Origin of the sequence: Lysinibacillus sp. FSL M8-0337 (assembly GCF_038593855.1) — a bacterium.
Lineage (GTDB): Bacteria > Bacillota > Bacilli > Bacillales_A > Planococcaceae > Lysinibacillus > Lysinibacillus sphaericus_D.
Genome location: NZ_CP151996.1, coordinates 288,356 through 346,026 on the forward strand (window position 1 = coordinate 288,356; position 57,671 = coordinate 346,026).

The window sequence follows — 57,671 nt, forward strand, 5'->3', positions numbered from 1 at the left end:
ATAAAAACATGTAAGCCGCAACAATTTTGCATATTGTTGCGGCTTATGTTTTACGCTATTCGTTGTCAATAATATGTTGCAACTGCGCCAATTTATTATCCCAAAACAAGTCAAAATATTGTAGCCAGTCTTCAATCTCTTTTAGTCGATCCATGTGTAAAGTGTAAATTTTTTCTCGCCCTTTCTTTTGGGCGGATACTAGCTCGGCTTGTTCTAAAACGTTTAGATGCTTGACGACAGCAGTTCTACTAATTGTAAAGTGGTCAGCAATTAGTGCTATCGGTTTATCGCTTGATGCTAATAGTTGTAGTACATGACGTCTTGTCGGGTCAGCAATTGCTTGAAAAACATCAACCTTGTCTGCAAGCTGCGTCATGCATTTTCCACAGTCTCTTTTAATTTTTTGCCAACAAGCATTGACCAACCATTGTCCATATTTTGACGAACAGCGTCCGCAGGCATGTTTGCTTTTGGAATTAGATGAGATGCATCTTTCCAGCCACCATGAGTTAATGTAAATACTGTTTGCTCACCAGACGGTTTTAACTCAAATGTAACAAACCACCCATCAGTATCCCATGCAAAACGCACAAAATTTGGTGCATCTACTTTTTCAACTTTACAGGGTGATGGTCCAAAGGGTGATTGTAGTGTAAATGCATGCCCTTCTATTGGTTTAAAATCATTGGGCATAAACCAAGATCCTAGTTTTTCAGCATTTGTAATAGTTTCCCAAACCTTCTCGATAGGCGCGTTGAATGTAACGGTTTTCACAATATTTTGCAGTTGCTCTGACATCGTAAAGTCTCCTCTTTTTTTAAAAATATAACCATAAGGTGTGTTAAGAATATATAACACCTTATGGTTATATGTCAATTAATTAGAATGAAAAAGATTTTGAAGTCCGCTCTTTTTCAAGCAGATTACGTATGGTAAAATTATTTTTATAATTTTCAGACGAATTGAGAGGGGGCGGTTAACATGGAGAATATACCGATGTTTTTACTGATGTGTATTTTATTAATTATTTTGCCGGGACCTGATACAGCTATTGCGACAAAAAATACATTAACCAACAATAAAAGAGGGGGCTTACAAACGATTCTAGGCTCCTGCTGTGGATTATTTATTCATACACTAGCGGCGGTTATTGGCTTTTCAGCGATAATTGTAAAATCTGCTTATCTATTTGCGATTGTAAAATACGTCGGAGCGGTGTATTTATGTTACTTAGGTGTCAAGACATTATGGACATTAAAAACGATGCGTGCGCAGTCACCAGTTGTCGATGAGGAGACGCAAATTGACAACAAATATGCACATCAATCTTGCTTTAAACAAGGCTTCTTAACCAATGTTACAAATCCAAAAGTAGCAGTCTTTTTTTTAACGTTCTTACCGCAATTTGTAGACGGTTCTAACAGCACATTTTTGCCATTTCTACTAATGGGGCTTATTTATACCGCTTTAACCGCTTTATGGTTTGTCTTCTATGTCTATTTATTAGATAGAATTAGTGCTTTTATGAAGAAGCCTAAGACAAAGGCAGTAATCGAAGGTCTAACAGGAACCGTTTTAATTGGCTTCGGCATTAAATTAGCCTTCGAAAAGGGATAGGTGCCAGGTACTCAAACAATTAAAAAAGGCTGTAGACAATTCCTTTAGTTCAGAATGTATCTACAGCCTTAGACAACAAGGGGATAAATATCGAGAAATTTAAACACTGTTTGTAAGTGCAAACGACTTCAATTAGTTAAAAAGGTAATTATTTTTGTAGATTGGCAGCCCAAATATTTGTATCTGCAATGGTTGGGTTTGCCATGTAATGGCCGCCTTCGATTTGAAGTGTTTGACCAGTCATAAATTTCGATTCGTCAGATGCTAAATACACTACTGCGTAGCCGATATCATCAGCTTCACCGTTGTATGGTAGCGCGTTATATTTTGTAAAAATATCTAGTAAATCCTGTGGTAAGTTGTTTTTAGCTGCAGGTGTTAAAATTAACCCTGGCGCTATAGCATTACAACGGATTTTATCTTTACCATATTGAGTGGCAATATATTTAGTTAAGTGAACAACGCCAGCTTTTGTCGTACCATATGCTGTACGTATTTGGTCACTTGCAAATGCGCCCATAGAAGCTGTGTTAATGATAGAACCACCACCAGCTTTTTGCATATGAGGGATAGCGAAGCGGCTACCTAGTAAAACTGATTTTAAGTTTACATTTACTAAACGATCCCACTCATCTAAATCAATATTTACAACATCTAAATCTTTTTGTAAGTTTGTTAAACCAACATTATTAAATAAAACAGTAATCGTACCGTATTGTGCAACAGTAAATTCTACGGCATCTTCAATAGATTGAGCATCGCCTGCATCTAAGAACACTGCTGATGCTTCATAACCTTCTTTCACTAAAGTAGCTGCAACTTCTTTAGCTCCTTCAATATTAAAATCAGCAATAACAACTTTTGCTCCTTCTTTCGCTAACAAAGTTGCTGCGGATAAACCAATTCCTGACGCGCCGCCAGTAACAAGCGCTACTTTATTTTCCACACGTTTCATACATAACTCCTCCTAGAATGAGTGATAAACCGAGTATTGACAGTTAAAAATAAATCATAGTCAATATAACTTTATTTAAATGACAATAGATAGTTTAACACTAAACTAATTAGAAATGAAATAAAAAGTATAGTTTGTATTTAAATTTTTTGTTTATAACAAAGTGCGTTTAAATTATTTTTGTGGCTGCTTAGTGTTCGTAATAATAAGGTGCTTTAGCCGTTCCTCCATAACCTTTTTCTTTTCCATACGGCACTTTCTAATATGCAGCGTTTTCTGTATCAAATAGCTTCCTATGATAACGACACAAAACAGTATTAAAAAAATCAGCATCAAAAAAATTCCTTTTATATAATTTGATAGAACATTGGTGTAGCTATAATGACGTTCCCTCTGTATAGGGAGAAGGTGCTGCACGCAAATCGTTTACTGTACATGCTGCAATTGCCGGCTACACGTCGCTGAAGACTATTTGTCTTTTTAACAGTAATAATGAACATCCTAACAGAATCAATTTAGTCCATCCGAAAGCATAATTAAAACAACGGCAGATGAGAGTCCATTGATAGCTCATTATTAACAAAAATTCGATTGCTAATGACGAAAGATAATAACATTTTTAAGGCAATAATTTTGTGTACGCCATCTTGTAAAATAATGATTTTTGTAAATTTTAAATTTGCTATACGATTAGCCAAAGCATATTCATTACAATTTGTAATGGAACCGCCCATAGGATGACAACCTAATACAAAATTACCCGCATAAGAATCTTTTAAGACATTGGGATGCATGGATTGATAGTGTACTTCCAAAATACTGTCCCCATCGTTCATAAACCGATTAGCAATGAGGAAATTTTTCAGTGCCCCTTTTAAATCAATGGCAATCGCAGTATCTGCTAAAATTGCTCGGAAATAAACAGATACAATATTAGCATTTCCTATGTAAGGCTTAACTTCTACATTTATTTCTCCTGAAGGTAAAACAGATAGCTGTACATTTGCTTCATGAATACCATCTGTTAACTTCATCATTGTTTTCCCGTAGTGCATACTTTTTATAAAAATACTATTATCGTCCATATAAGCCACTGCAATTTGATTATTTTCAACTTGTAGCCACTTCGCTTCAATTCCTAATACTTCTACACAATTTTGTAGTTCATATACGTGGTGCTGAAATGAGAAACCCATATAATCCAAATTAACGGTACGATTTTCAAGCAATTGCTTCAACATCTGTGCTATCTCCAATCTTTGATAAATTATGACAAATTTCTTATTTGATTATAGGAAATGAAACTCTCAAAAAACTCTCAACTAGTCTAATATATCGACGTTATAAAAAATAAAATGGTTACTTAGGTCTTAAACTAAACCAAAAAACCCCACAAGAACGGTATTAACGCTCTTTGTGAGGTTCTAAAAAACTCAATATTAACTAGAAGAAGTACAGTCCGATACTAATGATAATTCCTGTAAAGATCAGGATAAATAAACAGAATCCCATAATATCTTTTGCCTTTAAACCTGCAATTGCGAGTGCTGGGAGGGCCCAAAATGGCTGAATCATATTTGTCCAAGCATCTCCCCAAGCGATCGCCATAGCCGTTTTGGCATAATCCGCACCTAGAGTCGTTGCAGCATCTAACATAATGGGTGCTTGAACCGTCCATTGACCACCGCCAGAAGGTACAAAAAAGTTGACAAGCCCCGCAGAGAAAAATGTGAATAAATAGAAAGTATGGTCGTTTGAAATGTTGACAAACCATTCAGAAAATACCGCCGCTAAGCCAGAAGCGGTCATCATCCCCATAATACCGGCGTAAAAAGGGAATTGGAATACTATTCCTGTTGTTGTTTTAATTGCATCTTGGGCAGCGGCAAGAAAACGCTGCGGTGTACCATGAAAAATAATCCCCAGTACAATAAAAATCGTATTTACAACATTTAAATTTAAAACAAAGCCTTTTGTAATAAAATGCTGAATTAAATAAATAACACCGATAAGACCAATTAATATTGTTAGGATGTAGCTGCGCTCTGAACGGCTTGCAAAATGATTTTCAGCTTTTGGCAGCGCTATTTTTTCCTCGATTAATAAAGAAGGTTCAATTTCTACGACATCCTCTTCCTTTGGCATCATCCAACGGTTAAATAATGGCAATGTCAGAACAATGACAATGACAATAAATAAGTTGTATGAAGAGAAAAGTGTAACATCTGTTGGGATTACACCCATAATATTTGCAAAAGGATGCCCCTCCGTTGCAATTGATAATGGAACGGAACCTGCTAAACCTCCGTGCCAAATAACAAATCCTGAATAAGCACTGGCAATTAATAAACGATAGTCCACTTTTTTAACATGACGTGCAATTTCTTTTGCAAAAAGTGCCCCTATGACTAGTCCGAATCCCCAGTTAATCCAGCAGGCAATTAATGAAATAAAAGTCACAATTATAATTGCCATGCTTGGCGTTTTAATTTTACTAGCCACTGCTGATAAGCCTTTTTTAAAGACAGGGCTATTCGCTAAAATATGTCCAGCAGCTAAAACAATGACCATTTGCATTGTAAAGGATAATAACTCCCAAAAGCCGTCTCCCCAGTAAGTAACCATATCTAATGGAGAGGAATCTGTTAATGTGACCCCTAATAATAACACTAGTACTGTGAGTATAGTGACAAATATGTATGGGTCAGGCAAATATTTTTCCATAATAGCATTCGATAGTTTTGTTAACGTTTTCAATCTAATACTCCCCCTTTTATTTCTACCATCCCTTATTCCTAATATTACATAGGGTGACTAGTAAATAAAGAAAAAAATCGTATAAAGAACAGTAAGCGAAACGTAAAATAGAAATAAAGAATTGTGACAACTCTCCTGAAATTAGTTATTTAAATATTATCGAACATATAAGAAAACCTTATTATTCTTGAATTTATTACCGTTACGTTATGGAAGAAGGATTAAAAGAGAAGGAGTAGAATTTATTACTAATAAACACTTTTAGAATTTTATTTATAACAAATAAGAATAAATAAGGGGTCATTAAATGGAATTACGTGATTTAAAGGCATTTATGAATGTGGTAGAATATGGAAGTTTCACAAAAGCAGCAAATGAGTCCTTTGTATCCCAGCCGTCATTAAGTAAGAGCATAAAAAAATTAGAGGATAATCTCCATGTTGAGCTATTGAATCGGTCCACACGACATGTAGAGTTAACGGATGCAGGACATATTGTGTATAAGCAAGGACAAAAAATTATGCGCTCAGTCCATGATTTGCATATATTGCTAGATGACTTGTTAAATATTAAAACAGGAACTATAAAATTAGGTATTCCACCACTGATAGGCACGTTGTTTTTCCCAGAAATTGCTCGTAAGTTTCATCAGCAATATCCAAATGTTCATTTAGAGCTAGTGGAACGAGGAGCGAAGTTAATAGGCACTTTAGTGGAAAATGGTGAAGTGGATATGGGGATTGTCGTTTTACCTACCGACGAGCGAAAATTTGTTGTGCAATCTTTTGTGGAAGATCAGTTTTTTGTCTATATAAATGAACAGCATCCTTTAGCTCTACAGGATACTATTTTATTACAAGATTTAAAAAATGAATCGTTTATTATTTTTACAGAGGAATTTACTTTGCATGATTATGTGATTAAATCCTGTAAAAGTGCTGGATTTACACCGATTATTGGATACAAAAGCTCGCAATGGGATTTAATCGTGGAGTTAGTGTCTTCAAATTTGGGTGTAACGCTGTTGCCTTATTCTATTGCGGCAAAGCAGACGAATCAAAATGTAAAAATTATACCGTTACAGAACTATCATATGCCGTGGCGTCTTGGCGTTATTACGAAAAAAAATACATATCAATCTTATGCTTTAAAGCAATTATTAAAGACAATACGATCGGAAGAAACATAGTAGCAATACAGTTATTCCATTTTAGAATAAATAGCATTCCAATTAATTCCTTTACTTATAAAACAAGAATGATGTAGAATTTTTCTTAATAAACGAGCAATTTTAGGGGGTTTCGATATGGGAAACGGGAAAGTGTGGAATTCGTTTGAGGAAGCCGTTGCAGATATTAAGGAAGGCGCTACGTTAGCAGTAGGGGGATTTGGTTTATGTGGTATTCCAGAAAAGGCAATTGCAGCATTACAACAAAAGGGAACAAAAGATTTAACCGTTGTTAGCAATAATTGCGGAGTAGATAATTGGGGATTAGGGTTATTACTAGCTAATAAACAAATAAAAAAAATCATTGCTTCCTATGTTGGCGAAAATAAAATTTTCGAACAGCAATTTTTAAATGGTGAGTTAGAAGTAGAACTCGCGCCACAAGGAACGTTAGCTGAGCGACTACGAGCTGGTGGAGCGGGTATTCCAGGGTTTTATACAGCGACAGGGGTTGGCACGCCTATTGCGGAGGGCAAGGAAGTAAAGGTTTTCGATGGTAAAGAATATATTTTAGAACAAGGGATTGTTGCAGATTTTGCGCTTGTCAAAGCATGGAAAGCAGACAAGCTAGGCAACTTAATTTATAGAAAAACATCACGTAATTTTAATCCGTTAGCAGCAATGGCTGGCAAAATTACAATTGCAGAAGTAGAAGAAATTGTGGAAGTGGGCGAACTAGATCCAGATCATATCCACACACCAGGTGTCTTTGTGCAACGTGTCTTACTCGGTGACAAATATGAAAAACGTATCGAGCGTTTGACAGTGAAAAAGGAGGAAGCGTGATGGTGGATACAAGACATAGAATAGTGAATAGAGCAGTGCAAGAAATTGAAAATGGTATGAATGTCAATTTAGGTATTGGTATCCCAACACTTATTGCCAATGCTATTCCTGCTGACTACGAGGTGTTATTACAATCTGAAAATGGTCTTCTCGGTATCGGTCCTTATCCAGAGGAGAGTATGGTAGACCCTGACCTCATTAATGCAGGGAAAGAAACAGTGACAGCCGTGCCAGGCGCATCCTTTTTTGATAGCGCTGATTCCTTTGCCATGATACGTGGGGGGCATATTGATCTTGCAATTTTAGGTGGTATGGAAGTTTCGGAAACTGGGGATCTAGCGAATTGGATGATTCCAGGAAAAATGGTCAAAGGCATGGGCGGTGCTATGGACCTTGTTGTCGGCGCGAAAAGAGTTATCGTGGTGATGGAGCATGTCAATAAAAATGGCGAGTCAAAAATTAAAAAGCAGTGTGAGCTACCGTTAACAGGCAAAGGTGTCGTGCACAGATTAATAACGGACTTAGCTGTATTCGATTTTACAGATGCTGGCATGCAACTCATAGAATTAGCAGAGGGTGTGACATTGGAAGAGGTAAAAGCGAAAACTGCTGCTTCATTTAATGTTGCTTTATCCCATTAATTAATAAGAGACCAGTTTACCTTGTGAAGGTAAGCTGGTTATTTGAATTTTAAGGAGAGTGGGAGAATTGCTTTGCCTACAGCAGGTTACAAACGAAATAATGAAACGATATTGCAGTTCGGATCGGAGAGAAAGGCCATTCATTGTTGCCATTGACGGATTAGGTGGGGCAGGAAAAACGACCTTTGTCAAAGAGCTAGTGAGCATGCTAGAAAATGCATGTACGATTCATGTGTTACATATTGACGATTACATTGTAGAAAGCGAAAAACGCTATAATACGGGTTATGAAGAATGGTACGAATATTATTACTTACAATGGGATATAGCGTACATAAAATATTGCTTTTCCAAAATACATAAAGATTATCAGGAGCTAACGCTTCCTTTTTATAATCGGGAAACGAATACTATCATAAATAAGCAAAGCGTATTTCCACCAAATAGTATTTTATTAATAGAAGGAGTCTTTCTCCAACGCCATGAGTGGGAACAATTTTATGATTATACGGTTTTTTTAGAATGCTCTTTAGAGATTAGGAAAGAAAGAGTACTAAAGCGTGATTCGTATATAGGCGATGAATTGGCAATAATGAAGAAGTATAAACAGAGATATTGGATGGCAGAACAATATTACTTAGAAAAGGAATCACCATTACAAAAAGCAAATATAATCTGGCAATCGGCTAATATCTCAGACTATTGACCGTTCTACTCTCAAGTTTTTCCAGTATATAATGATCCTGAAAGGGGAGATGGCAATGAAAGATTGGACAAAGGAAGTTGTACAAGTTCGTGTTGCAAGACCTACAAATCAATTAGCAGCAATAGAAAGATTTTATTGAGAAGGGGTAGGATTAGAAAAATAGGTTCTTTTAACTTGATTCAGTAGAAGTCCTCTATTTCTTTAAGTGAGGATTAATGCAATATCTATTCTGAATTCAGAGATGGTTCTTACCCCAACTGAATCAAGTTAAAGGCCCCAGGCGGATGTCACAGATTTTAAGAGGAGCTTTTCGAGCAGGCTCGAAAAAATCTGGACACAATTACGCTAAGGCGTAATTTATAGGTTCAGGCCATCGAGGCTACGATGGCATTATGATCGGCCTGCCAAACGCTAATTATCATTTGGAGTTTACCGAGCATATTGAGGGGAGCCCATGTCCAGCACCGACAAAAGATAATCTTCTAGTATTGTATATGCCAAATATTGAAACGATCCAACGAATTGCGCAACGTTTGGCGCAGATGAGGTATCCAGAAGTAGAGCCTGAAAATCTTTATTGGGCAGAAAAAGGTGTAACAATTGAAGATCCGGATGGCTGGCGTATTGTATTAATGAATACAATGGGCATATAAATGAATGTTTTGTTTGTCTAGAGGTCTGAAGCGGTTGAGAGGACAATGAAGCGACGCAATCATTACATAGATTGACGCATAAAAATAGACGCAGGCATACTGCACTCAAGCGAGTATGGGCATAGAAGTACCCTCGGAGCAAGTGCCATAGCGAAAAACAATAACAGAGCAAAAAAGTGTAAGATTCATGGCAGTCAATCTTACACTTTTTCCATTTTGCACTCGCTTCTGAATGCTTAATCTCCTAATGCTTGGTTTTCCCTATATTCAGTAGCAATGGATTCTATATTTAATCGAGAATAGTCGGCCCAATTGACAGTTCTAAAATCTTTTTCATTAAAATAAATGCTTAATACTTCGGTCATGTCTTCATTGCTATTAGCACCTGTTAATGGGGCATACCAAATAATCGAAGGTGTTTTCACGCTTTTTAGTTTCGACATCTCTGCAAATATTTTCCCTGAATCTTTTAGCATTTGGTTTTTTGAACCTTCTCGGACATCTGTATCCTGAATCGAAATAGTAACAATACCTTTCGTTTCTTCTACAGTAAATTTATTTTTAACGGTTGCGCCCACAATATCTTCAACAGATGTCTCTTGATCCACTGCTGCTTCCTTCGGTTCTGCATTCTTTCCACAGGCTGATAACAATAGTGTGAATAGTACTAACATGTAAAGTAGTTTTTTCATGTTCATTCCTCCCTTGTTACTCCATATATGTTCAAATTGCGTATGAATTATACAAAGGGACAGGGAGTTAAAGTATTTTTTCTAACGAATGAAAGAAAATCATCTTCCGTGCATTGCTGACTACCCGAAAGTGAGAGGCATGCGTAACGTATGTTATCCATTTTTTATAAATTGGACAATAAATAAAACAATAAATAATAAACACATCGCTACGCCCATATACAAACATTTGTAATAAGCTTTATTGTCCGTTCCTTTGTAATCAAAACCACGATTTAATATGACGAGTCCAAAAAGGATCATGATTAAATGTAAATATAGTGGATTGAATCCAGCAGGAACGACAAGAAAAAACATGAAAATGATTAGTATGACATGTATGTACTTTCTTATAGGATGGATAAATGTAATCTTCTTAAAAAATTTCATCATATCACTCCTTCAAGAAATAGGCTGTTTATAAAGTTGCAAATGCTGATACTAAATAGTTTAATGAGAAACCCTTTATTCTAAAGTAGAAATACTAGTTAAATAAAATAATATCAACTGAAAACAAAAGAATGTTCGTTTCTAGTTGATATTATTCCACAAGGCTATTTATTTGCTTACTACATCTAGGCACCAAGAGAAATTATCCCATGCTGAATACCAACCGTTGAAAATTTCTGATGAATCGTCCCAACGAACTTCAAATTTTCTATGACCTTCGATATCTAGTAAATATAAAGCTAAAGTATCATCTGCTTTAGAGACGGCAATTTTCATCCCATGTTGAAGTTCTTCTTCGGTGAATGGTACATCTGAAACCGAACGAAGCTGTGCTTGTTCAAATACTTGTTTGTTAATAATTCTGTAATTCATAATAAACCTCCAATAAAACTTTCTTGAAATTAACTTTCTATTTTACGTGCCAATAACAGGACTATAAAAGTATATCCTATATTGTTTCAGTAATGAAAACAAAAAAATTATTAGCCAAGCTCTTTTTGTCTAAATTGTTGCTAATAGCTGGCTAAAGTTTCAGTGATTTAACGTAGAAAACCAAATCAATTTGTTCTTAAAACAATGTTACTAGGAGCAAAGAAAAAAGTCCAGAGACTGAAAAAATCGAACAGTCCCGGACTTATTTGAAATTAAATTGATATAATGTTGAGATAAATTAAGAAAATAGGTGATTACTTATTTGGGTAAGTACCCTTTAAAGTGTAGTCAGCTAACACATGCCCTTCGATAGCATGATAGAGTTCATTCAGTAAAAACCCCTTTTCTAAATCGACGGTCGTATCTAATGCATAGACATGAATCTCGTAAGTATGAGGTTTATCGGGCGGAGCCATCCCCCCGTAAAAGCTAGAGAGTTCTGTGCTTTGGCTACCTCCTTGAGGACTTATCCAACTATTTACGCCTTGGACAAAATCAGTCGCTGTTTGACTTTCGTTTTCTTTCAGTTCATCTTTTTGGATATTAGCTGCTGTCCAATGAATCCAAGAGAATCCTTGGCTAATAGGGAAAGCGTCTTTATCTTCTAAAACTAACGCATATGACACAGTTTCTTTTGGTGCATTTTCAAACTTTAACGGTAATGAATAAGTCGGCATGCCATGCTCGTTAAAGGAATCTCCCAGTTGTCCATATTGATCTTGAATAACGCCATCAACTATACCAGTACTTGTTACGACAAATGTTTTTTCTTTTGTGGATTCAGTAATATTTTTATTTTGGTTACTGCATCCAGCTAGTATACCTATAGCTAAAAGTGAAAAGATGGATAGGAATAATATAAATTTTTTCTTCATGGTTATTACCTCCATATGTTGTTGAGGTCATGATAACATGGAGAGAAAAAACGACCGTAAATTACCCACTTTTTTGTAAGGGTACTCTATTTAACGACTACCTATTATTTGTTTCTCCTCGATATATTGAATACCTAATCGCTGCATAATTTCTAATGATTTTAATACTTCTTTTCCTTTTGTACTTAAGCTATATTCCACTCGTAGTGGATATGTGGAAAGGTATTCTTCTTTATTGACTAATTGAAAATCCATTAGTTCTTTTAATTGTTCTAACAGCATTTTTTCAGTAATTCCTTTAATATCCCGTCTTAGTTTAGATGGAGATGTGGGTCCAAGCCGTAATCGCCAAATAATAATACATTTCCATTTTCCTTTGATCATAGCTTGTCCTAATTCTAACGGACAAGTGTATTCTTCTCTTAATTTGATGATAATCTCCTCCTACTCTGTTTTTAGTTTTTATAACATAAACGTAAAAAACGGACAACTGTAAGCAATTATTGAACGAACGGTTATCTAAATAAAATGCTATATGAGCAATATTGCATAAATTAATATATGTAAATAAATGGTATAATAAAGACGGTGCTATAATTAACAAACCATTTTGTTATTGTCAAGAAGGGGTGACTTATGTTGAGCAAAATAGGATTGGGATTGTTTGGAATCTGTATAATCATGATAATAGTAGGTTTACCTTATTTATTAGGGTATTCAACAAATTAACTATTAAAATCCCCTTTGTATTTAGGATTGATTGTCAGCATTCTATTTTTGCCTAAAGTAAATAGAAAAGAGGGGTAGAGAATACACATAAATAAAGTCTTAAATAACAATTTTTAAATAATATTTATATATGAAAAAGCCAATATTCGGTGTAAAATCACACTAAATATTCATTTCCTTATTTGTTTAAATATAGTGAGGTTTATATAATGAAAAAATTTATTATTTGTATGATGTCTTTATTTCCAGTTCCTTTCTTATATTATTTTTATGAATATAATGGTTATCTTAATAGGCAGGACGCGGATTTCTTATTTCCTACATTCATAGTGTGCATAGTCGTTATTGGTCTATTAACGAGAAATATGAATTTACCTTTGTTTTTTAGTATAAATATTATGATGACCGTTATTTCATTAATATTGGGTCATTTTTTTATATTGGATGATGGCAGTTGGTTTAAACCTTTTGGCAAAAATGGTGCTATGATATTTGTCTCAAGTATTTATATTCTAGGTCAGTTATTTATAAGATTGCTTAGTAAGCAAGGTACTACTAGTGTAGAGTAGTTTTTAATAGAGTGTTAAGCAAGGAAAAACAAGGAGGGGTTGGATTGGAAGGGTTTGAAGATTGCCTCCCTTTAAATATATACGATGTTGATAAGGTTGAAAAACTAAAAAAATTAGATAGAAATGTATTAGAAACTTTACTGCCTGACCTCCTCGAATATACGCAAGATATGAACTGGCCTGTTGCTTCTAGCGTAATGGATATACTATTAACTTTCCCTGAGGAAATTGTCTCCCATGTGCAAGCAGTATTATCTTCAGACGACGATAACTGGAAGTGGTTTATTTTACATTTTTTAGTTATTAAATTACCTGTAGAGTTTCAAATTCAGTTTAAAGATTATTTAATACGAGTCGCCGAAACCCCTACACAAAATGAAATCGCAGAAGAACTTGATGAAATTGCAAAAGAAATTTTAGACATGCTCTAAATTTGGAGTGCTTCTTAGGGAAATACGGCAGTAATCAAATTGACAATATTCAAAAAGACTTATATTATTATGTAGACCGTTCGTTATAATTTTAAGGGAGGTACAACCTATGTCTAGCAAAAAATCATCTCGCGAAAAAATTTTAGAAGCTGCAACAGAGCTTTTTCATTTGAAAGGATACCACGCTACTGGCTTGAGTCAAATTATTCAAGAGAGTGGGGCCCCTAAAGGTTCTTTATATTATCATTTTCCTAATGGTAAAGAACAATTAGCTGTTGAAGCGATTAACTTATCAGCAACAAGAATTGCAGCAGAAATACAGCAAAATTTAGCAGCTTATAATGATCCAGCTAAGGCATTTCAATACCATATAGAAAATATTTCTGGAATTTTTCATGACATCGATCCAATATCTAAATTAAAAAATGTTCCAATGGGATTACTCGCAATGGAAACAGCATTTGTAAATGAGAATTTACGTCAGGCTTGTGAAGAAACCTTTGAAATTTGGGGAAATCTTTACTTTGAGAAATTAAAAGTTAGTGGATATAGTGAGGAACGTGCTTTCTTAATTAGTAAAACAATAAGTGCATTAATTGAAGGTGGCATTACATTATGTGTAACAAAAAAATCAAGTGAACCTTTAATTCACATTAACAAAATGATCCCTTTATTGCTTTCAAAGTAAAAAGGGTCTTTATTTTGTTGATATTATATAGACCGGTCTAATTAATCATAGAGAAAGAAAGGAAGTATTTTATGGCTCCATCAATGCAAGTTGTGCCAGTACGTAAACCTAAAAGCATGGCTTTTGTCCTTATGTTTGCGGCTTTTATAGGGCTGTTTAGTGAGACAGCTTTAAATATGGCACTGACAAATATTATGGCTGATTTTGCAGTGTCAGCTGCAACAGCACAGTGGTTGACTACTGGCTATTTATTAACAATTGGTATTTTAGTACCTGTTTCATCTCTTCTTATTCAATGGTTTACAACAAAACAGTTAGTTGTGGGTTCGTTAATTTTTTCTATTTTGGGAACGATTTTAGCAGCTTTAGCGCCAAACTTTCCGATTTTATTAATAGGTCGTATTATTCAAGCATTTGGAACAGGCATTATTCTACCTTTGATGATGAATGTCATTTTATTAATTTTCCCTATTCATAAACGAGGAGCGGTTATGGGCTTGATGGGTCTTGTTATTACAACAGCACCAGCGATTGGACCGACATTGGCAGGTTTAATTGTAGACTCGTTGAATTGGTCTTATATTTTTTGGATTAGCCTTGTGTTTTACGCAGCACTAGTGATAGCTGGGTTAAAGCAAATCGATAACGTATCTACAATTACGAAACCAACGATTGATATTGTCTCCATTATTTTATCAACAATTGGATTTGGAGGCTTCATTTACAGTTTAAGTACCGTTTCAGAAAAATCATTTGCTTCAGCCGCGGTATATCTACCTTTTATTGTTGGATTAGCGGCAATTGCACTATTTGTTATTCGCCAATTTAAAATGAAGCAGCCTATGATTAATTTGCGGACGTTCAAATATCCTATGTTTACATTAGGAACGTTGCTCTTGTTTAGTGGTATGCTGTTAATTTTATCAACAGCTATTTTGCTACCAATGTACTTAAAAGGTTCTTTGCTATTCAGTGCTACAGTAGCAGGACTTATTCTTCTACCTGGTAGTGCAATGAATGCTATTTTATCGCCAGTTGTAGGGAAACTTTTTGATCAATTTGGAGCTAAAAAATTTTTGCCATTGGGCTTTCTGTTAACGTTCAGTGCAAGTTTACTATTTATTTTTACGATTTCCGCACATACACCTGTTTGGCAAATTATTTTAGCAAATACAATCTTCTTTATAGGAATATCAATGATTATTATGCCGGCACAAACAAATGGATTAAATCAGTTGCCACGTGAATTATACGCTGATGGTGCCGCTGTCATGAGCACATTACAACAAATTGCAGGGGGAACAGGAACTGCTTTAGCTATTACATTAATGGTTAGTGGACAAAACAAGCATATGGAACATTTCCAAAATGCTTCGTTATTAGAGTTAATTGCAGAAGGAACAAAATATGCTTTCTTCTTTATAGCAGCGATTGCTCTTATTGGATTTGTCTTATCGTTTTTTGTGAATGGAAAGCGTGTAGAAAAAATATAGTCGAAGCGCATATAAACCTTGATAATAATGCATCAATAAAGCTGGCAGAAAGTGTTGGCATGGTTTATGAATGTACGAGAAAAGGCTTCATCTATGAGGACGATGAGTGGACTGATCATCTAATCTACTATATCAATGCAAAGTAGTGCCATCTACTTGTACACATGTACTAAAAAGCATCTTAGCCAAATTGGTTAAGATGCTTTATAAATGTAAGAGGGAATAAAAGGCGCATATGCCGTTGTTCTTTTATACTTCGTTTCATTGGAAAAACACTTATACATAAGGCACAGCACTGTAAATTAACGCGCTTATTTTTTAGTTATTTAAAACTGACTATTCTGATTATTGGATAGAAATAGAATGTTCAAATGCATTTCTTTCCTCACAAAACATATCCATAAATTTAATTAAAGATGTAGGTATAAATGTGTCCTTCCTATAGATGAATATTGTTTCAACTTTTCCATAAGGATTTGGTATTGAATGATGTTTAATTGTCCCAGCTTGTAAATGCATTTCTATAACAGAATAGGGGAGCATACTTATGCCTAACCCTGCAGAGACACAGCCAAGAATTGCTTCAAGTGTACCAAATTCCATTATTTTATTTGGGGTAATTCCTTCATCATGCAACCATTGTTCGAGTTTTGCCCGATAAGTGCAGCCACTTCGAAACACTAGTAGCGTCCTTGTTTGGATATCTTTAATAGATGACAAAGGAGGATGAACAGTATCTGTAATTAGTACCAAGTCCTCTTCGATAACAGTCTTTTGAGTTAGTTCTGGGTGGTCAATAGGACCAGCAACGAATGCCCCATCTAGTTCATGATGCAAAACCCCTTGAATATTTTGTTGAGTTGGCCCTGTTTTTAAATTTAAGTCTACATTTGGATATTCGTGGTGATATTTCGATAGTAAGGATGGTAAGCGAACAGCAGCAGTTGTTTCCATAGAGCCTATAGATAATGGGCCTTGTGGAATTTGATTATCTTGCATCACCTTGACTGTTTCTTCTATTAAATTAAAGATATTTTCAGCGTATGTTAATAAGACCTTCCCTTTGGAAGTTAAGGTAGTGCCACGGTTATTCCGGTAAAATAGTGTGGTTTGAAGATCGTTTTCTAATTGTTGAATTTTAGTAGTGATATTGGATTGTGCGTAATTAAGATCACGAGCGGCTTGCGAAATACTCCCTTTTTCGGCAACAGATTTAAAAATATTCAAAGCATGTAAGTCCATAAGTAAACCCTCCATTTAGCTATATAAATAAAAGATGGTAACTATCACTTACCTGAATTATACTATAATTCAAAAAAAAGTTATGATATTTATATAATGATTTTACAAGGGGTGTGATTTTATTTAAACATTCTTCTATTTTTTTATTAGGCGGTATTTTATCTTTAATCGTTGCTATGGGAATTGGCAGGTTTGCATATACGCCAATTCTTCCACTGATGCAAAGTGATCTTTCGTTTTCAAATGCAGTAGGGGGTTATCTTGCTACAAGTAATTATGCAGGCTATTTACTTGGGGCATTTTTAGTAGGAGTTATTCCTGTAAAGCAACATAGAACGTTTATATTAAGGTTGAGTCTGGTTATTAGTATTCTAACAACAGCTAGTATGGGTTTATTTCAATCTTATTTTATTTGGTATGGGTTGCGTTTTATATCCGGAATTTCCAGCGCCATTGTTTTTGTGATGGCCTCTGGCATTGTGCTAGATAAACTAGCTATCAGAAATAAATTGAATTGGTCTGGCATTTTCTATGGTGGAGTAGGGCTGGGCATTTTTTTATCAAGTTTACTGATACCCATATTAAATCGTTTATACAGCTGGGAAGGCGTATGGTTAGGTTTGTCCGGTGTTAGTATGCTACTAGTTTTGATAGTTTGGATTAGCATGAAAGACGAACCACTGTCTTTTGAGAAAACTAGTAAACAAGAAAGTGCTCTATGTGTACCTCCTTTAAAATGGATTCCTTGGCTAATTGTAGCTTATGGATTAGAAGGGTTAGGGTATATTGTGACAGGTACATTTATTGTATCAATCGCGAAAGAAATACCGAGCTTTAATGGTGATGCTACCGTAGTGTGGATGGTGGTTGGATTGGCTGCAATTCCATCTTGTATTATCTGGTCAGAGTTAGCTAAAAAAATTGGATTTGTTAAATCCTTGGTGTTAGCAATGACACTGCAAGCTTTCGGAATAGCGCTACCAGCTTTATGGGCATCTCAAATAGGCGTAGTTTTAAGTGCTCTATTATTTGGGGCCACTTTTATGGGAATCACAACCCTTGCTACAACATTAGCACGCCAAATGAGTCCATTTAATAGTAGTCGGATTATTGGCATTCTTACATCTATCTATGCAGGTGGACAAATGATTGGGCCATCAATTGCTGGAATTATCTCAACTGCCACTCAGAATTATGACGCTGTATTACTGGGTGCGGCCAGTGTAGTTTTAGTAGGCGCAGGCTTACTTCTAACTGGTATTCGATTTGAAAAGAGTCCTGAGTTTCTAAAAAAGAAAATTTAATTTTCCAAATATTAAATCATCGATGAAAAGGAGAACGGTATGTTAGATAAATTAAAATACCCAATTATACAAGCTCCTATGGCGGGAGGGGTATCGACGCCAGCTCTTGCCGCAGCGGTATCCAATGCAGGAGGATTAGGTTTTCTAGCTGCTGGATACAAAACAACTGAAGATTTAAGAAAAGATATTCAAGAATTTCGAAATTTGTCTTCTAATATTTTTGGTGTAAATTTATTTGTCCCTAACCTAAATGAAGTCAATGATAATTGTAATGTGGACGACTATCGTGCGAAGTTAGAAAAGGAAGCATTACTATTAGGAACTACAGTTGGAGATCCAATCGTGGATGATGATGACTGGCATAACAAAATTGACTTAATCAAAGAAGAAAAAATACCTGTTGTAAGTTTTACTTTTGGATGTCCGTCTACTGAAACTATAAAAGAATTAAAGCAAAATGGAAGTTTCGTAATTGTTACCGTTACAAATTTAGAAGAAGCAAAAATAGCAAATGAATCGGGTGCCGATGCATTATGTTTGCAAGGCATTGAGGCGGGAGGACATCGAGCTTCCTTTTCAAATAATATGGAACCTCACGAAGAGTATGGATTACTCGTTTTTATAAGTATCGTGAAAAAGGAAATCGATATTCCTATTATAGCGGCAGGAGGGATTATGGATGGTTGTACGATTACTGCTGTTTTAGGGGCAGGGGCTAGTGCTGCTCAATTAGGTACCGCTTTTCTCCTTTGTCCAGAAAGTGGGACGAATCCAGTATATAGAAAAGCTTTAACGGATTCGGACTTTACTACAACTCATATTACACGTGCATTTACGGGCAGGCGTGCAAGAGGGTTAGTAAATTATTTTCTATCCACTTACGACAAGGAAGCACCCGCTGCGTATCCACAAGTTCATTATATGACACAAAAATTAAGAAAAGAGGCTGTTCAGTCAGATAATCCAAAGTACATGTCTTTATGGGCTGGACAGGGCTATAAACTTGCTCAATCTCTTCCAGCGGCAGATTTAATAAAAACATTAATGCTGCAAGTAAACACAAATCATGTATGACTTTAGCTAATATATAGGGTTGGTCATTATAAATTTATTAGAAGGAGTTTTAAAATGACAAAAGATATTTTTAGAATTGCTTTAGTAGGTTGCGGACCAAGAGGACTTTCTGTATTAGAAAGACTTCGTACAAATTTTAAAGAAGACTCTTATGCAGGTAAAATTGAAATTTATATGATAGACCCTTTCCTTCCAGGTTCTGGCGAAGTGTGGAGAACAAATCAGTCGAAAACGTTATTGATGAACACAGTAGCTTCTCAAATTACTTTGTTTACGGATTTTAGTGTTGAATGTGAAGGTCCTATTATGCAAGGTCCTTGTTTGTATGAATGGGCTAAGTCTTTAACAAAGATAGCGAATGCTAATTTGGAATATAGCGAATTAGTCATGAGAGAGGCAGAAGAATTACAACCAGATTCCTATCCTACACGTGCCTTTTATGGTCACTACTTGGAATGGGTATTTAAAGAAGTTGTCTTAACTATGCCAAGTAACGTCATGGTATATACTCATCAAACACGAGCTATTGCGATTGATGATGCATATGATGGAAGCCAGATTGTACAGCTTGAAAAGGATAATGTTCATTTAAGAGTGGACGCTGTCGTGTTAGCGCAAGGTCATACACCGGTAAGTTTATCTCCAGAAGAAGAGAAATTAAGAAAAATCGCAGCTGAAAAGGGAATGATCTATATTACCCCGAGTAATCCAGCCGATGTTTCATTAGAGTGCATAAAAGCAGGAGAGCCTGTTATTTTAAAGGGACTCGGTTTGAATTTCTTCGATTACATGTCACTGTTTACACAGGGAAGAGGCGGGCAATTCATACGAACAGGAAACAAATTAGTATACCAAGCTTCAGGGGAAGAGCCTATCATCTATGCAGGTTCTCGAAGAGGCATTCCATATCACGCTCGTGGTGAAAATGAGAAGGGTGCATCAGGTAGACACACACCAATATATATCACTCCAGAGGTGATTAAGAATTTTCATAACCAGACGCTAGACGGACAAGCCGTAGATTTTAAAAATGATGTATGGCCACTTATTGCGAAAGAAATAGAAACGATTTATTACAAGGCAATCATTGAAGAGAAATCAGGTTTGAATGCTGGACAGGAGTTTCAGGCTAAATATAGTCTCTATTCCTATGGAAGTGAACATGAGAGAAGCATTTTAAAGGACTTTGGCATTCCTGATGATTTAATGTGGGATTGGGAAACGCTTGCTAATCCTGTCAAAAATCATTTTTATGATAATCCCGAAGAATTTAATGATTGGTTAATTCATTATCTTTCTTTAGACTTAAAGGAGGCCAAAAGAGGTAATGTGACCAGTCCTTTAAAATCGGCATTAGACGCGTTACGAGATTTACGTAATGAAATTCGTCTTATCGTAGATTACGCAGGTATTAATGGAGATTCGTATAAAATCGAATTAAAGAATTGGTATACTCCGTTAAATGCATTCTTTTCGATTGGTCCACCAGCAATTAGAATTGAACAAATGATTGCTTTGATGGAAGCAGGAATTGTTAACATTATCGGACCAAAACTTAAAGTAGAAGTAGTGGAAGAAGAATCGATATTTTATGCTGTGTCACCTTTCGTTAACAATAGTGGTATAAAGGCTAAAGCCCTCATTGAAGCCCGTCTTCCTGAGACAAATTTAAAGCGAAATGCTGATCCATTAATGTCCTATTTGTTAAAAACAAACCAATGTCAAACTTATAAAATACCTAGTTGCAATGGTTTGATTTATGATACAGGGGGGTTAGCTGTGAGTAGACCTCTTAACAAAGTTTTAGACGGTGAGGGCAAAGAGCATTCAAGAAGGTTTGCTTTTGGTGTTCCAACTGAAGGCGTTCACTGGGTTACTGCAGCGGGTATTAGACCTGGGGTTAATTCAGTTACATTATGTGAATCCGATGCAATTGCACGAGAAATTATTAGTCTATTACATGCAGAACACGAAAACAAAGAGAAAGAGATGAGAAAAATTCTTGTTAGAGCATAATAAATCAGAAAGAAAAACATCAAGAAGTGTTTTCACAGCGCTAACCGTAGTTTTTGTTACGATTTTGACTTCAACTCCTGTATTTTTACCAGGTGCAGTAAATGATTTAATAAGGAAGGATACAGGGTTTAGTGTTGGAGCTATAGGCGTAACTATAACATTATATTGGTTAGGTTCTCTTATGGGAGCCTATATTAGTAGGCAAATAAATAGCCATCATTCCATAGATAAGATAATAGGTATAGCAGTTCTAGTTACTGCATTTAGCCTTTTCTTAACGTTCGTATATCCGGAAATTGGATTATGGGTAGGCGCTGCTTTTGGGGGAGCTGTCTATGGCTACAGTCAACCATTTACTAATATGCTAATTATCAGACGGTGCCCTGAGAAGATTCAAGGATTTGCGTTTGGGTTGAAACAAGCAGCCATACCTGCAGCAACTTTGTTTTGTAGCCTTTCTGTTCCTTTTTTAGCGGTGCCTATAGGATGGAGAAATCTATTCGGACTTGTTGCTGTACTAACTTTATTCTATGGCATAATCTTACTGATGAATTCAAATGATGATGAACATGGCAATGCTAAAAAGAAAAATGCAACAAAACTACGCTTAAATAGACATTTAATGTTGTTGGCGATAGCAGGAGGCCTAGGCGCTGCAATTGGAAATAGCTTAGGTGGATTTTTGATTACGTCTCTAACACATGGAGGAATTACATTAGTAAAAGCTAGTATGGTGGCCGCAGTTGCATCGATAACAAATATTCTAGTAAGGGTTTTTGCTGGATTAGCAATTGACCGTTTTAGAGGGCTTGAAAAAATATTGTTACTATCCATGTTTATCGTTGGATCATTAGGTACAGCCGCATTAACCATGCCTTCACACACTCTACAAGTAGTAGGGGCTATTCTAGCCTATGGTGGTGGCTGGGGCTGGGCTGGATTACTACACTATGTAACAGGAGCTGCTTATCCTGGTAGAGAAGGGCAAGCAACTGCTATTAGTCAAATGGGTGTTTCTCTTGGGGCAGCTGTCGGACCATTAATTTTTGGTTTTGTGTTTACAACTTTAGGTTCCAATGTAGCTTGGCTTCTAATGTCTATTGCTGGAATACTAGCATGTATATCAGTAGTAGAATCGTATCGAGTGAATGCTAAAGAAACGCCCATCCAAGAAAAGTTTAGTTAGTAATTGATTTGTTTCTATTAGTCGTTAAATAAATTGAATAGATGAAATGGTTATGGAGAAAGGCACATTTATAGGTGCCTTTTCCTTTTATATTGTCATAGTCTGATTCAATTTTATTGGGAAATGGAAGGGGAAAGAGTAATTGGTATATACTGATTGGGAAAATAATCTTATATTATTACTCTCGAAAGAAAGTTTATCGTATGTAGAGGTTGATACATTAAAACAATTACTTAAAATGCCTTTAGATTGGGTACGAGTAATAGGGCTATTAAAGATGCATCATATTTTCCCAAATGTATCTGTAATTATAAGAAAGTACATAGTGGATGAAACTAACTTTGAATATGGGTATGTAAAATTAAAAACAATGGCTAATTTAGAATATAAATTGCAAAAAGAGATCGCCAACGAACAGTTACAACATCAGTTACAGTTGATAGAAATATTAAATACAGCAGAAATTCCGTATGCTTTATTAGACGGGCTGCCAAATTGCCAAACGATCTATAAGGACTGTCTTCACAGTCCGTACTACGATAGTAAGGTGTTAGTGAATTATAAAGATAAAGGTAAGGTCATAACATGTCTACAGTCTATTGGTTACATGCCAAATAACGCTGATGTGAATTTGGACACTGGGGATATGATACTTGAAAACCTAAAACTGCTTGATTTAGTTAAATCAACCGATAAGAAATTTTTGAGTGTATTTAAAATCAGATTGCAATTTTCGCCGCACCCATTAATTGAGCGTAATATTCAAGAAGAGGTAACCGAAGAATTGCTAAATAATGTGCAAATGTTAACAAGTGATAGAGTACAATTTAAAGTTTTGTTATGGGAAGATATGTTACTTTCTTTATGTGTAGATGTTTATAAGGATAAAAAATATAACAAGGATGTATCCCTTTGTAAATATACGGATATCTATCGGTTAATTAAGGCACAGAATATAAATTGGGACGTTTTTATTAAAAAAGGTAAGGCTCAAAATGTGGAGTATTTAGCATGTGAGGTCCTTTACGAAGTTGAGGAATTATATTATCCACTAATCCCTCTGTTAGCACTAAAAGAGTTGTCTACGGATAAATTTTTTGAAGAAGATGTAGTTGTCAATCAGGATCATAATGACTGGCATGCGGATTTGTTAAGTAAGTTATTGAAATGAGTAGGATTGAAGGACTGAGTGAAGTTCTTCGCATTTTTCGATGCATTCTTTTTGCTGTCTTTTAGGTTCGATATATTTCACTTGTTTTCTGTCTTTAAACCCACTTTAAAAAAATGACAAAAACCTCGCAATAGAAAATCCAAATAATAGAAAATAATTGATTTCTATTTTAAGGAATGTTAGTATAATAATTACTATATTACATTTTTTTGCTATATTAATTTAAATCTATTATTTACATAAAGAAGGGTGAAAAACATGAAAAAATTCTCGAAAATAATTCTAGCTTTTACTTTTGCTCTATCTTCTTTGATGTTCGTTTCATTATCGGACACTCAGAAGGCTTACGCAGTTAGTATTGAAGATTGTAAGAATGACTCTAATTGTTTCAATTTTGTTAAACAAGATTTAGTGGTGAATCGTTATATAGATTTATGGGGAATGAGCAAAGTGGAGGTAAAATCAGGTTCAAGCTATGTTAAAATAGAAGATGGAGTTAGAATAAAAGGAATTAAGCCTGGTGGAGAAGTTGTAATTTACGCTTACGATAAAAGCGGTAATTATACTATGTATAGTATTACTGTTTTAAAATCCATTTTTGGTTAGATTATTATGAAATTAGTAACAAGTGAACTAGAGCAAATAGCTCTAGTTTTTTCTTGCCTAGAAACAGTATGTTAGTTCTATAAGAAATTACATTCCTATGTACTCAATTAATTTTGAGCCTGGGCTTTTTTTTATTTATAGATATTCGATTTGTATTATAGCTTTGTATAGATTCTTTTTAGAGTTAGCAAATTTATTTGAAGTGATTTCAGATTAAAAATATTGCAACTATACACCTTAGGTTTTTACTAGTGATTTTAGTAACAACGAATATCAATGTATCTTAATTAAAATTAAAGCTCTTTGAACTTATATAGTCGATAAAAGGATGTCACTGTATTCGTGTATTGGAATAATGAAGAAATTAATTTTGCGTATGGTTTAGGAAAAAAGGAAACATACACTAAAAAAATGCTATTAAGTAAATAATAAATTTGATCTGAAATATAAGTAGTGAACAATTAACTTTATTTTAATAGGGAATAGAATATGACTCATTTCGAATACATGGAACAACAAGGACAATTAACGATATTTGATTTAATGGACCAATATGAAGAAATGCAATTTAAAAAGCTTTCCACAAATGTTAATAAGCCTGTTGATAAAAAGAGGGAATTAAAAGGACCGCACAAGGTTGGATATATTGTGTGGAGATAAATAGTCTATTATGTTTATTTGTTATTAATTACAAAGAAGTTTAACCCCAATTTAACCCCATCGGTTATTTGGGTATAAAAAACTCACCCTCCAATAAAGAAGGGTGAGTCGCTTTGAAGCCTTGAGGCTCTAATGGTAAAGTTAAAAGCCGCGTATGCCGTAGTTATTATAGAAAGTTTTAAACCACCACTCCTCAAAGTGGGTGTTCGCAGAAGTTTTCCTGCTTATCCTCATGCACCTTGGTGTGAGGCCCGTCATTCCAACTCCAATAATAAAACTCCCTTTTACAGCTTAAAGGTTAAAACTTAATATTATACGAACAATGCAGCCTTTAAGGATATAATAAGGCATGCTAAACAAAGTTGCAAGTAAGATGGTTTATGAAAAAAAGTCAATGGGCACATATTGTAAATCCAAAAGTAATGTTGGAAAAACAGCTGGATAATAAGGCATTGTTTCATATATTTTTCACAAATGCGAACAAAAAATACGAACAACCTTTGCGAAATCAGACTAAGTGTGTAAAGATAGGAGCGTAATCATTTATCTAACGAAAAATAAAGGGAGGAAACAGAGATGGCAGCATATCCAAATTGTCCGAAATGTAATTCTGAATACACATATGAGGATGGCACAAATTTTGTTTGTCCAGAATGTGCACATGAATGGAGTACTGATGCAACAGAGCAGGAGTCAGATACACTCATTGTAAAAGACGCAAATGGCAAGTTGTTAGCAGATGGTGATGCGGTAACAATTATTAAAGATTTAAAAGTAAAAGGAAGTTCTTCAACATTAAAAATTGGAACAAAGGTGAAAAGTATCCGTCTTGTTGAAGGCGATCACAATATTGATTGTAAAATTGACGGCTTCGGTGCAATGAAACTAAAATCAGAGTTCGTCAAAAAAGCTTAAAAATGAGAATGATAAATGAGCATCTTTCGTATGGAGAGATGCTTTTATCATTTCAAAGCCTACGTAAAACAATGGCAAAAGCGGCACCGAGTAGGGCAAATATGGTATGTAAAAGAGCTATATAGCTTGCACCCACTATAAGTGAACCAATATCGATAAAAGAGAAGTCCTTCATATAGAGTGGATTGCTAAAATTATTAATAATGGCCCAGACGAACACAGGTATAGAGCTTATGGCAAAGACAATCCAAATGTTTTTATAAAATAAATAAGTTAGGCAACCGAATAGACCGTATAGTATGACGAAGCTTTTATGATTGCCAAGTAAAGATGAATTAAGGGCAAACATAAAAGACAGCACGATAAAAACAAGATGAAAAAAGGTTAATGTGCTTTTCATTGATAAGTTTTGATTAGTGGATAGTTGTGTAGCGGCTAACTGCTGACATGATTTACATGTAGCTAAATGCTGTTCAATAAATTCGGTCGTATCGGCTTGGAGGCCATGTGCTTTATATAAAGGTAGTAAATCTTCTACAATTGAACATTCATGTGACAATATTTTCCCTCCTATCACTCCTATTATACGACTTTTTTTAGGAAATAAAAAAAGCCTTCCGTCGATCAATTCATCGGAAAACTTGTACATGCACGTTATTTGTTTGTGTCTAATACTTCATTTGTGAGCGCTTGTATATCAATATGTGTTTTTTCTTTTACAGCATCTTTTAATATTTCAGTTCTGAAATAACGAACTGTTGCTGGAAGAGGAATCAATAAAAGCTTCGATAGTGCCGTTTGATACATGTGGACAAATTCCATGTCGGTATTGCCGCGCTTTAATTCTGCAAAGGCTTCGTAAAATTGATCTAATTTGTCTGCGAATTCAAGTAAACGACCTTCTAGTGTTTCGTCTTTTCCTTCTTTCATGCGTTCGAAAAAGATGTCTTGAAACTCTTTAGGGATTTCGTTCATAATGAATTTTTCCATCATTTTTTCTTCCACATGTGCAAGCATTTGCTTTAGCTCTGGGCTAGCATGCTTTACGGGGGTTTTAATATCTCCGATAAATACTTCAGCGAAATCATGATTGATGGTTTTTTCATATAACGATTTCCAATTCACTGTAGCGCCATTCATTTCTTCCAGTGTTGCAAAGAACATGGCATACTGTGAGACTTTCCAAGAGTGTGCAGCTACATTATGTTCTTCAAATTTGAAGCGGCCCGGGCAACGAATAATACGTTCTAAATCATTAAGACTTGTAAAAAATTGATGAATTCCTATAAGAATCACTCCTTTTTGTTTCTATAAGTGCATGTTACTATAATCCATACCCTCTTTGTTCAGATTTCAAACAATTTAACAATGATTCACGTTGCATTTACAAAGGATTCACAATTATTATGAGAGAACGCAAAGGGGAATGCTATAATGAGTAAGACTTGTTAAAGGGAGAGTATGCAATATGCTATCGATTTATACACTTCTTCTATATATACATATTTTAAGTGCAGTCCTTTCGATTGGGCCATTATTTGTTGTTTTAGTAATTGTTAAGAAAATGCGTACAGCTGCGCATGTTGAAATGCCACCATATATCCAAGTATTTCAAGGTGCAATTACGATCGTTAAACACGCGGGGCATGTGCTAGTTGCCTCGGGTATTTTATTAATGTGGCGTGGAGGATATCCATGGACAACCTCGTGGGTAATCCTAACATTTCTTGTGATGGGTGGTTCGATTGTCTTTTTAGCTAGAGCCTTTAAGCCAACTATTCGCACGTTTGATACGCCCGCCTATCATCAGCAAAAATTTGCTTCATTGTTACAGCGTAAAGCATGGATGTATATTGTATTATTGCTGATTATGCTATGGCTGATGGTAGCAAAACCTGTGCTTTGGTAATAAATTGTGTGAGTGACTGGCACTGCCGCGACCCTCGCTGATGCGAGGGTTTTTGCGTCTTGTGCTAGAGCGGTTGCCAAAATTGTGTGAGTGACTGGCACTATTATTATTTGGGGATGTGGAAGGTGATGATTGTGCCTTCATTTGGTGTGCTTTTGATTTGTAACCTTTGACCATAAATTCTATTGAGGCGGAGGTCCGTATTGCGTAGTCCAATACCTCTACTTGTTGTATTCGTATCGGATAGCAATTGTGCTAATGTCGTGGCATCGATACCAATACCGTTGTCAATTACACTGACGGTCACATAATCAGCAAGCTCTTTAATTCGAATACAGACAGTGCCGCCACCTTTTTGTTTTAATACACCATGTCGTAATGCATTTTCTACAAGCGTTTGCAATGAAATTGGAGGAATCTCTACATCAATCTGTTCATCAATATCCCAATCAATTTGTAATAGTTCGCCAAAACGTTGCTGTTCGATATAAAGGTATGAACGGACGAGTTCAAGTTCATGACGCAGAGGTACAACTCGTTGCAGGTTCTTTACATCGAAGCTTGCGTGGAGATATTTCCCGAATTGATGCATTAAGTCAATCATTCGATCTGGATCAATTGTGCTCAGTGAGGCAATTGTATTAAGCGTATTATATAAAAAATGAGGCTGTATTTGTGCCTGAAGCCAAGCGGTTTCCAAATGTAGCTGCTGATTGATACTATATTTTAAATCAATTAAAGCTCGACAACGTACTTTTAGTTCCAAAGAATTAATGGGTTTCGTTACATAATCATTGGCCCCATGCGCAAACCCAGTATACACATCTTCAGGATTATTTCGAGCAGTTAACAATAAAATTGGTAGCTCTAGTAAGGTATAATGCTGTCGAATGTTTTCAATTAGAGCATATCCAGAAATATATGGGAGCATGGCATCAATAATGACTAAATCCCATCTTTGCAAACGCAATAAATCCAGTGCCTTTTCGCTACTTGTAATGGTTGTAATGTTATATTCTGTAGCAGAAAATAAACTTCGCATCATTGTTAAATTTACAGGGTCATCATCGACCATTAAAATTTTAAACTGCTTTTCAGTAGGAGAAGCTTTTAACTGCGTGTTGTTCTCCTGTAAATGAATATCCTCTGGTCGTTCATCATTTACTTGTCCCATCTCTACCATGTCATCCGCAATGGGGATAGTGAAAAGAAAATCAGCTCCTTTATTTAGTAATGATCCTCCATGTAAATCAATTAGTTGCTTAGAAACCAATAAACTAAGATGAATTTCTTCATTATCTGCAAGCCCTTTGTCAGAAGAAAAAAGATGTTCGTGAAGACTAATATCAGAATGGTTCGTTCCAGACTCTGTCAGTTTGATATGAATTACGGCCATATTTCTTTCTATTGTTGCGCTAATTTCGATTGAACTAGTGTTGGTATTTTTAATAGAACTGTGTAGCAGATTGAAAAGAATTTGAATAAGCCGTTTTTCATCGGCTAGCACAAGAGGGAAGTCTCTTGCAATAGAAGATGTCATTTGAATTTGTTTTCCTACAGCAATAAAACGTAGCATATCAAATACACCCGAAACCACGCCTTGAATACGGACATTCTTTTTATGAAGATGTAAATTTTCATCTTTTAATCGCGTATAATCCACGATGTCATTGAGCGTAAAGGACATGCTGCGTCCTATATCAATTAAATATTTTAAATTCTGCTTGTCTTCCGTCACAAAGCAATTGTTTGGATTATCATAAATTGTTTGTCCTAAAGTAATCATTTTATTCATAGGGTCCCAAAGCTTTTGTGCATTGCTTAATAAAAACTCATCCTTCATTTCCCCATCTTTTTGTAATTTGGCAACTAGCAGATTAATCTGTTGTTGGTTTTCGTAAAAGCGTTTAAACCAATAACCTGCAAAGCCCAGTGCAATCATTAAATAGTCTAATGGGTAAAACGGGATATCTAAAACAAAATACGTTTTAATAAGGCCCCAAATAATACCGTTTGTTGTGCCAATAGCTGTAAAAGCAATAAAAGCCGAACTTTCTTGAATTCCTATGTACTCTTTTAATGCTAGTACAATGACATATAAAAATGACACGACATAAAGCATAAAGAAGACCAAGTTAGCTGTGTGTAGCAATTGAATAGGCAATAGGATAATAAGCAGGGCGCCTATAGCATACAATGTTGTAAACCATCGGAAATATTTTGCTTGTTGATATTGCACTAACAAGACGCGAATAAACTGCACAAAGAAAAAAGAAGCGCCAAGATAAATAAGATTGGACAGCTTTAATGACCATACATAATCCAAGTGTAACCAATCAAGTATGGAACGATCATAAGTAATGAGTTCGTCAGCTAAAGGTAAAAGAAAACCGACGGTGAACAACAATACGATTTTTTTACGATAAATAAAGAGGAAGACAAGAATGCTAAATAACGCAAATAAAATAAGCAACATAGCGATAGCTACAAGGGATAATTGTGTAATGAATTGATGGTGCATCATGGCTGAAGCAGAGCTAAAAGAAAGACGTTTATCTATAACCAAATTTGAGGGCGTATCAAAATTGGAAACATGTAAAATGACATCAATTTCAGACTGCTCTTCAGTGAAATATACAGTGTAAGGAGCTGCCTGTCCTTTATGAGTGCTGGGATTTGTAGACACCATTCCAGACTGTCCTGCAAGTTTCCCGTTTATATATAGCGCTGATGCAGTAGAGATTGCAGGAACTCGTATTGCATAACGGTGATTTGAATGGGTATTAGCACTTAATAAGATTTTTACACGATATGTACCAAAATGTTGTTTTGTTGCTGAACCCTTTTGCATAGGAATTTTACGGACAGTTTGTTCGATAGAACTGATTGTCTGATTACTGTTCGTTGTTTTTAACAATACTTCGGGATAATAAATCCATTCACCATTGATTTGATAGATCTCATCTTCCGATAAAGTTTGATGGCGCATATCTAAAATACCTGCTTGTGCAATGGGCTGATTATTAGAAGGTGTAAAATATGCAAGCCAGAGAAGACGGAAGATCGTTAGGACGATAAAAATTATAAAAATAACTAGCAAATGTCTGACGATAGGTTTTCTCAACGCCAATATAAAGCCTCCTGTAAGTAAAATATTAGATTGTATAGTTTTACCATGCCATGAAATGAAGAAAAAGAAAATATGCATTTCGCTATAAAGAAAACTTTATGTATATAAATTGAAGATTTTCACACATTATTAGTGCTTTTTGAGTAATTATGTTTTAGGTTACAGAGGTTAAAATGATTAGTTGTTAAGTATTTTTTAAGAGGTATGACGTATGATGATGAAATAAAAACTTTTAATATGAGAATTGAACTTATTATATATAGCTTTAGCAAAATATCATCTCAATGGGAGAAATGATCTATTGTGGAGAAATTTAAGTTAAATTTATCGTTTGTCATTGTTAGTATGATAATAATTGTTGTACTTGTTACATCAAGTATGAGTATTTGGATTAGTTATAAAAGTTATAGCGAAATGTTAACACAGCCTCAACATGCTTTGCAGGAAGAGTTTATAGAGGAAATTTACGATATAGCTGAAATTAATACACAAGAGTCATTACAAAACTCACCAACTGAAGTATTAGTAAAGGATAGGCTTGAACAGGCAGTAAATCAGTTACAAAAAGAGCGTGTTGTCTCTGTTAGTGTGTTCTTAAAGAAAATAATTCTGCCTTTATCGTTAATGGTAGCAGCCGTTTTCATGTTGGTACTGTGGTTTGTGTTAAAGATTATTCGACCTCTACAAGATATTGTTAAAATTGGACAAGATGGCTGTGGAATTAACGATTTACAATTAGTGAATGACTGGTATGCAGAGGCGTGCGACTTGAAAGGTGTCATGTTAAAGGTAAGAGCTGATTCACAAAATAAAATTAAGGAATTAACTAACCAGTTAAAATTAGATTCCTTAACAGGTATTCCGAATCGCCGAAGCATGGATCAAGTATTAAATAATTTAATTACAGAAAAAGTGCCACATGCCATTATTTTAATAGATTTAGATGAATTTAAAAGTGTCAATGATACATATGGGCATACAGTGGGGGATGAGGTTTTAAAAGCTTTTGCAAACAAAATGAAAGAAAGTGTACAGGGCAGTTGTTTTAGATATGGTGGAGAGGAGTTTTTAATTATTTTACCTTATACGGCAATTGAAGATGCCGTTAAATTAGCGGAGGAATTGCGAGTTAAACAAGCGCAAGCGGATAATCCAAGTGGTCGTCCAGTTACCTTGTCGGCAGGCGTTACCGTTTATTCTTCCTCTATTTGTGACCCGAATCAGTTGATAGCTATTGCGGATCAGGCATTGTATGAGGCGAAACAATCAGGTAGAAACTGTATACGCGTGGTGGAGGATTTCTCCCGAATCGGTAAATAATTCCCTAAATCAACCAAAAAATGTAGCTGTCTCTTAAGAGGCAGCTACATTTTTACTCTTGTGCTATTGTTGCGTATAATTCTATAGTTTCTTGATTAGGTAAAATATCTAAGTCAGTAAATAAGACATTCTTAAAGTCTTTGTAAACTTTTACTGCATTAGCCCGATTATCCTCTTCAATATAGAGTTGAAGAAGCTCTTGGATGATTTTATCTGAATATGGGTTGTACTCGAGCATCACTAGTAAAGTACGCTCTCTTTTTTCTACATTGTTGGTTGTCTTATAATGCTCTACTAAGTAATTTAGTAAAAGCGTAATTTGGTTATGAATGAAATTCGATTTACTATGAATCCACGAGTAATCTAATGTAGCCATGTATTCTCCATGAGAATTTTGAATAAATGCTTCGGCTCTTTCTACATCTAGCTCTCCGACTTCCTCTTTGTGCTTTAACAGGTGCTCTAATTCCAAGACATCAGATTGAAAATTGTCTAGCTGTAAAATATAACAGCCGTTTACATACTGTAAAACGTTAAAGTACCCTAACGCTGAGAGAGTTGTACGTAGATAAGAAACAGTTGTATGGAGTTGCACTCTTGCCTTTTTGTATTCAGTTTCAGCCCATAATGCATCGATGATTGTATCTCTTGGTACATGGCTGTTGAGATTAGATAAAAGAAAGGCAAATAATTCTTTTGTTTTAACAGTTCGCCAATGCACGATGTTCTTATTATGTAAGACAGTGAATCCGCCTAAGCACTGTATACTAAGGGAGGGCTCATTGTGTTGAACTTGAGTAGGGAGGGCTATCTCTAATTGGAATAGTTCATGTATCCTATTTATAGTCATCTCTAGTCGAGATTTAGAAATAGGCTTTAGTAAATAGTCTAAGGAATTAATTTCAAATGCCTGCACAGCATAATCTCGATACGCTGTCACAAAAACAATACAGACATTCTTCTTCCATTCCTTTAATATTTGAGCAACTTGCAAACCGTCCATACCTGGCATTTCAACATCTAAAAAAGCGACCTGATAATCCAATGTCGGTGCCTCATCAAGCAAATCTTTAATTGTTGAAAAAGCTTTAACAACCTCTACTGAATCAAATTCTTCCAACTTTTTTTCCATGTTTAAAAGAGCTAACGGTTCATCATCTGCAATTATTACTCGAATCACAGTAGGACACCAACTTTCAAATTAGTATATGACCTAACTATTTGTATTTTAAGTATTACATATAGTATATAAATTGTAATTATTAGGTTAATAAAGATTTATTTTACATTAACAGAGTGAACGTAATTAGTATATATAGTGATATATTTGCTAAACCCTTTTTTCTACAGCAACTAGAGTAGTGTGAATCGCCAACCGGTTACCGTTAGGTTTAACTCATTAACCAAAATTCACTTTATAAAATCGAGTTCAAGGCATCTCCTTTTCTACTTTATCGGCTATAAAAACTGTATTTCCATTATATAAAATATGCAAATAGATTGTAGAGATTTGATCTTAATTTTCCATATAATTGTTTAATTGGAGAAAAAATTGATTGAAATTGTATATTTTACTGATTAAATAGTAATAATTTGTAATATCAGGTCCAAGTCCTGTGATATTTAGATGCATTCTACAATAATGTTTGCATACTTAAGAGCCTAATTCTCTAGTGTGCTAGCAACAGATTGCAGAAAATACAAAACAACTGGAGGTATTACTTATTATGAAGAAAAAGGCAATAGCATTAGCTGTAGCAATGACTCTTGGCATGGGGATGTTCGGGAGTACTACTTCTGCTAAGGGAGTATATACTGGTCAAACGAGCAACATACTTTGGGGAATCTCACCTATTTATAATTTGAGTTTAGCCGAGTTGCAACAGTTAGACGAATTTGATTCGATATGGATTAATCCTGATCAAACCTTGAGTATGGAAAAAATACTGGAGGAAGAAAAGACAGATGACAACCATCTTATTGAGGCCGGTGATACATTATTCAGTCTTGCTAAATCTTATAATGTTAAGGTGGGAGATTTAAAAGAATGGAATAACCTCACTTCTGATTTAATTTTAGTTGGTGAAACGTTAGCTGTTAAAGCTTCAGCAGCAAAGCCAAAATCAGCAAAAAGTATTGCACAAAAACCTGCAAGCAAACAAGCTTCAACAAAAGCGGCCACAACAAAACAAGCTACAACAGCTGTAAGTGCTCCAGCAAGTCAGAATGGTCAGACATATACAATGCGCGCAACAGCTTATACAGCATATTGTAAAGGTTGTTCAGGTATTACAGCAAATGGGACAGATATACGTTCAAATCCAAATTTAAAAGTGATTGCTGTTGATCCCCGCGTTATTCCACTTGGAACGAAGGTGTGGGTAGAAGGTTATGGTGAAGCGATAGCTGCTGATACTGGTGGTGCGATAAAAGGGAATAAAATTGATGTATTTATCCCTTCCGATGGACAAGCTCGTAATTGGGGTGTTCGAACAGTTACGGTAAAAATTTTAAATTAATGGAACATAGGGATTTCTCAGTGTTTTTATGAGAAATCCCTTTATTTGTAATGAGAATAAATACCTAGTTATGAGTTGCGAGAGTATTCTGATAAATGATAAACTTATAAAAAGGGGGATGATACAGTTTAAATGAATCTATACAAATATAAGTTAATTTTATAGTTGTTGCAGTGTGATTCTCATTGTTGCAAATAAGATAGGCAAAACAGTTTAAAAGAGAGTTGCTAGAGAATGATACTGGCAAAGAAAAGTTAGATTGTACCCAAGTGAATTACAAGAACAAAAGTTGTGGCCTTCAGTAGGAACAGCAAGATTTATTTATAATTGGACACTTGCAAAAAAAAGAAGATAATTTCAAAAATGGATGTTTTAAGGAAAAAATGCCCCGATTAAAGAAAAAGGAATTGTCTTGGTTAAATGAAGTATCTAACAATGTTGCAAAACAGGCGGTTAAAGATGCTTGTGATGCGTACAAAAAATATTTCAAAGGTTAGCAAATAAACCAACATATAAAAGCATGAAAAAGGGCAAGAAGTCTTTCTACAATGATAATTGTATGTTAAAAGTAAAAGATAGAAAGATGGTACTTATTGAAAAAGCGGGGTGGGTTAGAACGAACGAGCAATTACCGCTCCATGTTAAATACAATAACCCTAGTAGGAATAGATGTTGGAACTAAAAATTAGCCGTTTGTTCAGACGGCAACGTGTATAAAAATATAAATAAATCTTCTGTAGTTAAAAAAATTGAAAAGAGATTAAAAAGACCACAAAGTCAAGTAACTAGAAAATAAAAACAAAATAACAAAGGAAAGGAGTATGTCAAAACTAAGAATATCGTAAAACTTAAAAAACGGATACGACAAGTCCACAGAAGATTGACTAATATACGGAATAATTATCTTCACCAAACGACAACATGTATAGTGAAAACCAAGCCATACAGAGTTGTATTAGAAGATTTAAACGTTAAAGGCATGATGAAAAATAAGCATCTATCTAAAGCTATCTCAAAACAAAGTTACTATGAATTTAGACGACAATAGCAGATAGATTTTATCCATCATCCAAAACTTGTAGTGACTGTGGGGAGATTAAGAAAGACTTAAAACTCAAAGATCAAGTTTATAGTTGTGGCTTAGCTATTAATAGGAATTTAAATGCAAGTATTAATCTTGCTAGATATAAATTAGCATAATATCACCAACAAGATAACGTTAATATGTAGGATGCGTTGTATCCGAATTTACGCCCTCGGAGAGTTATATCGAACGAAAGTAGATGGGTTACTTGTAGCGTTTGAAATCGGACTCGTTGAACAGGGAATTAAACAAGATTTATAGATATTTATAGATTTTTGGCAACGGTAATTTAATGAAATTGACAACTTTATTGATTATTTCTTTAGGTGTTTTTTTGGTGGGTTGCGGTGAACAGGATGAGAAAGTGGAACAACAATCGGTATCAGATGATAGCTCGGTTGCTTTAACAGCGACTGCGAAAGTTATGAGTTCGAATAATGAAAGTTTAGGAGAAGCCATATTTGAAGAACATGCTGATGGTGTTAAAGTAACGGTTACAGTAAGTGGTTTACCTGCTGGAAAACATGGTATGCATATACATGAAGTGGGGAAATGCGAAGGGCCGGATTTCGGTACTGCAGGAGGGCATTTCAATCCAACGCAGAAAGAGCATGGCAAGGATAATCCGCATGGTCATCATCTTGGGGATTTACCGAATTTAGAGGTAGCGGAGGACGGTACTGCAACTATGAGTGTCTTGGCAGAAGGTGTAACGTTACAAAAAGATGCTGAACACTCTTTGATGGATGGGGAAGGTACTGCGCTTGTCATTCATGAAAATGAGGACGACCATATGACAGACCCTACTGGTGAATCGGGCGGAAGAATTGCATGTGGTGTTATTCAATCATAGTAGAGAAGAAGGCTGGGACAAAACTAAAATAATTTAAGGTACAGAGGAAAGGTGTTCATAAATTTTTACTATATGGAGACTTAGCACACTTAGCGATTCTTGCTTTTGCAATAAAAAATTAGAAGTGTTCACTTGTTGTTGGTAGCGGAGGCGGTGACTCCTGCGGGACAGCACAGAACGTAAGACGCGGGCATTCCGCGCGGTAGCGAGGGCTGCGGCTTACGTGTGTGCCCGTGGAAAGCACCGCCGAAACGGACAACAACGGCGCTGTAAAAAGTGTTAGATTGACTGCCATCAATCTAACACTTTTTCTCTTTTGTCCCAGCCTCTTTGTTGTTGTAGTTTGCACCGATAACAAGGTTTAACTACTAATTGATGGAAACGCAAGTGTTGCCCCTTGCTTAAATAGTACAAAATGTAAGCAAAGGGTTACGGCTTACTATGATTGGCCATCGACGGCATAGTAAGTATTGGATTGATTGGGGTCAATCTAATACGCTCAATATAAAGACTTCAGCCATTAATTACTGTTACAAGCAGTTTTCATGATATTACCTTTTGATGGCGTGATGAGAAAACACCAGTATGTATTGCATAACTATTGGTAGAGATGGGTACCATCAGAAATAGAGGAGGTAATAACATGAAAAAAATATCTATCTTAATTATTTCTTTGACTGTCTTTGTCGGAGGATGCAACCTTTTTGATAAGAAAGATGAAAAAGTAGCCGTTAACTCTAATGCCAATTCGTCTTTAACGGCAACTGCAAAAGTAATTGGTTCGAATAATGAGAGCTATGGGAATGCTTTTTTTGAGGAAGAAGACAATGGTGTTAAAGTAACTTTAGCATTAAGTGGTTTACCAGCAGGCACACATGGTATTCATATTCATTCAGTAGCAAAGTGTGAAGCACCCAAGTTTGAATCGGCAGGTTCGCATTTTAATCCAACAAATAAGGAGCATGGAAAATTAAATCCAAATGGCTATCATTTAGGCGATTTACCAAATTTAGAAGTTGGTGAGGATGGGACGGTAGATTTAAATTTCTTAGCTGAAGGTGTAACATTACAAAAGAATGCTGAAAATTCCTTAATGGATGGAGAAGGTACTTCATTAGTTATTCATGAAGCAGCAGACGATTATAAAACAGACCCTGCTGGTAATTCAGGTGCAAGAATTGCATGTGGAGCAATCCAGTCAGGAAGTTAGTTGGCTAATTTTAACATAAAGTTGAAACACCCTACCACTACGTATATTGTGGGGGTGTTTTTTGCGTTACAGGCTGCTCACATAGACGGGCGGGGCTTATGCATCCTCCACCACTACGTTGCATATTAGGTTGTGAGTTTCATCCTATTTTCCATGTAATAAAAATGAATAGCAAGCAAGGAATATAATTTTATACAATATGTATACATTTCTACACTAGTGTTTTTATAGTAATAGAGTATTTATTAGTTTATTAGAGAAAAAAAGAAGGGTAAAGAACGATGTATTTTAAATGTGCATTGTTCGCATTTATGACATTTTGTATAATTATAATTATCTGAATTTACTATAAATAGGTTGACATAATTATACTAAATTTGATAATTTTAAATTGATTCTTAATTATAACCAAAGGGGGAAGGTTAATATGAAGAAAAAGCAATTTAGAATATTGATGCTATTAAGTGCCATTGCGCTACTGATTTTAGCGGCATGTGGATCTGATAGTAGTACAGGTTCGGATAAGGAAAATGGGAATGGTGATACAGCTAGTTCTGAAAAGCCAAAATTTTTAAGTTTATTAACAGGTGGAACGCAAGGTACTTACTATGCATTAGGTGGTACATTTGCTGATTTAATTACAACGGAAACAGGTATTAAAACGACAGCAGAAGTTTCTCAAGCCTCTGCAGCAAATATGACTGCCTTGCAAGAAGGTAAAGGTGAAATTGCGTTTGTGCAAACAGATATCGCTTATTACGCAACTGAAGGTAAATTTATGTTTGAAGGCAAAAAAATTGATACAATTGCGGCATTAGGTGCACTTTACCCAGAGACTGTTCAATTAGTGACAACTGAAGCTTCTGGTATTAAAACATATGCAGATTTAAAAGGGAAAAAAGTTTCTGTAGGGGCTCCGGGTTCTGGGACTTATGCCAATGCGGAACAATTACTTGAAATTCATGGATTAACAATGGATGACATTAAAGCGCAAAATCTTGATTTTGGTGAGTCTACAGATGGTCTTCAATCAGGCCAAATCGATGCGGCATTCATTACTGCTGGTACACCAACAGGAGCTGTAGAGGCATTAAATGCAACGACAAAGGTTAATATTATCGGTGTAGATGCTGGTAAAGCAGATGAGCTTATTGCCAAATATCCTTACTATGCAAAAGATACAGTAAAAGCTGGTACTTACGGTATTGCGAATGATACAGAGACTGTTTCTGTTCTTGCGATGTTAGCAGTGAATAAGGATTTACCAGAAGATGTTGTATATGCTATGACAAAAGCGATTTATAGTAATACAGGGAAAATTTCACATGCTAAAGGTGCATTTATTAAAGCTGAAACAGCTTTAGATGGTATCAGTATTGATATTCATCCAGGTGCTCAAAAATACTTTGATGAAAATAAATAGGACAACATCGCTTTACATGTTGCAAGCTATCGAAAAACTTATTATTTGCTCGTAGTTTAACAAGGTGATTTTTGGACATTGATAATGGTGTTTATATTTTCTTAAACATTAAAGGGGCTCGGATTGCGTAAAGCTTCGGGTCCCTTTTTGTTACATAAAGGTGCTAGCAACATAGCGAATAGTTTTTAAAGTGGGGGAACAGATGTGATGCGAAAGAGGAGAATAGGTGTGGTCATAGCCGTATGTTGTATATGCTTTGGCATATTTATTTTTCTTCCTCTTCAAAAGGTATTCGCATTTACAGAAACACGGATAGACGATCCAATCGTACATTATATTCCACTAACATCTGATGAGGATTTTCGTATAAGGTACACACACTCTATCCATAAATCTGACGTACTGGAATATTATCGCTGCGTAGAAGAACAGCGTATTCAAATGATTGGAATGGAGTATGAGGACTTAGCAATTGGGATGCCAGGCTACGCTGAGGAAGACCAAACGTTAACACAACGCGATGGTAAATATTTTTTGCAATTTGACAAGGAAGTCATTGATAATTTCACAATTTATATTGGGGATTTAGACTTAGACCTTGTGTTTGTTTACTTGGAGCATGAATATGATTTAAAAAAAGATTTACAAAGGGGTAAATCCTATTTATTTGAGGTGAAGCGATTATCGCTTTATGAACGATGGAAAGGAGTTAGGATGAAATGACAAAACAGCATGAACGTAACACCGAAGTAAAAGAAGAATTTGAACAAATATCGGCAGAAGCGCAACAAGCGATACTTGAAAAATACGATATCGAATCCAATGTGCGAACGATATCAGGCATTATGAAACATATAATCTTCTTTGGATTATTGGCATTTTCATTGTTTCAATTGTATACAGCAATTTTTGGACAATTTACAGCACCGATTCAACGGACGATACACTTAGGGTTTGGTTTAGCCCTGATTTTCTTATTATTTCCTGCTCGTAGAAAGGCGCCGAAGCATAAAATTGCATGGTTTGATTATATTTTATCGTTATTGTCGGTAGTAGTTGGTTCATATTGGGCATTGAATTATACAGAACTTGTTAATCGCAATGGGACAATTACACAGTTGGATTTTATAGTAGGATTAATAGCTGTCTTTCTTGTGCTTGAGGCTGCACGTCGGGCGGTAGGTTTACCGATAACGATTATCGCAGTATGTTTTTTAATTTATGCTTATTTCGGTCCTTATTTCCCAGCCTTTATGGCGCATAGAGGTCAGGATTTTGAAAGTATCGTGAATCTTATGTTTTATACGACAGATGGTATTTTAGGAACACCGATTAGTGTATCGGCTACATTTATCTTTGTGTTCTTATTGTTTGGGGCATTCCTCGTGAAAACGGGAGTTGGGCAATATTTTAATGATCTAGCTGTAGCATTCGCTGGAAAATTAATTGGTGGCCCAGCAAAAGTAGCTGTCTTTTCAAGTGCTCTACAAGGTATGATTTCAGGAAGCTCTGTTGCCAATGTAGTTACATCCGGTTCATACACGATTCCAATGATGAAAAAGTTAGGATACCGTAAAGAATTTGCTGGTGCAGTAGAAGCGGCAGCTTCTACTGGTGGGCAGTTAATGCCTCCGATTATGGGTGCTGCGGCATTTCTAATGGTGGAGTTCATTGGACGTGGAATTACATATTGGGATATTGCAAAAGCAGCTGCTATTCCTGCGTTGCTGTATTTTACAGGTATTTGGATTATGACGCATTTTGAAGCAAAGCGTGTCGGCTTAAAAGGGTTACGTGATGATCAAATGCCAAATCGCAAAGAGGTATTTAAGAAGATTTACCTGTTACTACCAATCATTTCTATTATTATACTGATGCTAACAGGTACACCTGTTATGCATGCTGCACTATATGGGATTTTAATATCCATTGCTGTCGCGATGTTTAACAAAGATACGCGCTTAAAGCCGAAAGATATTATCGATGCGCTAGTTGAAGGAGCTCGTACAGCACTTGGTGTAGTTGCGGCAACAGCTTGCGCTGGTATTATTGTAGGGGTCGTGGTTAAAACAGGTTTAGGCTTAAGTTTAGCTAATAGCTTAGTAGCTTTAGCTGGAGGAAGTATTATTTTAACACTTGTCTTCGTTATGATTGCTTCACTAATTTTAGGGATGGGTGCTCCAACAACGGCAAACTATGTTATTACATCAACCATTGCAGCACCAGCGATTGTGGCGTTATTATCTCCGAATACACCACAAGAATTAGTGCCAGTTGTTGTCTTATTATCGGCGCACTTCTTTGTGTTCTATTTTGGTATTATTGCCGATATTACACCGCCGGTAGCACTCGCTGCATTTGCGGCTTCTGGCATATCGGGTGGCGATCCAATTAAGACTGGTGTAAACTCTGCAAAACTTGCCATTGCAGCATTTATTATTCCGTATATGATTGTTTTCTCACCAGCATTATTAATGATTGATACAACGATACCGCAAATATTATGGGTAGTCTTTACGGCTGTTACGGGAATGGTTGCCATTGGTGCTGGCGTAATTGGCTATTGGTATCGTAAAGTGTTGTGGTTTGAACGTCTGATTGCCATCGTAGCTGGACTGTTGCTCATCTATCCAGAAAAATTCTCTGATTGGGTAGGTCTCGCAATCTTTATTGTGCTTGTAGTGATTCAAATTTTAACGCAACATAAGTATGGCGGTAACGGTATGGACAATAATAATAAAAGCGTTACAGCTTAATAAAATCGAAAAAAGCATCCAAGTAAATTATTCAATTGGATGCTTTTTTGATATGGAAAATTGATAAGGATGAATATTATTGTGTATTCGAAATTATTTTAAGTTTATCTTATCTAGAAAAGAGATGAAATATATACATATTATGCATAATGAGTATTATTTATTGATTTTTAATAAAAAGTTAGTATATAATAAAATTATCAGAAAATTCAATTAAAGAAGGGGTGACGTTGAATGGAACAATTGTTAAACTCGAAATTTGAAACGTATTTGATGGATCAAGAGGTGGAATTGCTGACATCAAACCAAAATATGGAGGAGCAAACAAATCAAATCCAATATGAAGAATATCCAGAAGGTTTTTTTTCAAGTTTATAACGTATTTTCAAAAAGGCTGTGCTAAAAGTGGAACGATACTTTTAACACAGCCTTTTACTATTGCATAAAAGTATAGTACTGTCACCTTTTTATGAAGTTTACATAAAATAATATGAAGTGTTGAAGCGTTTTATTATGAAGTTATATGATTTTAAAATGGATATAGTACTAATTTCATATATACTTTTCTAAAAAGCTTTCATGTATAATGGGGGAGAAAAAAAGGTATATCGAGGTGTGGTTATGACAAGTGCAGCAATGTTAGAAGAATCAATGTATCAATGGTTTGAACATTTTCATAATTATCCAGAAGTAAGTTGGAAGGAGTATGAAACGACTAAGAAAATTGCATCTATTTTAGATGACTTAAACGTATCTTACCGTTTATTAGGTGATGTACCAGGGTTAATTGCTGAAATTGGTACAGGCGATGAGATTGTAGCAGTTCGTGCAGATATTGATGCGTTATGGCAAGAAGTGGATGGGAAATGGCAGGCGAATCACTCCTGTGGTCATGATGCCAATATTACAATGGTACTAGGAGCGCTATTATTGCTTAAAGATCGACCGCTGCAACATCGTGTCAGATTTATTTTCCAACCTGCTGAAGAAGTAGGAAATGGTGCTTGTGCAGCATTTGAGCGTGGAGCAGTTGACGATGTTTCGCATTTATTTGGTGTTCACTTGAGACCGATTGAAGAGTTGCCTTTAGGAAAGGTTTCACCTGCTATCCATCATGGTGCAGCTTATTTTCTAGATGGAACAATTCATGGCATTGATGCTCATGGTGCAAGACCGCATCAAGGTAAAAATGCGATTGATGTCATTATGGCAATACAATTAATGTTAAATAGCATTCATTTGTCTCCATTTGAGCCACACTCTGCCAAACTAACTAAGATTATCGCAGATGGTGGCAGTACGAATATTATTCCAGGTAGTGCTAGCTTTTCAATGGATATTCGGGCGCAACATAACCATCAGTTAGAATTACTTCGAAGCCGCATTGAATCGGGACTAAAATCAATCCAACAGCAGTTTGAAATTGAAATGAATTGGAAATGGGTCGATTTCACACCTGGTGCAGAGGTTTCACCAATTGCTGCTGATATGGCTAAAAATGCTATTTTAGAAACACTCGGAGAGCAATTTTTGGCTGATGAAATTACAACACCAGGTAGCGATGATTTTCATTTTTATACAGTCAAAAAACCCGAACTAAAAGCGACAATGATTGGCATTGGTGCTAATTTAGTTCCTGGGTTACATCATCCAAAAATGACTTTTGAACGAAGTGCATTAATAGACGCATCGAAAGTACTTGCGTGTGTATTAGAAAAAAAGCCTATCCATAAATAGGTAATTTGAAGAGGTTCTATCCAAGCTCTACACGTTGGATAGAGCCTCTTTTTCCTTGCTTTTTGGGAAGAAATGCATAAAAATACGCGTTTTTGAATGGTTTGTAATTGCTATTTGGAAGCGTTTTTTTGCCCTTTAATATTCAGAATTGCTATAGAAGCATAAAATTTTTGCGTTGACTTTATATTTTTTGAATATTAAGCTAAAAATCGTAAAAATATATTTGCACTGATGAAATGCAAATTTATAATTGGGTGCAAAAAAAGGGGATGGGACAATGAAAAAGGATATTAGTGCAAGTTGGGCGCTCCTGACTTTTGCAATAATGATAACGACAATGCTAGTGACAGTAGTTATATTAGAGCAAAGTCCACACGTGCCACTTATTGTAGGAACAATTGTGGCAGCAATTGTTGCCAAAAAACATGGCTTTAAGTGGATGGAAATAGAGGAAATGATGTATAAAGGTATTCGCCTAGCACTTCCAGCCATTGTCATTATCATTTTAGTAGGTTTGACAATTGGAGCATGGATCGGTGGTGGAGTCGTTGCTACCATGATTTTTTACGGCTTAAAGTTAATTTCGCCAGCTTGGTTTTTAGTAACGATTTTGCTATTATGTTCAATCGTTTCGCTAGCAATCGGTAGCTCATGGTCAACAATGGCAACAATCGGTGTTGCTGGTATGGGTATCGGTTTAAGTATGGGGATTCCTGCACCGATGATTGCAGGAGCAGTTATTTCAGGTTCATATTTTGGTGATAAAATGTCACCTTTATCGGATACAACAAATCTAGCTGCAGGCTTAACAAATACAGATTTGTTTGACCATATAAAACATATGCTATATACGACAATACCTGCATTAATTATTACACTTGTCGCATTTGGGCTTATGGGAAGAAGTTTTGCTGACGTAGCCATGAATTCTGAAAAAATACTGACTACGCTAGACGTGATGGAAAAAAGCTTTGTGATTTCTCCATGGTTATTACTTGTCCCAGTTGGCGTTATTGTCATGGTGGCAAAAAAGGTTCCTGCAATACCAGCATTAATTATTGGGATTATTTCAGGTTTCTTATTACAAATTTTTGTGCAAGGTGGGTCGCCAACGATGGCTGTCCAAGCATTACAAGAAGGATTCGCTATTTCGACAGGAAATGAAATGGTGGACGAGCTCTTTAATCGTGGTGGCTTAGATTCAATGATGTATACGGTTTCAATGACGATTGTAGCCATGACATTCGGTGGGGTGTTAGAATATTCAGGCATGTTAAAAGCACTGATGGATGTCGTTGTTAAATTTGCTAAATCTACAGGCAGCCTTATTGCTTCAACAATTGCGGCATGTATTACAACAAATGCAACATGTTCAGAGCAGTATATTTCGATTGTTGTACCTTCTCGTATGTTTGCAGGCGTTTATCAAAACCGTGGCTTGCATTCGAAAAATTTATCGCGTGCGCTTGAAGATGGGGGAACGTTAACATCCGTATTCTTCCCTTGGAATACTTGTGGTGTATTTATATTAGCAACGTTAGGTGTTAGTGCAATGGAATATGCACCTTATGCAATACTAAACTTTGTCGTACCAATTATTTCAATTATTTATGGTTATGTCGGATTTGCCATTGTTAAGATGACACCAGAAGAAATTGAAGAGGCAAATCAACGTAAAAAAGAAGCGCAAGAAAATGATATGAATAATATGGTCGTAGCAGACTAAATTAGAACGGGTTTTGCTCAAATAGAGGGAATACTCTGAAGAATAGTGCTTAATAAAGCCAAAGAGGGCAAGCCCCATCACGTAGCTAACTGTTGGCAAGACGAGACTTTGTAATCATGATGTATACCATGAGATAAGGTGCTTGTTCGCCAAGGAACGTGTTGTGATGGGGTTTGTCAGTTTTATGAATAGGTAGCAAAATTTAATTCGTAAATTGTACGTGGTCGCCCCTGTTGATGAGTCATTTCTTCGCCAACAATGTTAGCATAGCCGTGGTCAACTAATTTTTTGATAATACGTTCAGTAGTCCGACGAGTAACTTGTAAGTATTCTGAAAGATTTTGCGCTGTAAATTGTGAAGATTGTCGTTCTCTACTAAATTGAATAATTTTCGATATGTTTAACGGGCTTAAGCTTGTCTGTTTAGCCATTTGTAAAATATACGGATCTTTTGTTTTTAAAGAGAGTTTACCTGCTGATTTTGGGAATGGACCTAAAAGATTTTTATGTTCATCTAAAATATAAATTTCATATGGTTTGGAAAATTTTAATGCATATGTAGCATTTTCAGCAGCTTCATAAATTGAGTGCCCATAGCCAAAGGCGAGCCTAAATGGCGTGCCTATTTGTTGCATAAGGTGCGATAAATTTTCCATGTCGAGAGCATTTTGTAAATGTCCAGCTGTTGTATAAAGCTCATAATAATTAGGGGTAATTTCTTTATATGTTGCCCGTATAGCTGCTGTAATTTGCTGTACAATGTCTGCGCATTGGTTGTTATTTTCAGGAACAGCTAAAAATCCTACGACTGCTTTTGCCGATTCGGATTTAGTAAGCAGTGATCTTGATTTCGTTTCTTCAAGACATTGGATAATGGAACTTTTTGCATCTAACATGCGCATTGCAGGAATGTTTTGTAGCTGTAATTCATCAAATACACTATGAATGCTTGTAATAACATAATCAATTTGTTTGGCTTCCCAAAGAGCGACATGTTTTTTCAAAATATGTTTTGATGATTCAGTAATGCAAATGGGGTGAACATATGGTTTTGTTCCGGTATATTCTATCTCTGATAGAACCTTATCGACAAAGATAGGGTGCATGACATCAATAGATACCCTTTGTAAAGAAATTGCTTTATTTGCAATAAGTGATAATAAAGTCGTTGCAATGGTTACCTCATCTTGCTTTAAATAATTCCAAGGAATCGGCAATGATTCCAGGGATGATTGGGCATGTAAATAGGGTAATGTTCCTCCGAGTAAAAGAGCATCACATGGTTTAATTTGTTTTAATAATGACGGTGCTTCGGAAGGCTGATTGTAAAGGTAAAATTCTAATTGAATATTCTCTATGTTTTGTGCGATACTAAGTATACGTTTCATAAAAGCTTTAGAACATATAATTGCTATTTTTGTAGGCATCGGCATCGTTCCTTTTCTATATTTTTTAAGCAATTAACGACGTATTAACGACAACTATAAAATTACAGGAGTATGATATAAAATGAAAATCCAACAAGTAGAAATTTTTGCAATCCAATTACCACTTATCGATCCTTTTATTATTAGTTATGCTACTTATGATACAATGCCTTCTATCATTTTGAAAATAACAACAGATACAGGCATTGTTGGTTATGGTGAAGCGGTACCTGATGAGCATGTTACAGGTGAATCATGGGAAAGTACGTATGCAGTGTTAAAACACCAACTTGTCCCAGCAATTATTGGAGAAAATCCAATGGCTTTTGAAAAAATTCACGATAAAATGAATCACATCGTAAAGGATGTGCCTGCTGCCAAAGCGGCAATTGATATTGCATGTTTTGATATTGCTGGTAAAGCGCTTCAAGTACCAGTATATCAGTTACTTGGCGGTCGCTATCATGAGAAATTCCCAATTACCCACGTGTTAAGTATTGGCACTCCAGAGGAAATGGCAAATGAAGCAGCTAGACGCGTAGAAATGGGCTATCAATCATTTAAAATGAAGGTAGGAACGGAAGTTAGACGTGACGTTGCTCGTATCAAAGCAGTACGTGAGCGTGTAGGCGAAGAGATTGCTATTCGTGTAGATGTAAACCAAGGATGGGGTAATGCCTCTACAACTTTACAAGGTTTACGTTTACTAAAAGATTTAAATATTGATTGGTTAGAACAGCCTGTTGATAGTGAAGATATTGACGGCATGGTAGAAATTAAATCTAAATCTGATGTCACGTTAATGATTGATGAGGGACTTCGAGGCGTACGTGAGATGCGTGAAATTATTTTGAAACGTGCAGCAGATAAAGTAAATATTAAACTAATGAAATGCGGTGGAATTTATCCTGCTATGAAATTAGCTGTCATGGCGGAAATGGCAGGTATCGAATGTCAAATTGGTTCAATGGTTGAGTCATCTGTAGGTTCAGCGGCTGGTTTCCATGTAGCATTCTCGAAAAAAATTATGACTAGTGTAGAATTAACAGGTCCACTTAAATTCTCGAAGGATATCGGTAATTTACACTATGATGTACCGTTCATTTGTCTGACAGAAAAACCAGGCTTAGGTGTCGATGTAGATGAAGCAGTACTTAAGGAACTATGTGAATTTTCAACAATAGTCACAGCTTAAGGAGGCGTTAACATGGATAGAGTTTATGAAGGAATGCTAGGAGAAACGCCTTTTTATGTTACGAAATTACAACTTCAGCATTTACCTGCGATTGAGAAGTTACAGCAAGAAGTTTACGAGACTTTGCCAGACCAAAGCATTTTACAGCCTTTAACGACGGAAGAATTTGAGTACATTTTGCAGGGAAATGGTTTGATGATTGGGGCATATGTGGAGCATGAGTTAATCGGCTTTCGAGCATTATTAAATCCACCTATTGATAACGATCACCTTGGCTATGATTGCGGAATTCCAGAGGATCAGTTCCATCGTGTTTTATATCAAGAGATATCCAATGTTTCCCCACATTATCGCGGCTACGGATTACAAAAAACATTAGCAACGGTTGTGATGAACGCTATTGATTTGGATTGCTACGATTATGTTTGCTCTACAGTTAAACCGTATAATATACCGAGCTTAAAAGATAAATTTTCACAGGGGCTTGTGATAAAGGGCTTGAAGATTAAGTACGTTGATAAATTGCGATATATCTTCTATAAAGATTTACAACAGGGGCAACCGGTTTATACTGAGAAACAAGCTGTTTTGATGGGAGATACAGCCATGCAGCAGCAACTGTTAAAAGCGGGATATACGGGGACTGCCATGTATGAAGAACAAAATGACTGGTTCGTACTATATGAAAAATAGGATTTAAAATGAAGGAGTGCCTTCCTTTCACACAGTGTGAGAGGAAAGGCTTTTTTTTATTTCTTTAGTGGGCAAAATCCACAAGCAAGTAAGCCAGGAATATCTTTCGAAAAGCAACAAGATATACGGACAGGAACGTTAACTAAATTCGTGGGGCTTTGACCACCAGTATAGTCAGCCCACCAAGATTTTTGTGAAAAACGAGCCCACGTTTTAGGGTTCTCTAAAGCCTCAATATCTTCCATTGCCTGATCTGCTAAGCCGGGGTTAGACAACAGTTGATGATAATGCCAAAGTAGATAACCAAAGAAATTTTCCCAAATGGTTAAAGGAGAGATGGATGTTACTTTACGCAGTTGCTGAACGATGACATGCCCATCATATAAAATTTTTTCAATCACAGATTGTCTTTCATCTTCATCCACGTAACGCCAATCATTGGGGTTCACAAACATGGCAACTGTAAAGCTATTGAATTCCTTGGCCGCATCAAAACGAATTTCAATTGGCTTTCCATCCCATACTTCATCATAGGCAGCAAGCATATATAGCTGCATTGCAAAAAACATACCATAGCGACGTGCAAAATGGGAAATAGCTGCGGTTTCCGTTGCCGCATCTGTAATGCCCATCATAAGGTTTAAAAAATCGGGATGGTAAAAGTCTTTATGTATATCAGCTAATGTAAATAATGTTCGTTTTGGTTCTGTTGTATATATACTGTAGGAATTCAATTGTCTTACTTGATCCATCGTTAAAGCTGGCATTGTCATCACCTTTTCTTTTCAATCATTAACATCAATTATAAATTAATCATTTTTACTTCACAAATGGAATGCAATATAGTAAAATACATTAAACATATCTGAAAGGTGGGTTTTTAAATGTCATTGCCACATGCAATTCCAAGACCACTTGTACGACTCAATCAATGGACCATTTTGTTAATTGTCATAGTGACATGGGCAACAGGGCTTGCTTGGATATTAGTCATTCCTTTAGTCGCTAATTTACTTGGTGTTTTATGTAATTTTAATCCCATTATACGATTTGGAAAACTATTTTTGAAAAAAGCACCAGCTTCCTATATACCTGAAGACGCCCAACAACAAAAATTTAACTCTAGTATTGCTAGCATATGTTTAGCTGCTGGATTCGTTGGGTTTTTCTTTAACTGGTATGTAGTAGGATATGTATTTACAACAATGGTAGCCATCGCTTCATCTGTTGCTATTGCTGGTTTTTGTATCGGTTGCTTTTTACATTTTCAGCTAAAACAGTGGCAATACAGAAGGTCCCTTAAGAAGGCATTGTAATTATTTGAAAAATTTTTAAGTTAATTTAAAGATAGTAGTTGACAATTTAATTGATAATGATTATCATTATCATTGTAAAGATTATTCCTCCTCTACAAAACGAGTGTAGAGAGGATGAACTTTAGCTACTTTTCTCCAGAAGTTTGCTAGTTCATAAAGCGCTCCTAAAACCCCCCTCATTTTTTGGGAACGTAAAATCTCTAGACGGCTTATTCCTACGATGAATGAGCCGTCCTTTTTATTTTTTAGCAACACCCGCATATGTTACGAAGATTGTTCAGAAGGGGAGGTCTGTTGGGCAATATTCTTTTTTCCAAGTACCATTGTATAGTAGCTATGCAACAACATACCAACAATAATAATGCCAAGTCCAGCAAGGGCAATTGGATCAGGAAAGGCAATGTTAAGTAGTAGCACCTCACCAATAATGACAAATAGTATTTCAGTTGATTGGGTTGCTTCCACAGCGGCTAGTTTGCCTTGATGTTCGCGCACACGGTCTGTGGCGATAAAAAATAGAATGGTGGCAATGACACCAGAGCTAATTCCCACTAGTAGCGATTGTAGAACTTGATTTAGTGAAGGTAGACCAACCGTTAAAACAGCATATAGCGCCATGATAATCCATGCAGGCATGGAAGCAACGGTCATACCAAGCACGCGCTGAAATGTATCAATACGCCCTCCGCAGACTTCCATCATTTTTCGATTACCGAGTGGATAAGCAAAAGCAGCAATCACTACAGGTAAAATCCCTAGCAGTAGATTTTTAGTTGGGGCAGACTGTGCCTGTGGTACTTGAATAAGCAATATCCCAACTAGAATTACACATGAAATAAGTAAGGAAATTAACGGGATTTTCTGACGTACTGTTTTTCCAGCGATTACTGATACAAAAAGGGGAGCTAAAAGGACACCAGCAACGATTGTAAATTGCCATGTACCCGAAACGAGCCAACCTGGGCCGAATGCTGCAGCGAATGTAAGTGGTGCATAAAATAGTACAAATCCAACGAAGCTCCATAGAAGCCATGCCCTTGGTTTGTTTTTCATTTCATTGGTAAGCGGTGAAAAGCCCTTACGATAGAAGACAATAGCTAGTAAAAACGGCAACATGAAAAAATAACGAAGTGATGCACTCCAGAGCCAGCTACCGCCTTGCATTTCCATCGCGTGATTTAAAATAAATGTTACCGCAAAAAAAAGTGAGGCTAAGATGCCTAATGCAATTTCTTTCATAATTCATCACCCTTAACTTTTATGTAATTCGAAAATTCAGTCATTAATTTTGGCAGTGATAAGTAATCACTGGTGTTTATATAGTAAGTAAAAATCCGCGTTGCCTCCTAAGGAAGTAAATACACGACATTGCGTAAGCTGTGCTTATCGTGCCTTGCCCTTTGGGAGCCAAGCGGATTTTAGTATCTGAAAGACTTTGTAGAAAGTATTTCTTTTTTAATATTTCTTATTGCTTGAAGTAAAGTTAAACTTACTTGCCCTGTTGTTCAAATAGTTGCACGATTTCAAGAATTACTTGTGTCGCTTTTTCCATTGTTTCACCAGAGACATATTCGAATTTACCGTGCATGTTTTCTCCACCTGCAAAAATATTTGGTGTTGGTAAACCCATATAGGAAAGTTGAGAACCATCAGTTCCACCACGAATCGGTAATGTATTCGGAGTAATATCTAATTTTTCCATTGCTTGACGGGCAATGTCAACAATTTCTTTTACAGGCTCGATTTTTTCACCCATATTATAGTATTGATCCTCGATAGAAATTGTCAGCGCATCCTTGCCAAATTGTGCTTGTATTTTGGCAGCAGCATCTCGCATTAATTGCTTTTTCTCTTCGAATTTTTGACGATCATGGTCACGTACAATATAAGAAAGCTCTGTATGTTCAATAGCCCCTTTGAAGTCCATTAAATGGATGAAGCCTTCATAACCTTCTGTTTTTTCAGGTACTGCATCTGTAGGCATTTCATTTTGGAAGGCAATCGCCATCGTAATAGAGTTGACCATTTTATTTTTAGCTGAACCTGGGTGTACACTCGTTCCCTTTGTTGTTACTTTAACGCCAGCAGCATTAAAGCTTTCAAATTGTAGCTCACCAAGCGGTCCGCCATCCATTGTGTAGGCATAGTCAGCGCCGAATGCAGCGACATCGAATTTATGTGGACCGCGGCCAATTTCTTCATCAGGTGTGAAAGCTACGCGAATTTTACCATGCTTAATAGCAGGGTTATTTATTAAGTATTCCATAGCAGTCATTATTTCAGCGATGCCAGCTTTATCGTCCGCACCTAGTAATGTTGTACCATCTGTTGTAATTAGCGTTTGGCCTACATAATTTTTTAGTTCAGGAAATTCAGTTGGAGACATGATTAAATTTTCGTTTAATTGAATGTCACCGCCATCGTAGTGATCGATGCGTTGAGGATTTACATTTGTACCAGTGTAGTCTGTAGCTGTATCCACATGCGCTAAAAAGCCAATTGTAGGAACTGCTTTATCTGTATTTGCTTCAAGTGTTGCAAATAAATAGCCATTGTCATCTAGTGTAATGTCTGTTAAGCCGATTGCAGCCAATTCATCCTTCAATACATGCAATAAATTAAATTGCTTTTGAGTGGAAGGAGTAGTTTCACTTGTGAAGTCGGATTGTGTATCGATTTTTGCGTAGCGAATTAATCGCTCGATTACTTGTTCTTTCATAGGTATATGCAGCCTCCTTTGTAGGTGTCTGGCACTCAAACAATTCTGAATTGTTTGAGTGCCAGGCACTTTCATTGTACCACTTTACTTCGGATTTCGGAATATTGAAGGATGCTCAATGCAATAAGTATTTGCGCACTATAATAGGTTGTCATAATAATCTCATGCGCAAAAGGTAATGGCATGATAAACTTATTAATCGCTAAATAGGAATCGGATGTGATAAATAATAAAGCGCCAATAATAGCAAAGGGAGAACCGGTACGAATAGCCGTCCAGCCCATCGTTAAAATGATAGAAATATAAGCAAGAACTGCAAAAGTAAGTACGGTTTCTCCGGATTTAAACACGGTACTGGCAATCCAGATAGCCATTGCGGCACCATATAGAAGTAATCCGATTTTTGCCCAAGTCGGTACTGGCTGTTCACTAGTACTTGAAAAGGCGAAGATATAAAAAACATGACCGATTAAGAAACTTGTAAGACCAATCAGAAACCATTGTAAAGTGTAGTCTCCTATCATACAAAATACTAGACCTATAATAATGAATCGCTGATATTTTTTAATCGACTGTGCTTTTTGGGTTATCGCCATAAATATTAACAAAATCATTGGAATGACTTTGAATATTAGTTTTACACTTTGGTCAATATGCGAGAAGAAAAAAATATAATAAAGACCAAACACAATGATACATGTTAACAACAATTTTTTTTCCAAATTTTTCAGCCCCTTTTCTTTGAAATTCTCTATCGATGCTTAAAATCCTTTATTCATCATTAAGCGGTTTTATTCAGAATTTCTTTCACCAAAGAGTAGAAGGGAAGAAGTGTCCATATAATTTATGTTTGAAACTTTTTTAGTATGTAACCGTAAATAAGAAGACAGTAAGTGAGGAGAGGGTGAATGAAATGACTAAGCTATTGATAGCTTCTGCAGTCATTGCAATTATTGCGAGTGTATTATTAACACCGCTAATAACGAAAAAGCGTGAAGATGGACAATCGAAAAAAGTAATTGGCTACTTTTTTATCGGAGTCTTTGTGATAGGATTTATTGCATCAGGTATTACACTGTATGTTACAAAAATTGATGTTAACTGGCTTGTTTTTTGGCCAGTGATTATACTACTCACTTTATGTGGTGCGTTTCTTGCAAGTGGTATTGAAAGAAAAGTGAAAGGTGTTTTATTTTTAGCAAGCTTACTAGTCGGCGTGTATGTATTGTCCGCACCGCTATGGAATGCTAACGATAAATTCAAATCTGCGGAAATGAAAGAAGAGGTTGAAATCAAGCCGTTTGATGAAACACAAACGCCAGCGAGTGTTCCACCTAAATTCGTCCGCAATAAAATGAAAAAAGCTTTCGGTCAAGTACCGAATACAAGCTATTATGAACTAGGACGTTTACAAATCCAAAAGGTAAATGGTGAATATGTTTATATTGCGCCTGTTGAATTTTCAGGTTTCTTTAAATGGATGAACGGCAAAACGACACCTGGTTATTTTACAATGAGTGCGACGGACTCAGCGGATAACCCAAAATTTATCGCACAGGAAATGAAATATGTTCCTTCTGCCTATTTAAATGCTAATTTAGAGCGTCACATGCGCTTACAACATCCATTCCTTATTTTCTATGGGGATGTTCAGCTTGAAATTGATGATGACGGTAAACCGTACTATATCCGTTCGTACGGGGAGTTTATATCTGCTCGAAATGGCTTTGATGTACAAGGGATTGTCCTTGTAGATGCATTGACAGGTAAATCTGAAATTGTGAAATTAGCAGATGTTCCAGCATTTATTGATGGGGCTGTTTCACCTGAGACAGTAAGTTTACAAAATAGCTATTACGGAAAATATGTGCATGGTTACTGGAATAGTATGTTTGGCAAAAAAGATGTCAAACTACCTTCTGATGAAGGGACTGAATCGAATGTAAGTCCGATCTTTAATGAGGAAGGCGAAATGTACTATTTCACAGACTTCACGAGTCCAAAAGAGGGCGTGGATTCAATGCTGGGCTACTCATTAACGAATGCACGAACTGGTGAATCGACGTATTATACAGGAAATCAAGATGCTTCATATATGGATTCACAAGGGAATCTGCAAATTATTGAAAAGAAATTTATTGAGAAAAAGTGGGCAGGAGAAATGCCTGTATTGTATAACTTTTACGGAGAAGCAAGTTGGTTAACAGCGGTGCTCGATGCGAATGGCTTTTTACAAAATTATTTCATCGTTTCCGCAGCAAATCCTGAAATTTCCGCCTATGCAACAACACCAAAAGAAGCGTTGAAATTATATAAAACAGCGCTTAGTCGTGGAGGAAGTACGGTTGAAGGTAGTTCGAATGCGGAAGAGAAAAATGCAAGTGGGACAGTACTACGCGTTTATAAGGAACGCCTAGGTGACTTTACCATTGTATCGTTTTTACTGAATAATGGTGAAAATTATTCAGTAAGTGCAGAGACGGAGCCTCTTGCGATTTATTTACAAGAAGGTGATGAAGTAGTTATTACGTATGGTGAAACAGGAGAGCAGTTTTTACCAGTACGCTCGCTCATTATTAAAGGGTTACAATAAACAAAAGACGATCAGCACAATGCACTTTGTTGGCTTGATCGTCTTTTTTATGTAGTTTGCGTTTCAATGTAACGGTGCATTTTTTCTTTATGATTTGTAAAAAGTGTAGAGGCATGATCATTTAATGCCAGTATCTCTTGAATATAACCATGTAACAAATTCGTTTCATATTCGAAAGAGATCGATGTTTCACTTTCTATCATATGCTCCAATAAAAGTGCATGTAGCACAACCACTTCTAGGTTCTGTGTATTCGTGACAAATTTTAAATTTAAAATGGTTGTATAGGAAACGAATTGATCGACGTAGGTAATAGCTTCTTTGTATTGTTTGATATCAATATGTTGTTCAAGCCTCTTTCTTAAAAGTACACACTCATTGTTTAAGTCTTGTATTTTTAAAAATAAACTTCTTACACTTCTCTTATGTTGTTGTTCTAGGGTACGAGCAAGATGCTTATTAACATAAGACATTTTTGCATAACTCCTTTCGAGATAAGGTTCTTCTTCTATTTAATATTAATGGAAAGGTAGGAAAAGGAAAGAGTCTTTTCGTTTAATTTGTACCTGATTTTAACAGATCATGCAAGACAAAAATACTACATAAGCTATAAATAATAGTTCGAAATATAAAAAAAGTGGAGTTATTATCATACGATAGTAACTCCATAAAGAAAAAGTTATTTCCAATTAAAACCTTTCTGTGCTAAGAAGCGATTGATGAAAGGACGACGTTGTTCAATTAAAAAATCAGCCATTTGCTTTGTCCAGTTATCAATTTTACGATTGGAGGAACGACTATTGTAATAATCCTCCATTGTTGCATTGTAAGCTGGTAAAAGTTCCTCGTATTTTTCACAATTGTACTCATTTTCATGTAGGACAGCAGCTACTGGTAAGCGAGGTTTCACTTCATTGCGTCGTGCAGGAACGCCAATTGTTAAACCGAACAATGGGAATACATAATCGGGTAGATTCAACAATTCGCTAATTTCTTCAGGTTTGTTACGTACACCCCCAATATAGCAAATGCCATAGCCCATTGATTCAGCAGCAATCACAAAGTTTTGTGCGAATAACGAAACATCTGCTACACCAACGAGGACATTTTCAGCCGAGTCTGCCACAATATCAACGCCTTCTAATTTCCCAGCCATTTGCAGACGTTTAAAGTCTACGCAAAAAACAAAAGCACCACCCGAAGTTTCGTATTGACGTGGATTGCCAGAGAGCAAACCGAGCTGTTCTTTTTTTGCTTCGTCTGTTACCCAAATTACGCTATAGGCTTGTACAAAGTGAGAGGTTGCCGCCATCTGTGCTGTGGCAATTAAATCTTCAATAATTTCTTTAGAAATAGGATTTCCATCGTAAATACGTACTGAAGAGTGGTTACGTAATAATTCTTTCACCATTTAAAAATTCTCCTTTTCCCCTTAAATATACCAAGAGCATATCACGCTTTTTCGCTAAAATCGAATAAAATTCAATTTAAAAAACTTAAAATCATTTATAAAAAACTATTTTTGAATAATTTGAGCTAGGACAAAAATACCTCGTAAAGTAAAATATATTGTTAGATATAGCTTAAATGTTCTCTTTAGTGTAAAATTATGTATGGCGACAGATTATTTATCTACTGTATTTTGACATTTGTGGGTGTACTGATGTATAGGACAAATAATCTAGTTGAAGCAATTAAATGTGGGATGGAGGAATAAGGAATGGATGAAAAGTTAGCAAAAAAGCTTCGTAATGAACAGTTACGAAACAAAGTTGTAACAGCAGAAGAAGCAGCATCTTGGATTAAGGACGGCATGGTACTTGGTATGAGCGGATTTACACGTGCAGGCGATGTGAAAGTGGTACCGCTTGCACTTGTGGAGAAAGCGAAAACAGAAAGCTTCAAAGTAGATGTATATACAGGTGCATCACTTGGACCAGAAGTCGACCAATACTTAGCAGAAGCGGGTGTAATTCGCAAACGTGGTCCTTTCCAAGGAGATCCAGGTATTCGAAACATGATCAATAGAGGAGAAGTCACTTATGTTGATGCCCATTTATCACATAATGCGGAACTAGTACGTCAAGGTATTATTGGTCCGATTGACTTTGCTATTATTGAAGCTGCTGCAATTACAGAAGATGGC

Annotated in this window: 56 protein-coding genes, 1 other RNA gene and 3 pseudogenes (2 of these 60 running past the window's edge); 37 read left to right on the forward strand and 23 right to left on the reverse strand. The window is 35.9% G+C overall.

Annotated elements, in window-relative coordinates; translation table 11 throughout:
- Window positions 1–4: the final stretch of a YqhG family protein gene (locus MKY08_RS01360; RefSeq protein WP_069512994.1), read on the forward strand. 776 nt of this gene lie to the left of the window's left edge; the window shows 4 of its 780 coding nt (coding positions 777–780); the start codon falls outside the window, past its left edge; the stop codon is at window positions 2–4.
- Between the two features lie 51 nt (window positions 5–55).
- On the opposite strand, the gene MKY08_RS01365 is transcribed toward MKY08_RS01360, so the two are convergent.
- A complete protein-coding gene (locus tag MKY08_RS01365) occupies window positions 56–376 on the reverse strand; it encodes a metalloregulator ArsR/SmtB family transcription factor (RefSeq protein WP_069512993.1) in 321 nt (106 codons plus the stop codon).
- Window positions 373–798 (reverse strand): SRPBCC domain-containing protein, encoded by a 426-nt coding sequence (locus MKY08_RS01370; protein ID WP_069512992.1) that lies wholly within the window; start codon window positions 796–798, stop codon window positions 373–375. Before MKY08_RS01370 ends, MKY08_RS01365 begins: the two co-directional genes overlap by 4 nt.
- A 183-nt stretch (window positions 799–981) precedes the next feature.
- Here MKY08_RS01370 and MKY08_RS01375 point away from each other — a divergent pair, with 183 nt between their 5' ends.
- Entirely contained in the window at window positions 982–1,617 is a 636-nt protein-coding gene (locus MKY08_RS01375) for a LysE family translocator (RefSeq protein WP_069512991.1), read from the forward strand.
- 148 nt (window positions 1,618–1,765) lie between these two features.
- Here the strand turns inward: MKY08_RS01375 and MKY08_RS01380 are convergent, their stop codons facing one another.
- From MKY08_RS01380 to MKY08_RS01390, 3 genes are all read right to left on the reverse strand, one after another.
- Window positions 1,766–2,572 (reverse strand): SDR family oxidoreductase, encoded by an 807-nt coding sequence (locus MKY08_RS01380; protein ID WP_069512990.1) that lies wholly within the window; start codon window positions 2,570–2,572, stop codon window positions 1,766–1,768.
- 536 nt (window positions 2,573–3,108) lie between these two features.
- A complete protein-coding gene (locus tag MKY08_RS01385; RefSeq protein ID WP_069512989.1) occupies window positions 3,109–3,813 on the reverse strand; it encodes a hypothetical protein in 705 nt (234 codons plus the stop codon).
- Window positions 3,814–4,015: 202 nt separating this feature from the next.
- Window positions 4,016–5,329 carry a short-chain fatty acid transporter gene (locus MKY08_RS01390; protein ID WP_069512988.1) on the reverse strand — a complete coding sequence of 438 codons (1,314 nt, stop codon included), beginning with the start codon at window positions 5,327–5,329 and terminating at the stop codon, window positions 4,016–4,018.
- 307 nt (window positions 5,330–5,636) lie between these two features.
- Between MKY08_RS01390 and MKY08_RS01395 the strand changes: the two genes are divergently transcribed.
- From MKY08_RS01395 to MKY08_RS01415, 5 genes and pseudogenes are all read left to right on the forward strand, one after another.
- Window positions 5,637–6,518 carry a LysR family transcriptional regulator gene (locus MKY08_RS01395; RefSeq protein WP_069512987.1) on the forward strand — a complete coding sequence of 294 codons (882 nt, stop codon included), beginning with the start codon at window positions 5,637–5,639 and terminating at the stop codon, window positions 6,516–6,518.
- Window positions 6,519–6,635: 117 nt separating this feature from the next.
- The gene (locus MKY08_RS01400) at window positions 6,636–7,343 is read left to right on the forward strand and encodes a CoA transferase subunit A (protein WP_069512986.1); all 708 of its coding nucleotides are present in this window, start codon (window positions 6,636–6,638) and stop codon (window positions 7,341–7,343) included.
- Window positions 7,343–7,984 carry a 3-oxoacid CoA-transferase subunit B gene (locus tag MKY08_RS01405; RefSeq protein ID WP_069512985.1) on the forward strand — a complete coding sequence of 214 codons (642 nt, stop codon included), beginning with the start codon at window positions 7,343–7,345 and terminating at the stop codon, window positions 7,982–7,984. The genes MKY08_RS01400 and MKY08_RS01405 overlap by 1 nt, the downstream gene beginning before the upstream one ends.
- A gap of 67 nt (window positions 7,985–8,051) precedes the next feature.
- Entirely contained in the window at window positions 8,052–8,690 is a 639-nt protein-coding gene (locus MKY08_RS01410) for a kinase (RefSeq protein ID WP_256093223.1), read from the forward strand.
- Between the two features lie 368 nt (window positions 8,691–9,058).
- A pseudogene (locus tag MKY08_RS01415) lies at window positions 9,059–9,343 on the forward strand (VOC family protein); the annotation flags it as partial.
- Between the two features lie 236 nt (window positions 9,344–9,579).
- Here MKY08_RS01415 and MKY08_RS01420 read toward each other — a convergent pair.
- From MKY08_RS01420 to MKY08_RS01440, 5 genes are all read right to left on the reverse strand, one after another.
- Window positions 9,580–10,035: a hypothetical protein gene (locus MKY08_RS01420; protein WP_069512984.1), complete on the reverse strand. Its 456-nt coding sequence runs from the start codon at window positions 10,033–10,035 to the stop codon at window positions 9,580–9,582.
- A 153-nt stretch (window positions 10,036–10,188) separates the two neighbouring features.
- Entirely contained in the window at window positions 10,189–10,464 is a 276-nt protein-coding gene (locus tag MKY08_RS01425) for a hypothetical protein (RefSeq protein ID WP_069512983.1), read from the reverse strand.
- A 168-nt stretch (window positions 10,465–10,632) separates the two neighbouring features.
- A complete protein-coding gene (locus tag MKY08_RS01430) occupies window positions 10,633–10,896 on the reverse strand; it encodes a hypothetical protein (protein ID WP_024360891.1) in 264 nt (87 codons plus the stop codon).
- A gap of 314 nt (window positions 10,897–11,210) precedes the next feature.
- Window positions 11,211–11,831, reverse strand: a complete 621-nt coding sequence (locus tag MKY08_RS01435; protein WP_081328016.1) for a YbhB/YbcL family Raf kinase inhibitor-like protein — start codon at window positions 11,829–11,831, stop codon at window positions 11,211–11,213.
- A 90-nt stretch (window positions 11,832–11,921) separates the two neighbouring features.
- The gene (locus MKY08_RS01440) at window positions 11,922–12,215 is read right to left on the reverse strand and encodes a helix-turn-helix domain-containing protein (protein WP_256093221.1); all 294 of its coding nucleotides are present in this window, start codon (window positions 12,213–12,215) and stop codon (window positions 11,922–11,924) included.
- Window positions 12,216–12,769: 554 nt separating this feature from the next.
- Between MKY08_RS01440 and MKY08_RS01445 the strand changes: the two genes are divergently transcribed.
- The 5 genes and pseudogenes from MKY08_RS01445 to MKY08_RS01465 all read left to right on the forward strand — a co-directional run.
- Window positions 12,770–13,129: a hypothetical protein gene (locus MKY08_RS01445; protein ID WP_069512981.1), complete on the forward strand. Its 360-nt coding sequence runs from the start codon at window positions 12,770–12,772 to the stop codon at window positions 13,127–13,129.
- A 44-nt stretch (window positions 13,130–13,173) separates the two neighbouring features.
- Window positions 13,174–13,560: a DUF5071 domain-containing protein gene (locus MKY08_RS01450; protein ID WP_069512980.1), complete on the forward strand. Its 387-nt coding sequence runs from the start codon at window positions 13,174–13,176 to the stop codon at window positions 13,558–13,560.
- 109 nt (window positions 13,561–13,669) lie between these two features.
- A complete protein-coding gene (locus tag MKY08_RS01455) occupies window positions 13,670–14,248 on the forward strand; it encodes a TetR/AcrR family transcriptional regulator (protein WP_069512979.1) in 579 nt (192 codons plus the stop codon).
- A 71-nt stretch (window positions 14,249–14,319) separates the two neighbouring features.
- Window positions 14,320–15,741: an MDR family MFS transporter gene (locus MKY08_RS01460; RefSeq protein WP_069512978.1), complete on the forward strand. Its 1,422-nt coding sequence runs from the start codon at window positions 14,320–14,322 to the stop codon at window positions 15,739–15,741.
- Window positions 15,735–15,887, forward strand: a pseudogene (locus tag MKY08_RS01465) (GNAT family protein); the annotation flags it as partial. The gene MKY08_RS01460 and the pseudogene MKY08_RS01465, both read left to right, overlap by 7 nt.
- 199 nt (window positions 15,888–16,086) lie before the next feature.
- Here the strand turns inward: MKY08_RS01465 and MKY08_RS01470 are convergent.
- Window positions 16,087–16,983, reverse strand: coding sequence for a LysR family transcriptional regulator (locus tag MKY08_RS01470; RefSeq protein WP_069512977.1), 897 nt, complete (start codon window positions 16,981–16,983; stop codon window positions 16,087–16,089).
- A gap of 113 nt (window positions 16,984–17,096) precedes the next feature.
- Here MKY08_RS01470 and MKY08_RS01475 point away from each other — a divergent pair, with 113 nt between their 5' ends.
- The 7 genes from MKY08_RS01475 to MKY08_RS01505 all read left to right on the forward strand — a co-directional run bounded on the left by MKY08_RS01475 (window position 17,097) and on the right by MKY08_RS01505 (window position 25,000).
- Entirely contained in the window at window positions 17,097–18,287 is a 1,191-nt protein-coding gene (locus MKY08_RS01475) for a YbfB/YjiJ family MFS transporter (RefSeq protein WP_256093219.1), read from the forward strand.
- A 39-nt stretch (window positions 18,288–18,326) separates the two neighbouring features.
- Window positions 18,327–19,361: a nitronate monooxygenase gene (locus MKY08_RS01480; protein ID WP_069512976.1), complete on the forward strand. Its 1,035-nt coding sequence runs from the start codon at window positions 18,327–18,329 to the stop codon at window positions 19,359–19,361.
- 54 nt (window positions 19,362–19,415) lie between these two features.
- A complete protein-coding gene (locus tag MKY08_RS01485; protein ID WP_069512975.1) occupies window positions 19,416–21,377 on the forward strand; it encodes an FAD/NAD(P)-binding protein in 1,962 nt (653 codons plus the stop codon).
- Entirely contained in the window at window positions 21,364–22,563 is a 1,200-nt protein-coding gene (locus MKY08_RS01490) for an MFS transporter (RefSeq protein ID WP_069512974.1), read from the forward strand. The genes MKY08_RS01485 and MKY08_RS01490 overlap by 14 nt, the downstream gene beginning before the upstream one ends.
- 142 nt (window positions 22,564–22,705) lie before the next feature.
- Entirely contained in the window at window positions 22,706–23,734 is a 1,029-nt protein-coding gene (locus tag MKY08_RS01495; RefSeq protein WP_069512973.1) for a nucleotidyltransferase family protein, read from the forward strand.
- Between the two features lie 258 nt (window positions 23,735–23,992).
- Complete coding sequence (locus MKY08_RS01500; protein ID WP_069512972.1) at window positions 23,993–24,340, forward strand: hypothetical protein; 348 nt, start codon at window positions 23,993–23,995, stop codon at window positions 24,338–24,340.
- 489 nt (window positions 24,341–24,829) lie between these two features.
- On the forward strand, window positions 24,830–25,000 hold the full coding sequence (locus MKY08_RS01505; protein ID WP_176723222.1) for a hypothetical protein: 171 nt from the start codon (window positions 24,830–24,832) through the stop codon (window positions 24,998–25,000).
- Between the two features lie 141 nt (window positions 25,001–25,141).
- Here the strand turns inward: MKY08_RS01505 and ssrS are convergent.
- A non-coding RNA gene (gene ssrS / locus MKY08_RS01510) (6S RNA) lies at window positions 25,142–25,334 on the reverse strand.
- A gap of 242 nt (window positions 25,335–25,576) precedes the next feature.
- Here ssrS and MKY08_RS01515 point away from each other — a divergent pair.
- Entirely contained in the window at window positions 25,577–25,915 is a 339-nt protein-coding gene (locus MKY08_RS01515; protein WP_069512971.1) for a zinc ribbon domain-containing protein YjdM, read from the forward strand.
- A gap of 52 nt (window positions 25,916–25,967) precedes the next feature.
- Here MKY08_RS01515 and MKY08_RS01520 read toward each other — a convergent pair whose 3' ends face one another.
- Together MKY08_RS01520 and MKY08_RS01525 are read right to left on the reverse strand one after the other, a co-directional pair.
- Window positions 25,968–26,474, reverse strand: coding sequence for a zf-HC2 domain-containing protein (locus tag MKY08_RS01520; protein ID WP_069512970.1), 507 nt, complete (start codon window positions 26,472–26,474; stop codon window positions 25,968–25,970).
- 95 nt (window positions 26,475–26,569) lie between these two features.
- Complete coding sequence (locus tag MKY08_RS01525) at window positions 26,570–27,211, reverse strand: YfbR-like 5'-deoxynucleotidase (RefSeq protein WP_029747446.1); 642 nt, start codon at window positions 27,209–27,211, stop codon at window positions 26,570–26,572.
- Window positions 27,212–27,383: 172 nt separating this feature from the next.
- Between MKY08_RS01525 and MKY08_RS01530 the strand changes: the two genes are divergently transcribed.
- On the forward strand, window positions 27,384–27,824 hold the full coding sequence (locus MKY08_RS01530; protein ID WP_024364661.1) for a DUF2269 family protein: 441 nt from the start codon (window positions 27,384–27,386) through the stop codon (window positions 27,822–27,824).
- A gap of 106 nt (window positions 27,825–27,930) precedes the next feature.
- Here the strand turns inward: MKY08_RS01530 and MKY08_RS01535 are convergent, their stop codons facing one another.
- Complete coding sequence (locus MKY08_RS01535; RefSeq protein ID WP_176723221.1) at window positions 27,931–30,954, reverse strand: ATP-binding protein; 3,024 nt, start codon at window positions 30,952–30,954, stop codon at window positions 27,931–27,933.
- A 303-nt stretch (window positions 30,955–31,257) separates the two neighbouring features.
- On the opposite strand from MKY08_RS01535, the gene MKY08_RS01540 reads away from it, so the two are divergent.
- Window positions 31,258–32,274, forward strand: a complete 1,017-nt coding sequence (locus tag MKY08_RS01540) for a GGDEF domain-containing protein (protein WP_069512969.1) — start codon at window positions 31,258–31,260, stop codon at window positions 32,272–32,274.
- Between the two features lie 52 nt (window positions 32,275–32,326).
- On the opposite strand, the gene MKY08_RS01545 is transcribed toward MKY08_RS01540, so the two are convergent.
- The gene (locus MKY08_RS01545; protein ID WP_069512968.1) at window positions 32,327–33,454 is read right to left on the reverse strand and encodes a response regulator; all 1,128 of its coding nucleotides are present in this window, start codon (window positions 33,452–33,454) and stop codon (window positions 32,327–32,329) included.
- A 547-nt stretch (window positions 33,455–34,001) separates the two neighbouring features.
- On the opposite strand from MKY08_RS01545, the gene MKY08_RS01550 reads away from it, so the two are divergent.
- The 10 genes and pseudogenes from MKY08_RS01550 (at window position 34,002) to nhaC (ending at window position 45,582) form a co-directional block, all read left to right on the forward strand.
- Window positions 34,002–34,793, forward strand: coding sequence for a 3D domain-containing protein (locus MKY08_RS01550; protein ID WP_069512967.1), 792 nt, complete (start codon window positions 34,002–34,004; stop codon window positions 34,791–34,793).
- Window positions 34,794–35,052: 259 nt separating this feature from the next.
- Window positions 35,053–35,993, forward strand: a pseudogene (locus tag MKY08_RS01555) (transposase).
- A 221-nt stretch (window positions 35,994–36,214) separates the two neighbouring features.
- Entirely contained in the window at window positions 36,215–36,730 is a 516-nt protein-coding gene (locus MKY08_RS01560) for a superoxide dismutase family protein (protein WP_256093218.1), read from the forward strand.
- Between the two features lie 643 nt (window positions 36,731–37,373).
- Window positions 37,374–37,940, forward strand: a complete 567-nt coding sequence (locus MKY08_RS01565) for a superoxide dismutase family protein (protein ID WP_024362721.1) — start codon at window positions 37,374–37,376, stop codon at window positions 37,938–37,940.
- A gap of 427 nt (window positions 37,941–38,367) precedes the next feature.
- Window positions 38,368–39,363: a TAXI family TRAP transporter solute-binding subunit gene (locus tag MKY08_RS01570; protein ID WP_069512965.1), complete on the forward strand. Its 996-nt coding sequence runs from the start codon at window positions 38,368–38,370 to the stop codon at window positions 39,361–39,363.
- A 228-nt stretch (window positions 39,364–39,591) separates the two neighbouring features.
- Entirely contained in the window at window positions 39,592–40,086 is a 495-nt protein-coding gene (locus tag MKY08_RS01575; RefSeq protein WP_342534504.1) for a DUF1850 domain-containing protein, read from the forward strand.
- Window positions 40,083–42,119 (forward strand): TRAP transporter permease, encoded by a 2,037-nt coding sequence (locus MKY08_RS01580; protein WP_069512963.1) that lies wholly within the window; start codon window positions 40,083–40,085, stop codon window positions 42,117–42,119. Before MKY08_RS01575 ends, MKY08_RS01580 begins: the two co-directional genes overlap by 4 nt.
- Window positions 42,120–42,353: 234 nt before the next feature.
- Entirely contained in the window at window positions 42,354–42,497 is a 144-nt protein-coding gene (locus tag MKY08_RS01585) for a hypothetical protein (RefSeq protein ID WP_176723220.1), read from the forward strand.
- A 243-nt stretch (window positions 42,498–42,740) separates the two neighbouring features.
- Window positions 42,741–43,856 (forward strand): amidohydrolase, encoded by a 1,116-nt coding sequence (locus MKY08_RS01590; RefSeq protein ID WP_069512962.1) that lies wholly within the window; start codon window positions 42,741–42,743, stop codon window positions 43,854–43,856.
- Window positions 43,857–44,133: 277 nt separating this feature from the next.
- On the forward strand, window positions 44,134–45,582 hold the full coding sequence (nhaC, locus tag MKY08_RS01595) for a Na+/H+ antiporter NhaC (RefSeq protein ID WP_069512961.1): 1,449 nt from the start codon (window positions 44,134–44,136) through the stop codon (window positions 45,580–45,582).
- 182 nt (window positions 45,583–45,764) lie between these two features.
- Here the strand turns inward: nhaC and MKY08_RS01600 are convergent, their stop codons facing one another.
- Window positions 45,765–47,009: a hypothetical protein gene (locus tag MKY08_RS01600; RefSeq protein ID WP_069512960.1), complete on the reverse strand. Its 1,245-nt coding sequence runs from the start codon at window positions 47,007–47,009 to the stop codon at window positions 45,765–45,767.
- 82 nt (window positions 47,010–47,091) lie between these two features.
- Here MKY08_RS01600 and MKY08_RS01605 point away from each other — a divergent pair, with 82 nt between their 5' ends.
- Window positions 47,092–48,204 (forward strand): dipeptide epimerase, encoded by a 1,113-nt coding sequence (locus tag MKY08_RS01605; RefSeq protein WP_069512959.1) that lies wholly within the window; start codon window positions 47,092–47,094, stop codon window positions 48,202–48,204.
- Window positions 48,205–48,216: 12 nt separating this feature from the next.
- Complete coding sequence (locus MKY08_RS01610; protein WP_069512958.1) at window positions 48,217–48,897, forward strand: benzoate transporter; 681 nt, start codon at window positions 48,217–48,219, stop codon at window positions 48,895–48,897.
- Between the two features lie 56 nt (window positions 48,898–48,953).
- Here the strand turns inward: MKY08_RS01610 and MKY08_RS01615 are convergent, their stop codons facing one another.
- Window positions 48,954–49,664, reverse strand: coding sequence for a Fe-S oxidoreductase (locus MKY08_RS01615; protein WP_069512957.1), 711 nt, complete (start codon window positions 49,662–49,664; stop codon window positions 48,954–48,956).
- Window positions 49,665–49,781: 117 nt separating this feature from the next.
- Between MKY08_RS01615 and MKY08_RS01620 the strand changes: the two genes are divergently transcribed.
- Window positions 49,782–50,213, forward strand: a complete 432-nt coding sequence (locus tag MKY08_RS01620; protein ID WP_069512956.1) for a DUF4395 domain-containing protein — start codon at window positions 49,782–49,784, stop codon at window positions 50,211–50,213.
- A 264-nt stretch (window positions 50,214–50,477) separates the two neighbouring features.
- Here the strand turns inward: MKY08_RS01620 and MKY08_RS01625 are convergent, their stop codons facing one another.
- The 3 genes from MKY08_RS01625 to MKY08_RS01635 form a co-directional block, all read right to left on the reverse strand.
- Window positions 50,478–51,452, reverse strand: a complete 975-nt coding sequence (locus tag MKY08_RS01625; protein ID WP_069512955.1) for a multidrug resistance efflux transporter family protein — start codon at window positions 51,450–51,452, stop codon at window positions 50,478–50,480.
- Window positions 51,453–51,702: 250 nt separating this feature from the next.
- On the reverse strand, window positions 51,703–52,932 hold the full coding sequence (gene pepT / locus MKY08_RS01630) for a peptidase T (protein ID WP_069512954.1): 1,230 nt from the start codon (window positions 52,930–52,932) through the stop codon (window positions 51,703–51,705).
- Between the two features lie 71 nt (window positions 52,933–53,003).
- Window positions 53,004–53,654, reverse strand: a complete 651-nt coding sequence (locus MKY08_RS01635; RefSeq protein ID WP_069512953.1) for a lysoplasmalogenase — start codon at window positions 53,652–53,654, stop codon at window positions 53,004–53,006.
- Window positions 53,655–53,845: 191 nt separating this feature from the next.
- On the opposite strand from MKY08_RS01635, the gene MKY08_RS01640 reads away from it, so the two are divergent.
- Complete coding sequence (locus MKY08_RS01640; RefSeq protein ID WP_069512952.1) at window positions 53,846–55,525, forward strand: hypothetical protein; 1,680 nt, start codon at window positions 53,846–53,848, stop codon at window positions 55,523–55,525.
- 47 nt (window positions 55,526–55,572) lie between these two features.
- Here the strand turns inward: MKY08_RS01640 and MKY08_RS01645 are convergent, their stop codons facing one another.
- The gene (locus tag MKY08_RS01645; RefSeq protein ID WP_069512951.1) at window positions 55,573–55,998 is read right to left on the reverse strand and encodes a hypothetical protein; all 426 of its coding nucleotides are present in this window, start codon (window positions 55,996–55,998) and stop codon (window positions 55,573–55,575) included.
- 206 nt (window positions 55,999–56,204) lie between these two features.
- Window positions 56,205–56,936: a class II chromate reductase ChrR gene (chrR, locus tag MKY08_RS01650; RefSeq protein ID WP_069512950.1), complete on the reverse strand. Its 732-nt coding sequence runs from the start codon at window positions 56,934–56,936 to the stop codon at window positions 56,205–56,207.
- A 309-nt stretch (window positions 56,937–57,245) separates the two neighbouring features.
- On the opposite strand from chrR, the gene MKY08_RS01655 reads away from it, so the two are divergent.
- Window positions 57,246–57,671, forward strand: partial view of an acetyl-CoA hydrolase/transferase family protein gene (locus tag MKY08_RS01655; RefSeq protein WP_069512949.1) — the beginning only. Its footprint extends 1,095 nt past the window's final position; only the first 426 of its 1,521 coding nucleotides appear in the window; it begins with the start codon at window positions 57,246–57,248; its stop codon lies beyond the right edge, outside the window.

Excerpts from the sequence above, each read along its gene's own strand:
- MKY08_RS01365 (WP_069512993.1), bottom strand. The coding sequence starts at position 376 with ATGACGCAGCTTGCAGACAAGGTTGATGTTTTTCAAGCAATTGCTGAC.
- MKY08_RS01370 (WP_069512992.1), bottom strand. The coding sequence starts at position 798 with ATGTCAGAGCAACTGCAAAATATTGTGAAAACCGTTACATTCAACGCG.
- MKY08_RS01375 (WP_069512991.1), top strand. The coding sequence starts at position 982 with ATGGAGAATATACCGATGTTTTTACTGATGTGTATTTTATTAATTATT.
- MKY08_RS01380 (WP_069512990.1), bottom strand. The coding sequence starts at position 2,572 with ATGAAACGTGTGGAAAATAAAGTAGCGCTTGTTACTGGCGGCGCGTCA.
- MKY08_RS01385 (WP_069512989.1), bottom strand. The coding sequence starts at position 3,813 with ATGTTGAAGCAATTGCTTGAAAATCGTACCGTTAATTTGGATTATATG.
- MKY08_RS01395 (WP_069512987.1), top strand. The coding sequence starts at position 5,637 with ATGGAATTACGTGATTTAAAGGCATTTATGAATGTGGTAGAATATGGA.
- MKY08_RS01400 (WP_069512986.1), top strand. The coding sequence starts at position 6,636 with ATGGGAAACGGGAAAGTGTGGAATTCGTTTGAGGAAGCCGTTGCAGAT.
- MKY08_RS01405 (WP_069512985.1), top strand. The coding sequence starts at position 7,343 with ATGGTGGATACAAGACATAGAATAGTGAATAGAGCAGTGCAAGAAATT.
- MKY08_RS01420 (WP_069512984.1), bottom strand. The coding sequence starts at position 10,035 with ATGAAAAAACTACTTTACATGTTAGTACTATTCACACTATTGTTATCA.
- MKY08_RS01425 (WP_069512983.1), bottom strand. The coding sequence starts at position 10,464 with ATGAAATTTTTTAAGAAGATTACATTTATCCATCCTATAAGAAAGTAC.
- MKY08_RS01430 (WP_024360891.1), bottom strand. The coding sequence starts at position 10,896 with ATGAATTACAGAATTATTAACAAACAAGTATTTGAACAAGCACAGCTT.
- MKY08_RS01435 (WP_081328016.1), bottom strand. The coding sequence starts at position 11,831 with ATGAAGAAAAAATTTATATTATTCCTATCCATCTTTTCACTTTTAGCT.
- MKY08_RS01440 (WP_256093221.1), bottom strand. The coding sequence starts at position 12,215 with ATGATCAAAGGAAAATGGAAATGTATTATTATTTGGCGATTACGGCTT.
- MKY08_RS01445 (WP_069512981.1), top strand. The coding sequence starts at position 12,770 with ATGAAAAAATTTATTATTTGTATGATGTCTTTATTTCCAGTTCCTTTC.
- MKY08_RS01455 (WP_069512979.1), top strand. The coding sequence starts at position 13,670 with ATGTCTAGCAAAAAATCATCTCGCGAAAAAATTTTAGAAGCTGCAACA.
- MKY08_RS01460 (WP_069512978.1), top strand. The coding sequence starts at position 14,320 with ATGGCTCCATCAATGCAAGTTGTGCCAGTACGTAAACCTAAAAGCATG.
- MKY08_RS01470 (WP_069512977.1), bottom strand. The coding sequence starts at position 16,983 with ATGGACTTACATGCTTTGAATATTTTTAAATCTGTTGCCGAAAAAGGG.
- MKY08_RS01480 (WP_069512976.1), top strand. The coding sequence starts at position 18,327 with ATGTTAGATAAATTAAAATACCCAATTATACAAGCTCCTATGGCGGGA.
- MKY08_RS01485 (WP_069512975.1), top strand. The coding sequence starts at position 19,416 with ATGACAAAAGATATTTTTAGAATTGCTTTAGTAGGTTGCGGACCAAGA.
- MKY08_RS01500 (WP_069512972.1), top strand. The coding sequence starts at position 23,993 with ATGAAAAAATTCTCGAAAATAATTCTAGCTTTTACTTTTGCTCTATCT.
- MKY08_RS01505 (WP_176723222.1), top strand. The coding sequence starts at position 24,830 with ATGACTCATTTCGAATACATGGAACAACAAGGACAATTAACGATATTT.
- MKY08_RS01515 (WP_069512971.1), top strand. The coding sequence starts at position 25,577 with ATGGCAGCATATCCAAATTGTCCGAAATGTAATTCTGAATACACATAT.
- MKY08_RS01530 (WP_024364661.1), top strand. The coding sequence starts at position 27,384 with ATGCTATCGATTTATACACTTCTTCTATATATACATATTTTAAGTGCA.
- MKY08_RS01550 (WP_069512967.1), top strand. The coding sequence starts at position 34,002 with ATGAAGAAAAAGGCAATAGCATTAGCTGTAGCAATGACTCTTGGCATG.
- MKY08_RS01565 (WP_024362721.1), top strand. The coding sequence starts at position 37,374 with ATGAAAAAAATATCTATCTTAATTATTTCTTTGACTGTCTTTGTCGGA.
- MKY08_RS01570 (WP_069512965.1), top strand. The coding sequence starts at position 38,368 with ATGAAGAAAAAGCAATTTAGAATATTGATGCTATTAAGTGCCATTGCG.
- MKY08_RS01580 (WP_069512963.1), top strand. The coding sequence starts at position 40,083 with ATGACAAAACAGCATGAACGTAACACCGAAGTAAAAGAAGAATTTGAA.
- MKY08_RS01585 (WP_176723220.1), top strand. The coding sequence starts at position 42,354 with ATGGAACAATTGTTAAACTCGAAATTTGAAACGTATTTGATGGATCAA.
- MKY08_RS01590 (WP_069512962.1), top strand. The coding sequence starts at position 42,741 with ATGACAAGTGCAGCAATGTTAGAAGAATCAATGTATCAATGGTTTGAA.
- nhaC (WP_069512961.1), top strand. The coding sequence starts at position 44,134 with ATGAAAAAGGATATTAGTGCAAGTTGGGCGCTCCTGACTTTTGCAATA.
- MKY08_RS01600 (WP_069512960.1), bottom strand. The coding sequence starts at position 47,009 with ATGCCTACAAAAATAGCAATTATATGTTCTAAAGCTTTTATGAAACGT.
- MKY08_RS01605 (WP_069512959.1), top strand. The coding sequence starts at position 47,092 with ATGAAAATCCAACAAGTAGAAATTTTTGCAATCCAATTACCACTTATC.
- MKY08_RS01610 (WP_069512958.1), top strand. The coding sequence starts at position 48,217 with ATGGATAGAGTTTATGAAGGAATGCTAGGAGAAACGCCTTTTTATGTT.
- MKY08_RS01615 (WP_069512957.1), bottom strand. The coding sequence starts at position 49,664 with ATGCCAGCTTTAACGATGGATCAAGTAAGACAATTGAATTCCTACAGT.
- MKY08_RS01620 (WP_069512956.1), top strand. The coding sequence starts at position 49,782 with ATGTCATTGCCACATGCAATTCCAAGACCACTTGTACGACTCAATCAA.
- MKY08_RS01625 (WP_069512955.1), bottom strand. The coding sequence starts at position 51,452 with ATGAAAGAAATTGCATTAGGCATCTTAGCCTCACTTTTTTTTGCGGTA.
- pepT (WP_069512954.1), bottom strand. The coding sequence starts at position 52,932 with ATGAAAGAACAAGTAATCGAGCGATTAATTCGCTACGCAAAAATCGAT.
- MKY08_RS01640 (WP_069512952.1), top strand. The coding sequence starts at position 53,846 with ATGACTAAGCTATTGATAGCTTCTGCAGTCATTGCAATTATTGCGAGT.
- MKY08_RS01645 (WP_069512951.1), bottom strand. The coding sequence starts at position 55,998 with ATGTCTTATGTTAATAAGCATCTTGCTCGTACCCTAGAACAACAACAT.
- chrR (WP_069512950.1), bottom strand. The coding sequence starts at position 56,936 with ATGGTGAAAGAATTATTACGTAACCACTCTTCAGTACGTATTTACGAT.